A 57,671-nucleotide genomic window follows, 5' to 3' on the forward strand; every position below is an offset into this window, starting at 1 on the left:
CAGCCGCCGTTCGCGCGCTGGGTGACGCTGTCGCGCGATGGCGACCTGATCCTGCACGGCTCGCCGGTGTCGGCCGCCAGCGTGCTGCGCAAGCTGCTGTGGGACGAAGTGGATTCGGTGGTGATGACCTCGGCCACGCTCACCGGCGGCGGCGACTTCCAGGCGCTGGCGATCGACAACGGCATTCCGCCCGAGGCCGAAATGGTCTCGCTGGCCTCGCCGTTCGACCTGCCCAACCAGGCCGAGCTGATCGTGCCCAACTTCCCGGTGACCCCGGATGATCGCGACCGGCACCCGAAGGAGGTGGCCAAGTACCTGGTGAAGGAGCTGGACTGGAACAAGGGCAGCATCGTCCTGTTCACCTCGCGCTGGAAGATGGAAAAGGTGGCCGAGCTGATGCCCGCCGCGCAGCGGAAGCAGGTGCTGGTGCAGGGCGAAACCGCCAAGCAGAAGATGATCGACGAACACCTGCGGCGCACCTCGGCCGGCGAGGGCTCGGTGCTGTTCGGCCTGAACTCGTTCGGCGAAGGCCTGGATCTACCGGGCGAGGCCTGCACCACGGTGGTGATCACCCAGGTGCCGTTCGCGGTGCCGACCGACCCGCAGACCTCCACCCTGAGCGAATGGTTCGAGAGCCGTGGCTTGAACGCGTTCAACCTGATTGCGGTGCCGCACGCGCTGCGCACGCTGACCCAGTTCGCAGGGCGGTTGATCCGCACCTCCACCGACACCGGCCGCGTGATCATCCTCGACTCGCGCCTGATCAGCCGCCGCTACGGCAAGCGCATCATCGACGCGTTGCCGCCGTTCAAGCGGGTTATCGGCTGATCGGCCGTCTCCACGGGATGCCGCCAGGCAAGGTAGGGTCGGTTCCCAAACGACCGCCGATAACGCTGATCGGCACTGGGACGCATGATCTTCACCGGAGAGGCTTCTCCGTCACGGTTCATGCCCCATCGCGCTGCCGCACATCAACGGCGGTCGATAGGGATGCGACCCAGCGTACCGGACTGGCCGCCGTAGAGCCACGCCCTGCGTGGCTGCGCGGACTCAAAGTCTGCCCAGATCCCGCACCGCGCCCTTGTCGGCACTGGTGGCCAACAACGCATAGGCCTTGAGCGCCCCGGTCACCTTGCGCGGGCGTGCCTCACGCGGTTTCCAGCCCAAGGCATCCTGCTCCGCACGCCGCACCGCCAACGTCGCTTCATCCACCAGCACATCGATCCGCCGCGCCGGAATATCGATCCGGATCCGGTCGCCATCGCGCACCAGCCCTATCGTGCCGCCCGCCGCCGCTTCCGGCGACGCATGCCCGATCGACAGCCCGGACGTTCCGCCCGAGAAGCGCCCATCGGTCAGCAGCGCACACTGCTTGCCCAGCCCCTTCGATTTCAGGTAACTGGTGGGGTACAGCATCTCCTGCATGCCCGGCCCACCGCGCGGGCCCTCATAGCGGATCACCACCACATCGCCCGCGCCCACCTCGTCGGCCAGGATGCCCTGAACTGCTGCATCCTGGCTCTCGAACACCTTCGCGTTGCCCTCGAACACATGGATGGACTCATCCACGCCGGCGGTCTTCACCACGCAGCCGTCTTCGGCCAGGTTGCCGCGCAGCACTGCCAGCCCGCCCTCGGCGGAATACGCGTTGGCCACATCGCGGATGCAGCCATCGGCCCGGTCCAGGTCCAGTGACGGCCAACGCGTAGCCTGGCTGAAAGCCACCTGGGTGGGAATGCCGGCCGGGCCGGCACTGAAGAATTCGTGCACGCCCGCATCGTCGGTCACCGCCACGTCCCAGCGCGCGATCGCGTCGGCCAGGGTGCGGCTGTGCACGGTGGGCACCCCGGTATGCAGCAGCCCGCCGCGCGCCAGCGAGCCGAGGATGGCAAACACACCACCGGCGCGGTGCACGTCCTCCATGTGGTACTTCGGCGTGTTCGGCGCCACCTTGCACAGCTGCGGCACGCGCCGCGACAGCGCATCGATCGCATGCAGGTCGAAGTCCACTTCCGCCTCCTGCGCGGCGGCCAGCAGGTGCAGGATGGTATTGGTGGAACCGCCCATGGCGATATCCAGCGTCATCGCGTTCTCGAACGCGGAACGCGTGGCAATGCCGCGCGGCAGCGCCGTGGCATCTTCGCCGCCATACCAGCGGTGGCAGAGCTCCACCACCAGCCGGCCGGCGCGGCGGAACAGCTGCTCACGGTCGGCGTGGGTGGCCAGAGTCGAGCCGTTGCCCGGCAGCGACAACCCCAACGCTTCGGTCAGGCAGTTCATCGAGTTGGCGGTGAACATGCCCGAACACGACCCGCAGGTGGGGCAGGCACTGCGCTCGTACTCGGCGACCTTTTCATCCGACGCACTGGCATCGGCGGCGATCACCATCGCATCCACCAGGTCCAGCTTGTGCTCGGCCAGTCGCGTCTTGCCCGCTTCCATCGGCCCGCCGGACACGAACACCACCGGAATGTTCAGCCGCAGCGCGGCCATCAGCATGCCCGGGGTGATCTTGTCGCAGTTGGAAATGCACACCAGCGCGTCGGCACAGTGCGCGTTGACCATGTACTCGACCGAGTCGGCGATGATCTCGCGGCTGGGCAGCGAATACAGCATGCCGTCATGGCCCATCGCGATGCCGTCGTCCACCGCGATGGTGTTGAACTCCTTGGCGACCCCGCCAACCTGTTCGATCTCCCGCGCCACCAGCTGGCCCAGGTCCTTGAGGTGGACGTGGCCGGGCACGAACTGGGTAAATGAATTGGCGATGGCGATGATCGGCTTGTGGAAGTCCGCATCGGTCATGCCGGTGGCGCGCCACAGCGCGCGGGCCCCGGCCATGTTGCGGCCGGCGGTGGAAGTACGGGAACGGTATTCAGGCATGGGGGCTGGCAGGATCTGGCGGGCCGTGGGGGCGCGTTGCCGTTCGATTCTGCCGAAAAAATCCGGTTGCGTTTGCAACCGACGCGGCTGGCCATCCTGAAACGCCGTTCATCTTTTCGCCTTTGCCGATTTTGGTTGTTGGCCCCGATCAGGCATGATTGAGGGGATACCGAAAGGGGGGCACACCGCCATGAAACGTTCCAGGACCACCGCACTGCTGCTGATGAGCGCCGCGCCGCTGCTGTTCACTGCCTGTTCCAAGCAGGAAAGCGTGCAGACGCAGGAGGGGCTGTACACCTCGGTGGAAGCCTGTACCGAAGCCACGGGCGACCCCTCCAGCTGCCGTACCGCCTTTGCCGAAGCGCAGAAGCAGTCGGCCGACGCGGCCCCCAAGTACGCCTCGCGTGCCGAATGCGAAGCCGAGTACAACGCCGAACAGTGCGTGGAACAGAAGACCTCCACCGGCCATTCGTTCATCGGGCCGATGATGATGGGCTTCTTCATGTCGCAGATGCTCAGCAACCGTGGCGGTGCCGGCCTGGCGCAGGCCCCGGCGGCGGCACCGGCTTACCAGGACAAGGCCAAGGGCTGGGCGCGCCCGGCCCCGGGCGGCAGCGGCGGCCTGAACACCGCCAGCGGCATCGGCGCCGGCAAGGCCGGGCTCGCCCCGGTCAACGCCACCCCGAACCGTGCGGTCACCGCAAGCCGTGGCGGCTTCGGCAACACCAGCAGCAGCCGCAGCAGCTACGGCGGCTGATCGGATGAAGCGTGTGCGTATCGACGAGCGCAGCCAGTGGCGCGCTCGTGCGGCCGAGTCCGGCTTCCGCTTCCACACCATCGACGGCCTGCCGTACTGGGATGAAACCGCCTACTACGCGTTCACCCTGCGCCAGATCGAAAACGACATCGAAGATCCCAGCGCGCAGCTGCATGCGATGGCCATGGACCTGGTCGACGAGGTGGTGCGCAGCGAGCAGCTGATGGACCAGCTGGCCATCCCGCCGGCGTTCCGCGACTGGATCGCCGACAGCTGGCGCCGCCGCGAGCCGCACCTGTATGGCCGGCTGGATTTCGCCTACGACGGTACCGGCCCGGCCAAGCTCTACGAGTTCAATTACGACACGCCGACCTCGCTGTTCGAGGCCGCGTTCTTCCAGTGGCAATGGCTGGAAGACCAGCGCAACCAGAACCGGTTGCCGCCGCAGGCCGACCAGTTCAACGCCATCCACGAAGCGCTGGTGGACCGTTTCGCCGAATTGAGCGCGCAGTTGCCACCGCCGCTGTACTTCAGTGCCGTGGGCGCCTCGGAAGAGGACCAGGGCACCGTGGCCTACCTGCGCGACTGCGCGGCGCAGGCCGGGCTGCGTGGCGAAGCGATCGCGATCGAAGACATCGGCCTGTCCGAGGATGGCCGGTTCACCGCGCTGGACGACACCGTCATCGGCAGCCTGTTCAAGCTGTATCCGCTGGAAGACCTGATGACCGAGTCGTTCGGGCAGGCGCTGCCCACCTCGGGCGTGCAGCTGCTGGAACCGGCGTGGAAGGCCATCCTGAGCAACAAGGGCGTGCTGCCGCTGCTGTGGCAGCGCCACCGGGGCCACCCGAACCTGCTGGCGGCCGAGTTCGACGACGGCAGCGCGCTGCCGGCCGGCTGGGTGCGCAAGCCGCTGTTCTCGCGCGAAGGCGCCAACGTGGCCATGCACCTGGCTGATGGCAGCTGGCAGGAAAGCGAAGGCCCGTACACCGGCCCGGCGATCCGCCAGGCCGCGCACCCGCTCACCGCGTTCGACGGCGGCTACCCGCTGATCGGCAGCTGGGTGGTGGGTGACCATGCCTGCGGCATGGGCATCCGCGAAGACGACAGCCGCATCACCCGCGACAGCGCCCGCTTCGTCCCGCACGCGATCATTGACGAAGCACCAACGCGCATCTACGTGTGACGGTGCAACGGCGTCACGACCACCGGTCGTGACCTACCGGCGGACACCGACCGGTAGATATCGACCGGTGGGTATCGACCGGTAGGTATCGACCGTTGGTCGATACTTGCCTACAGCAACCCGTCACGCTTGACGGCGAGATAGCGCTCCACCAGCGCACCTGGCAGCGCATCGGCAGTCACATCCAGCACCATCACCCGGTGGCTGCGCAGTGCTTCATGCGCGTCATTGCGCTGCTGCAGGTAACGCGCGATGGCACCGGCCTGGGTCGCGTCCTGCAGCGTTTCCACCTCCTGCTCCAACGCTACGTCCAGCTCGCGCTCGCGCAGGCTGGCCACGCACACCAGGTGCTGGCGCTGCAGCAGGCGCACCGCCACCAGCAGGTCTTCGATATCCTCATCGCGCACGTTGGTCACCAGCATCACCAGCGAACGCCGGCGCTGGCGCAGGCTCAGTTCGGTGGCGGCGGCCAGGTAATCGGTGGCCACCGGTTGCGCCTGCAGGTCGTAGCTGGCGCGCAGCAATGCGTCGATCGCGCCCATGCCACGCTGTGGCGCCACCCAGCGGCTCTCGCCACCGGCGGCGAACAGGCCCACGCCATCGCCTTGGCGCAGCGCCAGGTAGGACACCACCAGTGACGCGTTGAGCACGTGGTCGAAGTGCGACAGCCCGCCTTCGCTGGCCATCATGCGCCGACCGGTGTCGATCATCAGCACCAGCTGCTGGTTCTTTTCGTCCTGGTACTCGCGCGAAATCAGCTTGCGCGCGCGCGAGGTCGCCTTCCAGTCGATCTGGCGCAGGCTGTCGCCGATGCGGTACTCGCGCATCTGGTGGAAATCGGTGCCTTCGCCACGGCGGCGCTTGAGATGCGCACCGACCAGCCGCGAGGCCTGTTCGGCACTGAACAACGCGAAGCGGGTCAGCGGCGCGAAGTTGGGGTACACCCGCACGGTCAGCGCCGGCGGCAGCAGGCGCCGCTGGTGCCACATCCGCCATGGCGCATGCAGGCGCAGGTGCACGCCGTCGAACACGAAGCGACCGCGCGCGGTCGGGGTCAACGTGTACTCCACGCTGCTGGCCACCAGCGGCTTCAGCGTCAACGCGCGCGGCAGCCCTTGCAGCGTCCACGCACCGGGCAGCAGGTCGAACACCTCCACGCGCTGGCGGCGGCTGGATTCGAAGCGCAGCGTGGTCCGCCGCTCGACGTTCAGCGCCAACGCCTCGGGCAGTTCGCGCTGCACGGTGGGGGAGGGCTGCGCGCGCAGCCGCAGCAGGTCCACCAGTGCCAGCACGGCGATCACCGCTGCGGACGCCCACCACGCCGCCACCGGCAGCAGGCCGAACGCCACCGCCAGCCCGAGCAGCGCCCAGCCGACCAGCAGGATCAGCAGCAGCGGGCCTGGCCTCATTTGCGCGGCGCTTCCACCTTGGCCAGCAGCGCAGTCAACGCATCGTCGGCCGTCTGGCCTTCGATCTGCAGTTCCGGGGCCAGCGCGATGCGGTGGCGCAGCGCCGGGCGGGCGATCTCGCGCACGTCGTCGGGGGTGACGAAATCACGCCCGGCCAGCACCGCCTGCGCCCGCGCCGCGCGCACCAGCGCGATGCTGCCGCGTGGGCCGGCGCCCAGCGCGATGCCGGGGAAATGACGGGTGGCGGCCACGATGCGCACCGCGTAATCCACCACTTCAGGGTCCACCGTGATCGCGGCGGTCGCCTGCTGCAGCGCGATCACCTCGGCGGCGTTGAGCACGCGCGGCACCTGCGACAGATCGAAGTCGGACGCGCTGCGGCCGGTGGTGATCGCATCCACCATGCGCTTCTCGTCTTCCAGCGCCGGGTAGTCGATGATCACCTTGAGCAGGAAGCGGTCCAGCTGCGCTTCGGGCAGCGGGTAGGTACCTTCCTGTTCCACCGGGTTCTGCGTGGCCAGGGTCAGGAACGGCGGGGTCAGCGCGAACGCCTTGCCCTCGATGGTGACCTGGCCTTCCTGCATCACTTCCAGCAGCGCCGACTGGGTCTTGGCCGGGGCGCGGTTGATTTCGTCGGCCAGCAGCAGGTTGGTGAACACCGGGCCGCGACGGATCTTGAAGCTCTCCGACTTCGGGTCGTACACCGCATGCCCACTGACGTCGCTGGGCATCAGGTCCGGGGTGAACTGGACGCGCCCGTAATCCAGCTCCAGTGCCTGCGCCAGCGCACGTACCAGCAGGGTCTTGCCCAGCCCTGGCACGCCTTCGATCAGCACGTGGCCACCGGCCAGCAGCGCGATCAGGATCTGGTCGAGCACCTCGGGCTGGCCGATGAAGGCGCGGCCCACGGCATCGCGCACGGCATCGACGCGTTCGACCAGGCTCTGGACGGTCAGCGCGGGCGGGGACAACGGCGGCGGAGCGGAGTGATCGGTCATAGCAGGTTTCTCATCTGGATCAGCAGGCGGATGCGCTCACGCAGGGCCGCGACATCCTTCGATGGCGGCACCTGCAGGGCGGTCTGGACACGGGAATGCGGCCATTGCAGCAGGCTGGCGATGGCGTGCACCTGCGCCTCGCCGCTGAGCGCGGCGGCGGTGGGCGCACGCCGGCGCAGCCGCGCCAGGAAGGCGCGCCGCGTGGCGTCGTACAGCAGCGGTGCCTTGCCATAGCGCAGCAGGTGTTCGCCGCTGGCGCGCACATGTTCAAGCAGCGAGCGGCGCTCGGTGGCCGGCGCCGGCAACAGGCTGCCCAACCGCTGCGCGCGCTGCCACAGCCACGCCAGCAGGGCCAGCAGCAACGGCACCCACACCGGCCAACCTTGGTAGAAAATGCGCGACCACAGCGTGGGCGGGCGCGAACCGTAGACCAGCCAGAACGTGCCTTTCGCGTAGTTCGGCTCGAGCAGGTAGCGGGCCAGGTCGCGGTGGGCCAGGTCATGCAACCCGTCCGCCAGGCTGTCCTTGGGCTGGTCCGGATCGAACACGCGTGGCGTGCCCTTCAGGAACTCCATGTCCGACAGCACGCTGATGCGGCCCGAGCCTTTGTGCAGCCGCGCGAACACCAGGCCGTCCTCGTCGCCCCATTCGCGCTCGACGCGGATGCCGGCGGGCGGATCGACAGCGAAGCGCAGGCCCCTGCAGAATTCGGAATGTCCCGGGTCGTCGGCGACATGGAACGGCTTGCACGCGGCCTCGTAGTACGCGCTGTCCACGCCAAGTGCGTCCAGCAGCGGTCCCTGCACGGCGTTCTCGTCGCGGTAGGGTGGTGAGACGCGCAGCAGCAGGTGGCCGCCGGTGTCGACCCACGCCAGCAGCGCCTGCGCGGTAGGCGTGGGCAGGTCGGCACTGTCCTGCAACAACAGGACGGTGTCGCCAGGCTGCAGCCTCATGCGCGGCAGGTCGATGCGCGGGCTGGCATGCACGGTGCGGCCGTCGGCACGCAGCGCCTGGCCGAGCACGTACAGCGGGTTGTAGCTTGCTTCGCCCTGCGGCGGGAGGTGTTCGGTATGGGTGACCTTGTCATGCGTGCGCAGGAACACGATCGACAACGGCACGCCGATCAGCAGCATCACGCCCAGGACCAGCAGCCAGCGCAGCCGGGCGCTCATGCGCGCCACCGGAACTGCGATTGCAGGGTACTGGCCAGTTCATCGAAGTCCTCCGGCTCGGGCAGGCGGCCGCCGTAGGCGGCGTACTGCCAGACCCGCACCATGCGCGCGAACAGGGTGCGGTCGGCGTCGTCGGGCATGCGCCGCGACGCGCGCAGGCACTGCGCCTCGGTTGCGCCCGGTGGCAACACCACGCCGGCGCGTTCGCTCATCGACTCCACGCTGGCGCGATACAGCAGCGCCAGTGCCTGCCGCGGCCGTCCCTGCTGCCACAGGTCGCGCGCACGCGCGGCCGGATCCGGTGGCACCACCTCGGGCATCGTGACCGCTTCTTCCAGCACCGCACCGGGCGTGCTGCGCCTGCGCGCACCGGTACCGCGCAGCCAGCGCAGCCACCATGGCGCAGTGACCGCCAACAGCAGCACCAGCACGCCGACCAGGCCCCACAGCAGCCATTCGGCAACCTGCGCCGGCAGCCGCGGGCCCTTCGCGAAAGGATTGGCCTTCTCATCCTTGTCGCGCTCTTTCCGCTTCTTTTCCGCGTCGGTCTGCGTGCGCTCCCAACGACTGACCTGGCGTGTGGGGGTAACCAGCGGGTCCTCATAGGCGCGTTGCACGGCCTGGCGGAAGCCAGCGGTGTCCGGCGAGCCGCCGAAGATCACGGCGGCGGTATTGGACGGATCGTCGGCCGGCACCGCGTCAGCGTGTTCTTCTTCGTCGTCGCTGGCGTCGGTATCCGCATCGGCCGGTGCGGCGCACTGAGCTGCCTGCTCCGCTTCCTGTGCACGCAGCGCACCCATCGGCCAGCACAGCACCAGCGCCAGCACCAGCAGCGGCGCGGCCTGCTGCAGGCGATCACGCATGCGGCGGAACGCGATTTCCACGTCCCAGGCTTCCATTTCCGTGCGGCGGTTGAGGTACAGCGCGAAGCCGGCACCGGCGTAGAACGGCCCGATCAACGTGGCGGCCAGCCAGAACAGGGCATTCACCCCCAGCCGTGCCCACGCCGGCATATCCTCGCGCACCATCTCCCACGCCGCGCGCCACGAATCGGACAGCAGCTCCAGTGGAACGAACAGGAAGATCGCCGCGATGCAGCCGCTGACGATCACCAGCTCGAACAGCATGCACATCAGCGTGAGCAGCGCTGCATGCCCGAACGTGCCGCCGAGTACAGCGCGGCGGCGCACGCTGCGCTGGGACGCATCGCTGCCTTCCAGCAGGTTCACCGGCAGCAGCAGCGCGCGGAACGGACTGAAGCGGCGCCAGCCCAGGTAGCCCCAGAAGCCGCTCCAGCCCCAATGGCGCTGTGCGCGCAGGGTCTGCAGCGGGCGCGGTTCCTCGCCGAACACGCCGCGCGAGATCACATACAGGGCGATCCGGTCCGACACCGGCTTGAGCCACCACATCAGCAGCCAGGCCCAGCCGAATGCATCGGCCCACCAGGCCGCCGCATTGACGGCAACGAACAAAGGCAGCGACACGGCGATCACCGGCAGCCAGATCGCGCGCGCGTGGCGGCGTACCAGGGCGGTGCCGAGCTCCATGGCTTCCCATTCCGAACGGGCGCGCAGGGCGACGTCGAGCTGGTCAATCCGCATGACCGCTCCCCCGACCGCCGCGCCACAGCCACACGAACACCGCCGTCCACAGCACCGCCGCCACGCTGTACTTGCCCCAGGCCGGCACCTCGGCAATGGAAGACCAGAACGCTTCAATGAAGGCGGCGATCAGCAGCATCGCGGCAATGCCCAGGCAGAGCTTCGCGCCAATCACCCCGCCTTCGACCAGCGCATCGACGCGCCGCCGCCGGCCCGGCGCCAGGAGTTTCATCCCCAGCTGCAGCCCGGCGCCACCGGCGATGACGATCGCCGTCAGCTCGAATGCACCATGCCCGACCACGAAGCGCCAGAACGGATCGCCGTGGCCGATGTGCTGCAGGTGGCCGGCCGCGGCGCCGATGGTGAGCCCGTTGAAAAACAGCACCAGCACCGTGCCCAGCCCGGCCAGCAGGCCGCTGGCGAACGTGCGCAGGCCGATGCTGATGTTGTTCATGATGTAGTAGCCGAACATCATCCAGTCGGTGCCGCTGTCGCGGCCCAGGTGTGGCGAGGCCGGGTCGTACATGCGTTCCATCGACGCGATCTGCGCATTGTCCATCAGCAGGTGGACCAGCTCCGGGCGCCACTGGATCAGCGTGAAGCTGCCCAGCAGCGGAATCACGAACAGCGCGGTGGCCACCCACATGCTGCGTGCCTGGCCGCGCACCAGCAGCGGGAAGTCGGCCAGCAGGAACTCCAGCGCGCGACGCCAGCGGGGCGGCGGGGTGCGGTAGAGCACGCCATGGCCCTGCTGCATCAGCTGCTGCAGGTGTGCCACCAGCTGCGGGCTGTAGCCGCGCTTGCGCGCCAGCGCCAGCTGCTGGCACAGCCGCCGGTAACGCTGCGGGAAATCCTCGTCGTTGAGCGTGGTCGGGTCCGACGTCTGCCGGGCGTGCCGCGCGCGGTCGCCGCGCACGGCGAACCAGCGCTCCAGTGCCTGCCATTCCGCGTGGTAACGGGCGACGAACTGTTCCTGCCTCATCGACGCCCCAGCAGCCAGTTGGCCATCGCATACAGGCGCAGCACGCCAACCTGGCCGTGGCCGCCGCTGATCGGCGCGGCCACCTCGGCCAGTTCCTGCTGGCGCGGGCCGGACAGGCGCGGCGCGCGCTCGGCGAAGGCGATGATGGCCGCCTGTTCGGCCGGCTGCAGCGGTTGCGGCGGGGCCAGCACAGTGTCGATGGCGACCGTGGCCGACCGCGTCCGCGCGCTGTCGTGTACCACCACCGTGCCGGCCACCAGGTCGCCCAGGCGTCGGCCGCTGCGGTCGAACAGGCTCGACAGCAGGCCCAGCGCATAGCCGAACGGCAACATGTCCACGGTGCGCAGCAGGTTGCGGGTGATCGCCGCCATCCAGCCGATCGGCGCGCCGTCCTGGGCTACCACGCGCAGGCCGAGCACGCGCTTGCCCAGGGTGCGGCCCCAGCAGGCTTCCTGCACGATGGTGTAGGCCCACATCAGCAGGAACATCAGGCCCAGGTACAGGCCCTGGCCGAACTCGCCCAGCACGGCAAGCGGAATGCTGAGCAGCATCAGCGCGGCGACGCGGATGATGAAATCGATCGCCCAGGCCACCGCGCGCGGCACCGGTCCGGCGGCGGGCAGGTGCAGGGGCACGCCTTCGGGCGTGATCACCTCACGGTAGGTGTCCAGCATGGGCGCGCTCATGCGCGCACGTCCCTCCGGACGGCTGCCAACGGCATGCGGTTCTCGACTGCTTCCTGGGTCGGGCACCGACTGTACCGCGTGCGGGGTCACATTCCCAAGTACTTGTCCTTCAAGCGCACATAGTGGTCGGCCGAGTAGTGCAGCGACTCGATTTCCTGGTCGCTCAGCGTCCGCACCGGGCGTGCCGGGTTGCCCACCCACAGCTCGCCTTCGCCGACCACCTTGCCCGGCCCCACCACCGCACCGGCGCCGACGAAAGCGTGCCGGCTCACGGTGGCGCCATCAAGGATGCACGCCCCCATCCCGATCAGGCTGCACTCGCCGATCGTGCAGGCATGGATGATGGTGCCGTGGCCGACCGTGACGCCCTCACCGACCAGGGTGGGGTAGCCGCCCTTGTTGTACGGGCTGTGGTGGCTGACATGGATGATGGTGCCGTCCTGGATGTTGCTGCGCGCACCGATCCGCACATGGTTGACGTCGCCACGGATCACCGTGCCGGGCCACACCGACACATCATCCCCCAGCACCACGTCCCCGATGATCGTGCAGGCCGGATCGATCCAGGCGCGCTCGCCGACGACGGGGAAGGACTCCAGGAAGGGACGAAGGGGGGACATGGTGACGCTCCGTAAGGCAGGTCACCATGATACCGCCGGGGTGCGGGCCTCAGGCCACCCGGCTGCGCCGTGCGCGCTCCAGGTGCACCAGCAGCAGCGAGATCGCGGCCGGAGTCATGCCGGGGATACGCTGGGCCTGGCCGATGGTCTGCGGGCGCACCCGCTCCAGCTTCTGCTGCACTTCGGCCGACAGCCCGCGCACGCTGGCGTAGTCGAACGCGGCATCGATGGCGGTGTTCTCGTGGCGCTGCTGGCGCTCGATCTCGTCGCGCTGGCGGTCCAGGTAGCCGGCGTACTTGACCCCGATCTCGACCTGCTCGGCCACCTTGGCATCGGCCACGCCCGGACCCAGCGAAGCCACCTGCATGAGCTTGGCGTAATCCAGCTCCGGGCGCTTGATCAGGTCCAGCACATTGGTTTCGCGGCTGACCGCCACGCCCAGCGCGGCTTCCACTTCGCGGCCCAGCGCATTGGCCGGGGTCGCCCACAGCGCACGCAGGCGCGCCGATTCCCGTGCCACCGCCTCCTGCTTGGCCTGGAAGGCTGCCCAGCGCCGGTCGTCGACCACGCCCAGCTCACGGCCGATCCCGGTCAGGCGCACGTCGGCGTTGTCCTCGCGCAGCTGCAGCCGGTATTCGGCGCGGCTGGTGAACATGCGGTACGGCTCGGTGGTGCCGTGGGTGATCAGGTCATCGACCAGCACGCCCAGGTAGGCCTCGTCGCGGCGCGGGCACCAGCCCGCCTCATCGCGCACGCGGCGGGCGGCGTTGAGCCCGGCCAGCAGGCCCTGTGCCGCGGCTTCTTCATAGCCGGTGGTGCCGTTGATCTGGCCGGCGAAGAACAGCCCCGACACCGTCTTGGTCTCCAGCGTGTTGTTCAACCCGCGCGGATCGAAGAAGTCGTACTCGATGGCATAGCCCGGCCGCGTGATGTGCGCGTTCTCGAAGCCCCGGATGCTGCGCACCAGCGCCAGCTGCACGTCGAACGGCAGCGAGGTGGAAATGCCGTTGGGGTAGATCTCCACCACGTCCAACCCTTCGGGCTCGACGAAGATCTGGTGGCTGGCCTTTTCCGCAAAACGGACCACCTTGTCTTCGATGGACGGGCAGTAGCGCGGGCCGATGCCCTCGATCTGGCCGCTGTACAGCGGCGAGCGGTGCAGGGCGCTGCGGATGATCTCGTGGGTGTGTTCGCTGGTGTGGGTGATCCAGCAGCTCACCTGCGGCGGGTGCTCGTCGACGCTGCCCAGGAACGACATCACCGGGCGCGGATCGTCGCCGGGCTGCTCCTCCATCACGCTGTAATCCAGCGAACGGCCGTCGATGCGCGGCGGGGTGCCGGTCTTGAGCCGGTCGATCGCGAACGGACGCTCGCGCAGGCGCGCGGCCAGCGTGGTGGCCGGCGGGTCGCCCATGCGGCCGGCAGCGTACTGGGTCTGGCCGACATGGATCTTACCGGCCAGGAAGGTGCCGGCGGTCAGCACCACTGCCGGGGCATTGAACTGCAGCCCGGTCTGGGTGATGACGCCACGCACCGCATCGCCGTCGATGACCAGGTCATCCACGGCGGCCTGGAACACGGTCAGGTTCGCCTGCGCCTCGACCATGCCGCGGATGGCCATGCGGTACAGGTTGCGGTCGGCCTGGCAGCGGGTGGCGCGCACGGCCGGTCCCTTGGAGGCATTGAGGGTGCGCCACTGGATGCCGGCGCGGTCGGCGGCATGCGCCATGGCGCCGCCCAGCGCGTCGATCTCCTTGACCAGGTGGCCCTTGCCGATCCCGCCGATGGCCGGATTGCAGCTCATCGCGCCGATGGTCTCGACGTTGTGGGTCAGCAGCAGGGTACGCACGCCGCTACGGGCTGCGGCCAGCGCGGCTTCAGTGCCGGCATGGCCGCCGCCGATCACGATGACGTCGTAGCCGTAGAAAGAATCGGTCATGGGGGTGCTCTGGGCAGGGCCGGAACGGCCCGGATCAGCCCTGGGACAGGGCGCGGTGGACAATTTTAGCGCCGTTCGCGCCGTTTCCCTGAATGGGGGCATGCAAAAAAAATCGCGATTGCCCCTCAAGTTGGCACGTTATCTGCAGATAACCCAATAGCACCCAGGATGGCAGGCGCCGTGAGGCGTTACGGATCGGAATTGGAACAGGGGCCGATCCATGTGCATCCCGGGGAAGCAGAAGGGCCGGCAGTCGGGGGACTGTCGGCCCTGTTTTTTTTGCCGCGCCTGCGCCCGCAAACAAAAGGCCCCGCCATTGGCGGGGCCTTCTGCTTCAGAGGTGCCGACATCCGACAGGGCCGGAACAGGGGGGATCCAGATGTTCCTGTCGGATATCGACGTAGAGCTCAATGTGACGCCCCTTGTCGTTTTTGTCACTTTTCGACCGAGGCCGTCACTGCCTGCGTAGAGTGAACTGGCGGGCAGGTGAAAATCAAGCACCTTTTCGCCACAGAGTGTGCGCTGGTTCTACTTCTCCATCGTCCGCCAGGGCGAACCCGTACGCCGAGGCTGGGACGGGCGCGGCTGCGGGTTCGGACGCGCCTGCGGCGCGCTGATGGGACGTTGCGGTTGCGCCTGCTGCGGGCGCTCGGCACGCGGCGGGCGGCCCAGCGAATCCATGTTCCGCCACGGCGAACCGCCGTTGTACGGCGGGCGCGGACGGTCCGGCGGGCGTACCTGCCCACCATGGCCATGGCCATTGCCGGGGCGCGGTGGCGGGCGATGGTTGTGCGGCGGGCGATAGTTCGGATACGGGCGGTAGATCGGATAGTTGTAACCACCGTAGCCGCCATAGCCGTAGTAGCCGCCGCCACCGTAGTAGCCGCTGCCATAGCCGTATGGATAGCCAGCCGGGTAGCGGTACTGCACCGACGGCGCGCCATGGTAGTAGCCGCTGCCACCGCCACCGCCACCCACGTAATCGTAGGTCGCGCAACCGGACAGGGCCATCAACAGGCCGCCGGCAAACATCAAGCGCATCTTCATGAGTCGGGTCCCCCCAAGGGTAGGGTTCCAGCTTCAGGCTGGGGCATTGAATCGGCCCTTAACTCGGACCGAACCGGATGAACGGTTGCCATCGTCTCATGCGGGTTGAGAGCGGTAGGAATCGGAGGCTTACGTTAATCTTGTGTCATGACCGATTCATCCCTGCCCTGCGTCGATGACCTGCTGGCCGCGGCCACGCGGATCGCCCCGCACGCCAGCGTGACGCCGGTGCTGCAGTCGCACACCCTGGACGGGTTGAGCGGCGCGCAGCTTGCGTTCAAGGCCGAGCACCTGCAGCGCGGCGGCGCGTTCAAGTTCCGCGGCGCCTGCAATGCGGTGTGGGCCCTGCCGGAGGCGATTGCCGCACGCGGGGTGGTCACCCATTCCTCGGGCAACCACGGCGCCGCGTTGGCCCTCGCCGCGCGCACCCGAGGCATTGCCTGCCACGTGGTGGTGCCCGAAGGGGCGGTCGCCGCCAAGCTGGCCAACATCGAACGCCACGGCGCCACCCTGTGGCGGTGTGCGCCCAGCATCGCCGCGCGCGAGGCCATGTGCGCCCAGGTGGAGGCCGAGACCGGCGCCACCCTGGTGCATCCCTATGCCGACGCGCGGGTGATCGCGGGGCAGGGCACGGCCGCGCTGGAGCTGATCGGCCGCCACGGTCCGTTCGACACCTTGGTGGTGCCGGTGGGCGGTGGCGGGCTGGCCGCCGGTACGGCGCTGGCGTTGCGGGCCGCCGCCCCCGACGCCAGGCTGGTGCTGGCCGAACCGGCCGGTGCCGCCGATGCAGCTCGCTCGCTGGCGGCGGGCGCGCTGCGCCTGGACTTCACCCCGGACACGATCTGCGATGGCCTCCGCGGCACCCTCGGCGCGCCCAATTTCGCCCTGCTGCACGGCGCGGCCGAGGTGATCGTGATCGACGACGCCGCCACCGTGGTGGCGATGCGCCTGCTCTGGCAGGTGCTCAAGCAGGTGGTGGAACCGTCTTCGGCGATTGCGCTGGCCGCGATCCTCGCGCAGCCGGCGCGGTTTGCCGGGCAGCGGGTCGGGGTGGTGCTGTCGGGTGGGAACGTGGACCTGGACGCGCTGCCGTGGGCGGTGGCATGAGCGCGCGCCACCGGGTCGGGCTGGCGGGGTGGCTGTGGCGGCTGTGCCTGCTGCTGGCCGGATGGCTGCTGTGCGTGACGGCGTGGATCGTCTGGGTGGGCGAGCGCGACCAGGCAGCCCAGGCCGACGCGATCATCGTACTCGGCGCGGCCGCCTACGACGCCAAGCCGTCGCCGGTGTTCGAAGAGCGCATCCGGCATGGGTTGGACCTGTACCACCAGGGCTATGCGCCGCTGCTGATCTTCACCGGCGGCTACGGTGGCACCGGGGCGCGCTTCTCCGAATCACAGGTGGCGCGTCGCTATGCCGTCAAGCAGGGCGTGCCGGAGAGCGCGATCCTGATCGAAACCGCTTCGCGCACCACCCGCCAGAACCTGGTGGAGGCGCGGCGGCTGATGGACCAGCGCAAGCTGCACCGGGTGATCATCGTCAGCGATCCGCTGCACATGGCGCGCGCGCTGCGCCTGGCGCGCGAACTGGGCATCGATGCGCTGGCATCGTCAACGCCGAGCACGCGCTTCCGCAGCTTCCACACCAGCTGGAAGTTCCTGGCCCAGGAAATCTATTTCTTCCATCGGGACATGTTCCCTTCCGCGAACGGTTCCTGACCGCGCCGGACACGCATGGCGTGTCCCTACGCTCCCGGAGGCATCCGTAGCGACACGCCACGCGTGTCCCATGGAAACCCGGCCAAGGGTTACCCCATCAGGTCGTCCTGCGCCGGATCGGGATCGCCGACACCGGCACCGTCGCCACGTCGTGGCCATGCTCGCGGATCGGCGCGCCGGCCTCCGGTGCCCAGGCGTGCGCGTAGATCACTTCCCAGCTGCTGGGCAGGGTGCCGTCCTCGCGGCGCAGCGGTTCGTAGGCCGCGCGCGCTGCGGCGAAACGCCCGCGTCCGGTCAACGTGTGGCGGCGGTCCTGGCGCGCGTTGGTGGCGCCGATCGCGCGCAGCTCGCGCATCAATGCGTCCATGTCGCGGTAGGTCAGGGTGAACAGGTCGCGGTCCAGCACCGGGTCGCGGAAGCCGGACATCATCAGCGCGTCGCCGAACTGGGCGATGGGCGGGAAGCGGCTCACGTGCGGGGTGTCGTCGGCACTGGCGAAGGCATCGCGCAGTTCGATCAGCGTCTCCGGCCCGAACGTGGAGCACACCAGCAGCCCGCCCGGCTTGAGCGCGCGGCGGAATCCGGCGAACACGGCAGGCAGGTCGTCCACCCACTGCAGGCACAGGTTGCTGTAGATCACGTCCACGCTCTGGTCGAGCAGCGGCAGCGCGCGCGCGTCGCCGCACACACGCGTGAACGGCTTCCACCAGCCGGCCTGCTTCTTCGACTCACGCAGCATCGGCTCGGCCATGTCCAGCGCGATCACCTGCGCCTTCGGCCAACGCTTCTTCATCGCCGCGCTGGCGTGCCCGGTGCCGCTGCCCACATCCAGCACCACCTCCGGCTGCCGCGCTTCGAGGTAGTCCAGCGATTCGAGCAGGCGCTTTTCCACCTCGCGTTGCAGGGCGGCGGCGGCGTCGTAGCTGCTGGCGGCACGCGAGAACGCGCGGCGGACATGCTGGGGATCGAAATCGGTGGTCATGCAGGGCTCACTACGTCCAACAAACGGTAGCGCACGACCGTTGGTCGTGCGGAAATCTCAAAAGGTACCCGGATACGCCCCGCCATCGATCAGCAGGTTCTGTCCGGTGATATAGCCGGCCTGGGCGCTGCACAGGAAGGCGCAGGCCGCGCCGAACTCATCGGCCGTGCCGAACCGGCCGGCGGGAATATGCGTGCGCTTGCGCTCGGCGATCTGCCCGGCATCCACGCCCTGCTGCTGCGCCATGTAGGCGAAGTTGCCACGCAGCCGGTCGGTGTCGAACTGGCCGGGCAGCAGGTTGTTGATGGTGACGTTGCTGGCCACGGTGCGGCGCGCCAGCCCGGCGACAAAACCGGTCAGGCCCGAGCGCGCGCCATTGGACAGGCCCAGGATGTCGATGGGCGCCTTCACCGACGACGAGGTGATGTTGACCACGCGGCCGAAGCCGCGCTCGATCATGCCATCCACCGTCGCGCGGATGAGCGCGATGGGCGCCAGCATGTTGGCGTCCAGCGCGGCGATCCAGTCCTGGCGTTCGAACTGGCGGAAGTCGCCGGCTGGCGGGCCGCCGGCGTTGGTGACCAGGATGTCCACCTGCGGGCAGGCGGCCAGCGCGGCGGCGCGGCCGGCGTCGGTGGTGACATCGGCAACCACGGTGACGACCTTTGCGGCGCCCGGCAGCGCCTGCAGTTCCAGCCCGGCCTGCACCAGCGCGGCCTCGCCACGGGCGGCGATGACCACGTTCACGCCCTCGCGCGCCAGCGCCCGTGCGCAGCCCAGCCCCAGCCCTTTGCTGGCGGCGCAGACGAGGGCCCAACGGCCGGCGATTCCAAGGTCCATGGGTCAGTTCCGTGAGATACAGGCGTACATGATCGGCGATGGGCGTGCGTGGCGGGTCAAGGCAGCGCGGCAACGAAGTGTTGCAGCTGCGCGGCCACCTCGTCGGTGTGGCCCAGGAACGGCGCGTGTCCGCCGTGCGCGACCACATGCAGACTGGAACGGGGGGCCAGCGCGGCAGCGGCCTGCATGCCGCGCGCCGACACCAGCCGGTCGCGCTGCCCGGCCAGCCACAGGCTGGGGATGGGCAGCTGCGGCAGGGCACCGCGCAGGTCGGTGCTTTCCAGCAGGCCAAGGCCTTCCTGCAGCGCCCGCGCTGCCGGTTCGCCGCGTTCCACCAGGGTCGCGCGCAGGCTGCGCAGTTCCTGCCGTGCGTGCTCCGAGCCCATCGCATCCAGAGCCAGAAAGCGCTCCAGCGTGCCGCGGTAATCCTGGGCCAGGTCCTGGCCGAACTGCGCGAACACCGACGGCTCCACCGCGTGCGGCCAGTCCTCCCCGCGCACGAAGCGCGGGGTGGCCGCGATCATCGCCAGCCCGCGCACCTTGGGCAGCGTGGCGGCCGCATGCAGCGCAAACAGGCCGCCCAGCGACCATCCGCACCAGACCGCCGGCGGGGTGGCGGCGGCAATCGCATTGACCACGAACGGCAGGCGCAGCGGCGTGGTGTCGTCACGGCTGTGGCCATGCCCGGGCAGGTCCACCAGGTGCAGCTCGAAGTGGCCGGCCAGGCGCTCCACCAACGGCGCGAACACGCCGCCATGCAGGGCCCAGCCGTGGATCAGGACCAGCGCCGGTCCATGGCCGACCACTTCGATATGCAGGCTCACCGCCAACGCCCGCGCATCACGCGCTCAGCGCATCCAGCGTCTGCTGGCGCAGCACCTGGTCGCGCGCGTGGGCGATCGCATCGGTCAGCGCGCGCACTTCCGGCACCGTGTGCAATGCGGACAGGGTCACGCGCAGGCGTGCCTTGCCTTCCGGCACGGTCGGCGGGCGGATCGCGCTGACCAGGAAACCGGCCGCTTCCAACGCGGCCGACAGCGCCATCACGGTCGATTCGGCGCCGCACAGCAGCGGCTGGATCGGCGTGTCCGAGGGCATCAGTTCCAGCCCATGCTGGCGTGCACCGGCACGGAACACGCCGACCAGTTCGGCCAGCTTTTCGCGGCGCCAGTCGTCGCGGCGGGCCAGCTTCACCGCGGCCAGCGCGGCGGCGGCCTGGGCCGGCGGCAGGGCCGTGGTGTAGATGTAGGGACGTGCGGTTTCAGCCAGGTGCTGGATCAGCGCGTCATCACCGACCACCACCGCACCACTGCCGCCCAGGGCCTTGCCCAAGGTGACCAGCTGCAGCGGCACATCGGCCACGCCCAGCCCGGCCTCGGCCACGCAGCCGCGGCCGTGCTCGCCGATCACGCCTACGCCATGCGCATCGTCGACATACAACAGCGCTTCCTGCATGCGCGCCACCAGCGACAGCGAGCGCAACGGGGCGATGTCGCCGTCCATGCTGAAGACGCCGTCGGTGACCAGCATCGCCGCGCCTTCCGGCGCGTGCTTGAGCTGGCGCAGCGCGCCTTCGGTGTCCAGGTGCGGATAGCGGCGCAGCCGGCAGCCGGCCAAGCGCGTGGCGTCGAGCAGGCTGGCGTGGTTGAGCCGGTCCTGCACGCACACATCGTCTTCTTCGCTGAGCAGTGCCTGCTGTACCGCCAGGTTGGCGGCAAAGCCGCTGCCGAACAGCAGCGCCCGCGGGTAGCCGAGCCAGTCGGCCACTTCCTGTTCCAGCGCTTCATGCAGCGCATGGTGGCCGCAGATCAGGTGCGAGGCCGTGGCCCCGGCGCCTTCGCGCGCGGCCGCGTCCTGCAGCGCACTGACCACGCCAAACTGCTGGGCCAGGCCCAGGTAATCGTTGCTGCAGAAGCCAGTGAGCCACTGGCCATTGAGTTCCAGACGCACGCCATCCCGGCGGGTCACGGTGCGGCGCACGCGGATCCGTCCCTGCGCGTCGCGAAGCTTGCGCTGGGACTGGATGCGGTCGTGCAGGTCAGGACGGGCCATGGTCGTCATGTCTCATGGGCGGGCAGGGGAGCTAGCGTACCCGGTTGCCGGGCGCTGCGCTGCACCGCCTGGCGCAGCGCTCAGGCCGCTAGTCCGCCGGTAGGCGACGACCGTTGGTCGTCGCAGGTGATGTCGGCATGCACGGTGCCGGGATGGTCATGCCCGGCGTCGACCTGCACCGCCATGGGGCGCAGGCCCAGGCGGCTGAACAGGGCCAGGTCGCGCCCGGTGTCCGGGTTGCCGGTGGTCAGCAGCTTCTCGCCGTAAAAGACCGAGTTGGCCCCGGCCAGGAAGCACAGCGCCTGCAGCTCATCGCTCATCGCCTCACGGCCGGCCGACAGCCGCACCATCGCCCGGGGCATGCAGATGCGGGCCACCGCGACCATGCGCACGAACTCGAACGGGTCCAGCTCGGCACTGCCGTGCAGGGGCGTGCCCGGCACCTGGACCAGCTGGTTGATCGGCACCGAATCGGGGTGCGCCGGCAGGTTTGCCAGCGCCAGCAGCAGCCCGGCGCGGTGCGCGCGGGTCTCGCCCATGCCGACGATGCCGCCGCAGCAGGTTTTCAGCCCGGCCCGGCGTACGTGTTCCAGCGTATCCAGGCGGTCCTGGTACTGGCGGGTGTGGATGATGGCGTCGTAGTAGTCCGGCGCGGTGTCCAGGTTGTGGTTGTAGTAATCGAGCCCGGCCTCGCGCAGTGCCGCCGCCTGCGCGCCGTCGAGCATGCCCAGGGTGGCGCAGGTTTCCAGCCCCAGCGCTTTCACTTCGCGGATCATCGCCGCCACCTTGGGAATGTCGCGGTCCTTGGGCGAGCGCCATGCCGCGCCCATGCAGAACCGGGACGCGCCGGCCGCCTTGGCCTGCCGGGCCTTGGCGACCACCTCGTCGGTGCCCATCAGTTTCTGCGCGCTCACCCCGGTGTCGTAGCGCTGCGCCTGCGGGCAGTACGCGCAGTCTTCCGGACAGCCACCGGTCTTGACCGAGAGCAGCGTCGACACCTGCACCTCGCCCGGGTCGAAGTGCTCCCGGTGTACGGCCGCCGCGCGGTACAGCAGCTCGGGAAGCGGCAACTCGAACAGCGCCAGCAGTTCCTCGGCGTGCCAGTCGTGGCGGATGACAGTAGCCATGGGAATGTCCTGACAGATTGCGTGACCAAGGGGCGGCAGTCTGGTGAGGTTGAGGGAGGCTGTCAACCACATGGCTATGCAAAAAGTTTACGAAGCGTTGCGCTGGCTCGGGCGGCAGTGCCTGCCCCTGCGCTGCTTGGTCTGCGACGATCCCGGCCAGGAGGGGTTGGACCTGTGTGCCGCCTGCCACGCCGACCTGCCGTGGAACGACCACGCCTGCCCGCTGTGCGCGCTGCCGCTGCCCGTCGATGAGCCCGCGGCTGCCTGCGGCGCATGCCTGCGTGCGCCACCGCGGCAGGTGGGAGCGACGGCCACGTTTGTGTACGCGCCTCCGATCGACCAGCTGGTGCTGCGCTTCAAGTTCCACCAGGACCTGGCCGCCGGGCGTTTGTTGTCGCAGCTGATGCTGCAGGCAGTACCCGAAATGGCACCGGCGCCACTGCTGCCCATGCCGCTGCACGGCCGACGGCTGCGCGAGCGCGGTTACGACCAGGCCCGGGAACTGGCCCGGCCGCTGGCGAAGGAACTCGGGGTGCCGTTGTGGACGGGTCTGTGCCGCAGCCGGGCCACCGTGGCGCAGTCCACGCTGGACGCCGAGGCGCGCCGCCAGAACCTGCGGGGTGCCTTCGCGGTGCGGGCCACCCCGCCACCGCGGTTGACCCTGGTGGACGATGTGATGACGACCGGCGCCACGCTGGACGCAGCGGTGCGAGCGCTGCGCCGGTCGGGACTGCAGCAGGCCACGCTGTGGGTGTGTGCGCGGGCGCCGTAACCTCTTCACAACATGCCCGCCCGGCAGGCCTAGCATCGCGCTACACCTTCCCTACAGGAGCATCGCCATGAGCCAGGCCTCGGATCTACGCGGTACCTCGCTGTTGTCGCTGGTGGGGCGTAGCTGGTGGGTACTTCTGTTGTACGGCCTGGTGGCCATCGGGTTCGGCCTGATCGCGGTGCTGCGGCCGTTGTCGGCCGCCGCCGGGCTGGCGTGGGCCATCGGCGTGATGGCGCTGGTCGAAGGCCTGATCAGCCTGTTCGCGGTGTTCGGTGGCAACAGCGGTGCGCCGCGTGGCTGGGCGCTGGTCTATGCGCTGGCCTCGATCGCCTTCGGCGCGCTGGCGGTGATCAACCCGCTGGTCACCGCCAAGGTGCTGGTGCTGATCCTGTCGATCTGGCTGATCATGGCCGGCGTCTACCGCATCGTGTTCGCGATCCGCGTGCGCAGGCAGATCGAAGGCGAGTGGCTGCTCATCGTCAGCGGGCTGCTGGCCATCGTGCTGGGCGTGATGATGTTCGCCAACCCGCTGGGCGGGGTGGCGGTGACCACGCTGTGGATCGGGATCGGCAGCCTGCTCTACGGCATCCTGCAGATCGTGGTGGCGTTCCGGCTGCGCAAGCTGCGCTGACGCCGCATCCGGCGCCGCGTCATCGGTGGCGCTGGAACCGCGCCTCGATCTCCTCCAGCGTCCTGCCCTTGGTTTCCGGCAGCCAGAACGCGGCGACCAGGAAGTACAGCAGCGTGCAGCCGGCCCAGAAGAAGAACATGCTGGCGTAGCCATGGTGGCCCACCGTGGGCAGGAAGATCGCGGCGATCACGGTGGATACGAACTGGTTGATCAACAGCGCGATGCTCATGCCGTTGGAACGGATGCGGGTGGGCATCAGCTCGGACAGCGCCAGCCACACGCACACCCCGGGGCCCACCGCGAAGAAGGCCACGAACAGCAGGATGCAGCCCGCCACCATCCAGCCGTGGGTGGGGGAGGGCACCGGCCCGATCGCGGCACGCTCGATCACCAGCGGCGCATGCGCGGCATCGGCCGGATCCGGGAACGGATTGAGGTGCAGGCGGCGGAAGAACGCGCCGATGACGCTGTCGGCGGACACCGCGTCCTCGCGGCGGATCTGCAGCGTGGTGTCGATCGGGTTGTCGCTGCGCAGCGAACGCACGTTGCTGAAGCCGCCGTAGGCGTAGGACACGGTGAGCTGCAGCGGCTGGTCGCCGGCACTGGCATCCAGGCGGCGCCATTGCGCGGCATCCATCGGCAGCGACAAGGTGTCACCTATCAGCTGCTGTTGCAGCACGGGGTGGACGTCGCTGCGGCCGTGCTCGCTGCGCACGAACAGCAGCGCCGCCCCGAGCAGGGCGATGGTGATGCCGCCGGTGCCGAGCATCAGCAGGAACTTGCGCCCTTTGCGATCGACCAGCACCAGCGCCACCACCGTCATCAGCGCATTGAGCAGCTTGATCGAGACATCGGCCCAGTTGGCCACCGCACCGGGCAGGCCGGCCTGGTGCAGGATGTTCACCGCATACGCCAGCACTGAATTGATCCCGGTGGCCTGGGTGAAGGCCAGCACCAGGCAGGCCAGTACGAACGGCCAGACATAGCGGCGGCTGAGCAGGGGGTCGCGCCGGGCCGGGGTGCCATCGGCGGTGGGCGCGTCAGGCGCCTGCATGCGCGCCAGCGTGGGTTCCACTTCGGCCGCTGCGACGGTGCGCTGCAGCGCCCTGCGTGCCTGGGCGATGCGCCCGCGCCGCACCAGCCAGCGTGGCGATTCACTGATCAGCAGCGCGCCGCCGGTGAACACCAGGCCAGGCAGCAGGCAGCTCCAGAAAATCGTGCGCCACGCGTGATCCTTCACTGCGAACAGCAGGCGCTGCTGTTCCTCGCCGGGCAGGTGGGCCACGGCGGCGGCGGCCGCGTCCACGCTGTGCGCCTGGTACAACCCGATCACCGCGGCCAGGACCAGGCCGATGGTGAGCAGCAGCTGGAACATCGCCGCGCCGCGGCCGCGCCGTTCGGGGCTCAACACTTCGGCCAGGTACAGCGGCACCACCACGCCGATCAGGCCGCCGCTGATGCCCTGCAGCAGCCGGCCCATCAACAGCGGGCCATAGCCTTCGGACAGGGCCATCACTGGAATGCTGGCCGTGAACAGCACCCCGGCCAGCACCATCGCGCCGCGCCGGCCGATCAGGTCGGCAATGGCGCCGGCAAACAAGGAAGACAACACACTACCCAGCAGCACCGCCGCCACCACGAAGCCCAGCTGCTGGGTGGTGAGGTGCCAGCTGGCGGTGGCCGTGGCCTCCAGGTAGGGCAGGGCACCGGCGATGATGCCGATGTCGATGCCGTAGAGCAGGCCCCCCATGCCACCGATGAACAACAGATAGCGCACCGGCCAGCGCGGTGCGTTGGCGGCGGCGGGCACGGGCATGGCGGCGGAAACGTCGTTCATGGTGCGGTCCTGTCTACGGGGGAACGCGCCGCACGCGGCGCGGAAGCACTCAGTCGAGCGCGATGTTTTCGCCTTCCACCACCACCTGCTGCACACGCAGGTCGCAGTCGAGCACCACCAGGTCGGCCCAGGCGCCCGGCTGCAGGCGGCCACGGTCTTCGAGCCCCAGATAGTCGGCAGGGAAGCGTGAAACACGGTCGGATGCGTCATCCAGCGCCAGTCCCAGCGCAACCAGGTTGCGCAGCGCCTGGTCCATGGTCAGCGCGCTTCCCGCCAGCGACCCGCTCTCCAGGCGCACGCAGCCCAGGCATTTGTGCACCCGCTGGATACCCAGTGCGTACTCGCCATCGGGCATGCCGGTGGCGGCGGTGGCGTCGGTCACGCAGTACAGGCGCGGGATCGCGCGCAGTGCGGTGCGGATCGCGCCGGGGTGCACGTGCTGCAGGTCGGGAATCAGTTCGGCGTACTCGGCATGCGCCAGCGCCGCGGTGGCGATGCCCGGGCGGTAATGGTCCACACCGGTCATGCCGTTGAACAGGTGGGTGAAGCCGGCCGCACCGGCCTGCAGTGCGGCCACACCGTCGTCGTAGCTGCCGGCACTGTGGCCGAGCTGCACGCGGATGCCCAGGGCGCGCAGGGCCGGAATCAGGGCCAGGTGCTGGCCGATCTCCGGCGCCAGGGTGAGCACCTTGATCGGCGCGATGGCGTGCAGGCGCTGCACGTCCTGCAGCGTGGCTTCAACCACCAGCGGCGGCTGCGCGCCCAGCCGCTCGGCGCTGATGAACGGGCCTTCCAGGTGTACGCCCAGGACCCGCGCCGTGCCCGGCGTGCGCTGGGCGATCGCAGTAGACAAACCCTGCAGCGCACGCACGATGTCGTCCGCCTCGGCGGTCATGGTAGTGCCGAGCAGCGCGGTGGTGCCGTGCCGCGCGTGCGTGCGCGCCACGGTCACGGCAGTGTCGCCGCCCTGCATGATGTCCACCCCGGCCCCGCCATGCACATGCAGGTCGATGAAGCCCGGAAGGATCCACGGTACATCGCTGTCGTCGCGCGGATCGGCGTGGTCCGGGCTGATCGAGGCGATGCGCTGGTGGAAGTGGATGTCGCCACGCACCCACCCGGACGGGGTCAGTACGCGGCCATGCAGGGTGGCAGTCGCGGTCAAGGTGGGGACTCGGCAATGATCACTTCGATGCCGCGCTTCTGCAGCCCCTCCAGGTACTCGGGGTCGATGCTGGCATCGGTGATGATGGTGTGGACCTGGTCGAGCCGGGCGATGCGGTGCAGGCTGACGTGGCCGAACTTGGACGCGTCGGTCAGCACCACCACGCGGCGTGCGCGCTCCACCATGCGGTGGTTGAGGCTGGCTTCGGCTTCGTGGTGGGTGGTGAGCCCGAACTGCAGGTCCAGCCCGTCCACGCCCAGGAACAGGGTGTCGAAGCTGTAGGTGTTGAGGCTGGCTTCGGCCTGGCTGCCCTGCAGCGACAGCGACTGCTTGCGCAGCAGGCCACCGGTGAGCAGCAGCTCCACGCCCGGCGCATTGGCCAGTTCCCAGGCGATGTTCAGCCCGTTGGTCATCACCGTCACGTCGCGGTGCTCGCGCAGGTGGCGGGCCAGGGTCATGGTGGTGGAACCGGAATCGATGATGATGTTGTCGCCGGCCCGCACCAGCCGCGCGGCGTGCGCGCCGATGCTGTCCTTCAGCGGCAGGTTCAGGGTGTCCTTCTGATGGATGTCCTGTTCCAGCGGCGGCTTGCGCACCAGCGTGGCGCCGCCATGGGTGCGCGTGGCCAGGCCCTGCGCCTCGATGTGGGTGAGGTCGGCACGGATGGTCACTGCCGACACGCCGAAGCGTTCCACCAGTTCGCTGACCTGCACGTTGCCGTGGTCGACCAGCAACTGCAGGATCTGCTGGCGACGTTGCCGTGTGTTTCGCATGGAGGCGATTCCGTTCGGAAGTAAAGCCGAAGCTTACCGTTCCGAAACCTCTGCGGCAGAAAAACTTTCGTTGTGCGTGGCGAACCGGTTGCGAGCGCAAGCGCGGGCGTATTCGGCCAGGCGCAGGCCCACCTTGTGCCGGACCAGTGCCAACGGTTCTGGCGCCAGCTCGCCGGCCTGCACCGCACGCAGCTGTTCCGGCAGGTACTGGCTGAGCAGCATCAGCGGCGGCGGCTGGCGGGTGAGGTTGTCCACCAGCGTGGCCAGAGCCGCTTGCACCGGCGGCTCGCCCCAGTAGTAGCGGCTGCGGTCGCTCAGCGAATAGGCACGCAGCAGGCGCTGCTGGTGCGGCGTGCCCTGGTAGTAGCTGGCCCAGCTCCCGGGCTTTTCCAGCATGCAGCGCTCCAGCACCTCGATCAGCTGCGAGCACTGCTGCGCCGGCAGCAGTTCGCGCTCGATCATCGCAAGGGCGAACACCGCTTCGCGGAAGGCAAGGGTGGCGGCCGGGCCGACCTTGAGGATGGCGAAGTGGTCGCGCACCAGCGCGTGCAGTCCGGCTTCGGTCTGGTAATCGGTGGAATGCGCTTCGAACACGATGCGCGGCTGTGTGTCCACGAACGCGGACAGCGCCTGCGCGGCGGCCGGGTCGTAGTAGTGCACGCTGCTGTGGTCGAAATCCACGCCGGGCTGGACCACCATGGCGATCACCCGCGACCAGGCCGGCTGCAGGTCCGGGGCGGAGAAAGCTTCACGGTGGATCGCCAGGGTCAGCGCCGCGGCGTCCGGCGTGGTCACCGCCAGGCCACCGTCCAGCGAGGCTTCGCCACCGGGCACCGGCACTTCGGTACCGATCACGTACACCGGTGCCGGCAGGCCCTGTTCGGCGGCAGTACGCTCGGCAACACGCGCCAGTTCGGCCGAGCGCTCGGCCACGATCGCATCCGGCAGCGGCGTGGGGTCGTCGGCGCAGGACATGCTGCAGTCCAGGTGGATCTTGTGGAATCCGGCGGCCACGTACGCGGCGATCAGGGTGCGCGCGTTGGCCATGGCGACCGCGGCCGGGCCCTTCTGCCAGGCATTGGGACCCAGGTGGTCGCCGCCCAGGATCAGCCGCTCGACCGGGAAATCCTGGCTGCGTGCCAGCTGCAGCACGTAATCGCGGTACCGCGGCGGGGTCATGCCGGTGTAGCCGCCGAACTGGTCGACCTGGTTGGAGGTGGCCTCCACAAGCAGCACGGTGTCGTACGCGCGCGCGACCTGCATCGCCGCCAGCAGCACCTGCTCATTGCTGCAGCACACGCTGTAGAGGCCTACGGGCTGGCCTTGGCGATGGGCGGCGATCAGGGATTCAACGGCAGACATGGCAACACTCCAGGTGCAGCGGAACGGAAGGCGTGGTCAGGGTGCGCGGTGCAGCTGTCGGGCCAGCAGCGCCGCGCCACGCGCGCCGCCGGCATCGCCGAACGCCGGCGGCAGGATCGGCGGTACGCGCACGCCGCGGAACAGGTAAGGCGCAATTGCAGCGGGCAGGTCGCGGTACAGCTGCTCAAGCTTGGACAGTCCGCCGCCCAGCACGATCACGTGCGGATCCAGGGCCAGGATCAGGCTGGCGAAGCTGTAGCCGAGCAGGTCGCGGTGGATGGCCAGCGCCCGCAGCGCGGCGGGGTCGCCGGCGTGTGCCTGTTCCACCACCGCGCTGCCGTCGCGGGCCTGGCCGCCGTGGCGTTCATGGATCATGGCCAGGCCACTGCCGGACACGTAGCGCTCCAGGCAACCGCGCAGGCCGCAGCCGCAGTCCAGCAGCGGCAGGTCGTGGCGGAGCTGAAGCGTGGCCGGCAGGCTCCAATGGCCCCACTCGCCGGCGATGCCGTTGTTGCCGGCCACCAGCTTGCCGTGCAGGCAGTAGCCACCGCCGGCACCGGTGCCCAGGATCACCCCGAACATGCTCGGGTAGCCGGCGGCCGCGCCGTCGTGCGCTTCGGAAAGGGCGAAGCACTGCAGGTCGTTGCCGAGCGCGAGCGGGCGTTGCAGCCTGGCTTCCAGGTCCTGCCCCACCGTGCGGCCGCTGAGCGCGGGCACGTTGGCGCTGAGCTGGCGGCCACTGTCGGGGTCGCGCACGCCGGGCAGGCCGATGCCCACTGCACGGGCGCGCGTGCCCAGCGTCGCATCGGCGTCGTCCACCAGCTGGCCGATGGCGTCGACGAAGGCCGCGTAATCGTGGCTCGGCGTGGCGACGCGCTGGCGATGATGCACCGCCAGGCTCGCGTCGCAGGCCACCAGTTCGATCTTGGTGCCGCCGATGTCGATGCCATACCAGCTCTGCATGGGCGTACCCGGCTCAGCCATGGTCGTGGATGGTCACACCCTGTACCACGCGGTTGACCGTGCCGTCGGGGAAGGGGTTGTCCGGGGTCAGGCCAAGCGCGGCCGAGCGCTGCAGCGCGAAGCACTGCGCCACCAGCAGCCACAGCGGCGACAGCCATGCATCGGGCAGGTCGGGGATGTCGAGCACGAAGTCGCCTTCGGCACGGTCTGCGCCGGCTGGACCCACCGACAGGATCCGGGCGGCGATGCGGTCACGGCGCAGCTCATCCAGCAGGTCCTGTTCGTAGCGGCGCGCCAGCGCCTGCGCGCTGCGCAGCACCACCACCAGGGTGGTGTAGTTGAGCGTGGACTTGGGCCCGTGGCGGAAACCGAGCGGGGTGTTGGCCAGGGCGAGCACGCGGCCGGCGGTGAGCTCCAGCACTTTCAGGGCGGCTTCGCGCGCGGTGGCTTCCAGCGGGCCGCTGCCCAGATAGATGACGCGGGTGATGTCGGCCTGCGCCAGCGTGGCGACCGGTGCGTCCCACGCCTGCAGTGCGCGCGTGCCGCTCTCGGCAAGGCTGCGCAGGCGGTTGATCCGCGCCGTCCAGGAGGCCTTTTCGAACACGCCCAGGGCGGCCAGCAGCATGCAGCTCAGGCTGCTGGTCATGGCGAAGGCGCGGTCGCAGCTGGCCGGCGGCATCAGCAGCGACATCGTGTCGCTGCGGCCCCGGCCACGCTGGGCCAACGCGCCCTCGGCATTGCAGGTGATGTCCAGGAAGCGTGCGTGGTCCACCTGCGCGCGGACCAGTTCGACTGCTGCCACGCTCTCCGGGCTGGAGCCGCTGCGCCCGAACGACACCAGCAGGGTCGGACGGTCGCGCTGCAGGTACAGCGCGGGGTGGGTCAGCAGGCTCGTCGTGTGGACCGCGCGTACCTCGGCCGGCCACTGTGCATTGATCTGGTCGGCCACCATCTCGGCAATGAATCCCGAGCTGCCCGCACCGGTGAAGATCACCCTCTGGTCGGGCTGCTCCAGTGCAGTGCCCAGGAATGCATCAATGCTGTGCTGCGCGCCCGCCAGCAGGTCAGCCAGCGCAGCCCACAGGCGCGGTTGCTGGGCGATCTCTTCGGCGGTATGGGCACCACCGAGGCGCTGCCATTGAGGCAGATCAGGGAGCAGGCACGTTTCCATAAGCATTTCCTGTTGGGCCAGCTCACCTTCTGTGTTTTCTTTCGAAATGTCAATTATCGAAAGATAAAAATAAGTTTGCGGCGTCACACTTTCAGTCACAGCCGACGCGAATGAACTGAACCGTGCCCGGCTATCTCGCAGCTCCTAAAAGGAAAATTCTCCGCATTCAGTCACCATATAGAAAGTGGTGCCGCGCACAATCTTTCGTTTATATGAAATTCCTAAGCTTTTTTCTTTGCAATTCATTGACAAGTTTCGAATCGCTGCCCCATAGTCGGCCGCACTGGTTTCGGACACCCGCCGACTGCGGGCTTTGGGGGCAAAGTGGCAACCCGTTGTCGTCGCACCACAGTGACCATCGTTTCGATCGCCATCGCGCTGGCGTGCTCGCCTGCCGTCGCTGCGCCGGTCGGCGACCTGCAGGCATTGCAGGCACTGCCCACTGCCGATGGCACCGCGTGGACGCTGACCAGCAGCACGGGTGCCACCCTGCGCGTGGACCTGCTGCGCAACGATCTGCTGCGGGTGCAGGCCGGGCGCAACGGCAGACTGCTGCCAGCCGGCGACAAGGCTGCGCCCATCGTGTTGGAACAGCCCGCTGTCGCGGTGCCGTTCACCCTGGAAGAAGACGCCGGCGAAGTGCGCATCCGCACCGACGCGCTGGTGCTGCGCATCCACCGGCAACCGCTGCGCCTGGCCCTGGACCGGCGCGAGGCTGGCAAGGACGTGCCGTTGTGGCACGAACTGCAGCCACTGGACCTGGATACCGCGCAGAGCGTGCAGGTACTCAGCAGTACCGCCGACGAACAGTTCGTCGGTGGCGGCCAGCAGAACGGCCGTTTCGCCTTCAAGGGCCGCGAGCTGGAGGTGTCCTATTCCGGCGGCTGGGAAGAAGGCGACCGCCCCAACCCGGCGCCGATGCTGCTCAGCTCGCGTGGCTGGGGCATGCTGCGCAACACCTGGAGCGATGGCAGCTACGACCTGCGCCAGCCCGACCAGGCCACGCTGCTGCACCGCGAAGACCGCTTCGACGCGTACTACTTCGTCGGCGCCGGCCTGCCCGCGTTGCTGGACCGCTATACGGCGCTCACCGGACGCGCCGCGCTGCTGCCGCGCTGGGCGTTCTCGTACGGCGACGCGGACTGCTACAACGACGGGGACAACATCAAGAAGCCGGGCAGCGTGCCCGAAGGCTGGAGCGACGGTCCCACCGGCACCACCCCGGACGTGGTCGACAGCGTGGCAAAGCAGTATCGCGAGCACGACATGCCGGGTGGCTGGATCCTGCCCAACGACGGTTACGGCTGCGGCTACAAGGCGCTGCCGGAAACGGTGAAGGGTCTGGCCGGCTACGGTTTCAGGACCGGGCTGTGGACCGAAAACGGCGTGGACAAGATCGCCTGGGAAGTCGGCACCGCCGGCAGCCGCGTGCAGAAGCTGGACGTGGCGTGGACCGGCAAGGGCTACCAGTTCGCGATGGACGCCAACCAGTCTGCGTTCAACGGCATCCTGCACAATTCCGATTCGCGCCCATTCCTGTGGACGGTGATGGGCTGGGCCGGGATCCAGCGCTACGCGGTGGCCTGGACCGGCGACCAGAGCAGCAGCTGGGATTACATCCGCTGGCACATTCCCACCCTGGTCGGCTCCGGTCTTTCCGGCATGGCCTACGCCAGCGGTGACGTGGATGCGATCTTCGGCGGCAGCGCCGAAACCTTCACCCGCGACCTGCAGTGGAAGAGCTTTACTCCGGTGCTGATGGGCATGTCCGGCTGGTCGGGCAGTGCGCGCAAGCACCCGTGGTGGTTCGACGAGCCGTACCGCAGCATCAACCGCGACTACCTCACGCTGAAGATGCGCATGACCCCGTACATGTACGGGTTGGCGCACGAGGCCGCAACGACCGGCGCACCGATCCTGCGCGCGCTGATGTGGGATTACCCGCAGGACCCCCACGCCTGGGACGAGACCTGGAAGTACCAGTTCCTGCTGGGCCGCGACCTGCTGGTGGCGCCGGTATACCGCAGCCAGGCGGCCAGCCGTGGCTGGCGCCGCGACGTCCACCTGCCGCAGGGCCGCTGGATCGACTATTGGGATGGCCGCGCGCTACAGGTGGGCGCGGAGGGTCGTACGCTGGATCGTCCGGTGGAACTGGCGACGATTCCGCTGTTCGTGCGTGCTGGCGCGATCGTGCCGATGTACCCGGCGATGCTGTACGACGGTGAGAAGCCGCTCGACGAAGTGACCTTCGACCTGTACCCGCAAGGCAATTCGCAGTACACGCTGTACGAGGACGACGGCAACACGCGCCGCTACGAGCAGGGCGAGTCCAGCCAGCAGCAGGTGCGCATGCAGGCGCCCGCGCAGGGCAGTGGCCCGGTCCAGGTGGGCATCGACGGCGTACGCGGGCAATACCGGGGCCAGCTGGCACAGCGCCGCTATGCACTGCGCGTGCTGAGCCGCCAGCGCCCGACCGCGGTGACTCTGGACAACCGGACCCTGCCGATGCTGGCGGATTCCGCTGCATGGAAGGGCGCAACCGAAGGCTGGTACTTCGACGCCAGCGAGCGCCGCGGCACCGTGCATGTGCGCACCGCCCCCGTGGACATCCGCCAGCCGCTGGCCTTCCGGCTGGACATTCCGCAGGCACCGGCGCCCGCCGACGACGCCTACCCCGCCGCGCCGGTACTGGGCCGCGCGCTGCCCGCCGACAGCCTGCTGGTGGTCAACCGCCCGGCTGAAGAGCGCGGCTACGAACTGGAGAAGGCCTTCGATGACGATCCGGCCACCTGGTTCCGCACCGTGCGCAACCAGGCGGTGCGCACCGGCGCGCACGAATGGGTGATCGGCTTCGGCGAACGCCGCCTGGTCGACGGCATCGTGCTGGCACCACGCAACGACCAGCATTGGAAGAGCGGCCAGGTCCGCGACTACGAGATCTACCTGGCCGACAGCAACGGCGAGTGGGGCGAGCCGATCAAGCGGGGGCGTCTGGCGCTGGTGCAGGGCACCCAGCAGATCGACTTCCCCGCGCACGCCGACCGCCTGTTGCGCTTCCGCGTGCTCAGCGTGCAGAACCCGGACGGCGACGGCGCCGCCGGCAGCGACCCGATGGTCACCGCCGCGCAGGGCAGCGTGGCCCGTGCGGTGGACGCACTGCAGCCACGCGACGTGGGGCCGATCACCCTCTCCACGTTCCAGATCCTGGAACACCCGGTGGCCGAGCGCCCGGCGCAGCAGCGCTACCTCTCCGAACTGGACCTGCCAGCCGCCGCGAGCGCACAGGTGCGCGCCGACCTTGCCTTCCAGGGTGGCCAACCGATGCGCATGAACGGCCTGCTGTTCCGCCGTGGCCTCGGCGTGGGCCCGAAAAGTCGTCTCGACCTGCAGCTGCACGGCCAGTGGCGCCTGCTGCGCGCCGACCTGGGGATCGACGATGCCTGCCGCAGCGCCGGCGGTATGCAGTTCCAGGTTTGGGCGACGGCCGCCTGCTGTACGACAGCGGGCGGGTGCAGGCGCCTGGCGTGGTCAAACCCGAACTGGATATCCGTGGCCTGCGCTCGCTCAGCCTGCGCACCCTGGGCGCGCAGGGCGCGCAGCCGGCGCAGGTGTGTGGCAACTGGGCCAACGCCGCATTGATCGGACAGGAGGGCGATACCGCCAGCGTCATGTCGCCGTAACCCAGCGCTTCATCGTTTTTCGACGTCCCCATCGTGACCCGACTGCGGCCTGCCGGCGGTGGTGCGGGTGACTGTTGCCCATCAAAACCCACCCTCAGGCAGCCCCACGCTGCGGATTGCACAAGGAGCCCAAGATGTTGACCGAACGCCATCGCCATCGCCGCATCCCCGCCCACCCCTTATGCGTCGCGCTGGGCCTTGCCCTGGCCATAAGCGGTCCGGCACTCGCCCAGGACAACGACAGCACCGACCCGGCCAAGGTCGACACCAACGCCACCGAACTGGCGCGCGTGCAGGTCACCGGCTCCAACATCCGTCGCAGCGACGTGGAGACGTCGTCGCCGGTGCAGGTCATCACCAAGCAGGAAATCGAGAACATGGGTGCGCGCACGCTGCTGCAGGTGCTCGACAACCTGCCTGCCGCGCGGCCAGGCCAACAGGACTCGCGCTCGCTGTTCACCGGCTCCGACGGCGCCTCGCAGGCCAACCTGCGCGGACTCGGCGCGCAGGGCACGCTGGTGCTGCTCAACGGGCGGCGGCTGTCGTACTACGGTGCGCCGGCCGGATTCCAGACCCAGTTCGTCAACATCGACGCCATTCCCGCCGCTGCGATCGAGCGCATGGAAGTGCTGACCGACGGCGCTTCGGCGGTGTACGGCACCGACGCGGTGGCCGGCGTGATCAACGTGATCACCAAGCGCAGCTACCAGGGGGCGGAGATCAACGTCACCGCCGACAAGTCCTCGCGCATCGATTCCTACGGAGAGCAGCAGGGCAGCATCACCGCCGGTTTCGGCGACCTGGACGAAGACCGCTACAACGTCTACGCCTCGGTCAACCTGTACCGTCGCGACGCGATCCCGCTCAGCGATTTCTACGACAAGCGGCCCAGCCAGTACTACGTCAACAACCCGAACTACATCCCGAATCTGCGCCTCGGCACCGGCAGCAGACCGGGCGAATTCAATCCGGGAAGCTTCTTCGCCATCGACCCAACCACCAATGCGCTCGTCCGTGAGGCGGCACCGGGCTGCAACAACGTCCTGATCGAAGCGGCGGGCACCCGCTGCATCTGGGAAACCTGGATGAACCGTGAGGTCGACGCCGGTGCCAAGACCGAGCGCGCCACCGCCTACATCAGCTCGCACTTCCTGATCGGCGACACCACCGAAGCGTTCGCCGAAGTCACCTACACCGACATCGATCTCACTGCCAACGGCGGCACCCCGGCCGCGTTCAACTCTACTACGGCCAACCCCACCAGCTGGTTCTCGCGCAACACCGGCAATGTGGTGAACCAGTTCCGCACCCCGTTCCTCGGCCCCAACAACGTCTACAACATGGCCAGCCCCGAACTGAAGGCATTGATGGGCGGCGTGGTCGGCCTGAACTACCTGCTGCAGGACGTGGGCGACGGGCACTTCGGCCAGCGCAACACCGACCAGAGCTACCGCGTGCTGGCCGGGCTGCGTGGCAGCCTGGGCGAGGACTGGAACTGGGAAACCGCGTTCGCCACCGCAGGCAGCCACTCGGTCACCTACCAGACCGTCAACGTGAACCTGGAAGGCTTCGAGCGCGCGTTCGGCCCCTACACCATCGATCCCGGTACCGGGCGGGTCATCATCTCCGACAACCCGGCCTACCAGTTCGGCGTCATCAATGAAGCCAACGCCAAGCTCATCCGCGAGGCGTACCCCACCTTCGACATCCAGTCGTGGACCCGCCTGCATACGTTGGACGGCAAGATCGAAGGCCCGCTGTTCAGCATGCCGGCAGGCGACGTCCGCGCCGCGTTCGGCTTCAACGCCACCCGCGAAACCTTCTACACCCCCGGCAACGAAGACGCCGCCAACGGCCTGATCACCCAGCAGGGCGGCTCATGGTTCGATGGCAAGCGCAACACCTACGCGCTGTTCGCCGAAGCCGTGGCCCCGCTGACCGACAAGCTGGAACTGGATGCGGCGCTGCGCGTGGACAAGTACCCCAACTTCAGCGCCAACCTGGCGCCGAAGATCGGCCTGAAGTACCAGGTGCTGCCGCAGTTGCTGCTGCGCGGTACCTATTCCGAAGGCTTCCGTGCGCCAAGCCTGGCCGAAGCGGGCACCGGCGGCGTGTTCGCACAGCTCGGTGGCTTCGAAGATGACATCCGCTGCGATGAGACCAATGCCATCGCCAACCTGCTGCGCCAGTCCAACCGCCCGGGCGACGTGGACCTAGGCAACACGCTGCTCAACAGCGACTGCAGCCGCACCGTGGCGCGCATGACCCAGCCCAACCAGGACCTGAAGCCGGAGAAGGCCAAGATCTCCACGCTCGGTTTCGTGTACGAGCCGACGAGCTGGATGTCGATCTCGGCCGACTACTGGTTCATCTACCGCCGCAACGAGATTGCTGCACCGGATTACAGCAAGGAAGAGGACATCCTCTCCCTGACACGCAATCCGATCAGCGAAACCGACCTGGCGAACCAGGCGGCACTGGCGGCCATGTGCGCCGACCCGGCCAGCGGCGTGGCCTGTCCGGGTGCGCTGCCTGGCTACAGCGTCGGCAACGTGGCGGCCGTGGTGGGCCAGTACAAGAACCAGGGCCGCACCCTGGTGGACGGTTTCGACATCGACGCACGCAGCCGCTTTTCGCTCGGCGATTGGGGCGGGTTGAACATCGGCGTGGCGGCTACCATCGCGCGCCGCAAGGAGGCCTACATCGACGACGAGAACCGCTGGTACTACGGCAACACCATCGGCTATTACGGCAATCCGCGCCTGCGTGCCACGCTGAACGCGGACTGGACCTACAAGCAGGTCACCACCAGCTTCTTCATCAACTACGTCGGCACCACCAAGTGGGCGTGGGACCGCGTGGATGCCGAAGACAACAACCCTGAAAGCTGCACTGCCGGTTCGCTGCCGGTGAACCCGGCCCAGTGCGATGGCGTGCCGTCGTGGTGGACCGCCAACCTGAGCGTGGGCTGGCGCCCCGACGACCACTGGAGCCTGGGCTTTACCGTCAAGAACCTGTTCAACCGCCTGCCGTTCTACGATCCGAACAGCTTCCTGGGTGACTCCAGTGACTATGCCAGCATCTTCGGCCGCAGCTACAGTCTGCAGGTCGGCTACAAGTTCTGATTGTTCCATCGCGCCGACTCCGGTCGGCGCGCTTCCAAAGGGAGTAACGTTTCATGAAGCGTAGGGAATTCATTGCCGCCGGTGCGGCCCTGGCCGCCACCAGTCTGCTGCCGGACACCCCGGCCTGGGCACGCGGGCGCACGCTGCGCCTGGGCCTGATCGGCACCGGCATGCGCGGCCAGGTGCTGCTCAAGGAGCTGGTGCGCCGCGACGACGTCGAGGTGGTCGCGCTGTGCGACATCGAGCCGATCATGCTCAAGCGCGGCATGGACATGGTGGCCACGGCCGGCAAAAAGGCACCCACCGCCTATGGCCAGGACGGCGACCGCAACGCGTGGAAGCGGCTGCTCGAGCAGCGCGGCCTCGATGGCGTGATCATCGCCACGCCGTGGGAGTACCACGCGCCGATGGCGATCGCCGCCATGCAGGCCAAGGTCGCGGTGGGCTGTGAAGTGGTCGCCGGTATCACCCTGCAGGACCACTGGGACGTGCTCAAGACCCAACTGTCCACCGGCACGCCGTACATGCTGCTGGAAAATGTCTGCTACCGCCGCGACGTGATGGCCGCGCTGCAGATGGTGCGCAAGGGCCTGTTCGGCGAACTGGTGCACCTGCAGGCCGGCTACCAGCACGACCTGCGCGGGGTGAAGTTCAACTCCGGCGATCCCTCGCAACCGTATGACAGTGGCGTGGAGTTCGGCCCCCAGGCCTGGTCCGAAGCACGCTGGCGCACCCAGCACTCGGTGGACCGCAACGGCGAGCTGTACCCCAGCCACGGCATCGGTCCGTGCGCCATGTACACCGGCATCAACCGCGGCAACCGCTTCACCCACATCAACGCGTTCGCCAGCAAGGCGCGTGGGCTGCACGAATACACCGTGGCCAAGAGCGGCGGCACCACCCACCCGAGCACCAAGGTGAACTTCAAGCTCGGCGACATCGTCACCACCACCCTGGCCTGCGAAAACGGCGAAACCATCCTGCTACAGCACGACACCTCGCTGCCGCGCCCGTATTCGATGGGCTTCCGCGTGCAGGGCACCAAGGGGTTGTGGATGGACGTGAACCAGTCGATCCACATCGAAGGCCGCAGCCCGCCGCACAAGTGGGAACCGTTCCAGGCCTACCAGGACCAGTACGAACACCCGCTGTGGAAGCAGCACGCCGACACCGCCGCCAGCGCCGGGCATGGCGGCATGGACTGGTTCGTGATCCATGCCTTCGTCGAATCGCTGAAGGCCAGGGCTCCGATGCCGATCGACATTTACGACGCGATCACCTGGAGCGCGATCACCCCGCTGTCCGAGCAGTCCATCGCCAACAGCTTCCAGACCCTGGAGTTCCCGGACTTCACCGCCGGCCTGTGGAAGCAGCGCAAGCCGATCTTCGCGTTCGACGGCACGTACTGACGCCCCGTAGAGCCGGGCTCTGCCCGGCTGCAGGTTACCCGGCACCGTGCAGCCACGCAGGGCGTGGCTCTACGTCATGGCGCTGCACGTTGGCCGGCATCGTGCAGCCACGCAGGGCGTGGCTCTACGTGATGGCGCTGCACGTTACCCGGCACTGCGCAGCCACGCAGGGCGTGGCTCTACGTCATGGGACTGCACGCGCGGTAGAGCCACGCCCTGCGTGGCTGCGGCATCCATGGCGAACAAGGGAAGATGGCGCGCCCGGAGGGATTCGAACCCCCGACCAATGGCTTCGGAAGCCACTACTCTATCCGGCTGAGCTACGGGCGCGTTGTAGGACCGCCGCACCACCGGCGGGCCGGGGCGGGCATCGCAGCGCCATGAGGCGGTGCGGGACGGGCATTCTATCCGTAAACGCGGCGCAGGTCTGCCCCCTTTGACGAAACAGCGCTTCCAGCGCGGGGCAGGGGCCTTGGCGGTATCCTTTGCGCATGGCTTACGAACGATTCGACACCCCCGCCAGCGCCCCGCCGTCGCGGTGGGGGCAGTACTGGAAACTGATGCGCGCCGATCGCCCGATCGGCACCCTGCTGCTGCTGTGGCCTACCTGGTGGGCGCTGTGGCTGGCCGCCGGTGGGCTGCCACCGCTGTGGATCCTGTTCGTGTTCACCGCCGGGGTATGGCTGACGCGTTCGGCCGGCTGCGTGATCAACGATTACGCCGACCGCTGGCTGGACCCGCACGTCAAGCGCACCAAGGACCGCCCGCTCGCCAGCGGGCGCGTGTCCGGGCGCGAGGCACTGCTGCTGTTCGCCGGCCTGATGCTGGTCGCGTTCGCGCTGGTGCTGACCCTGAACGCACTGACCATCGGCATGAGCTTCATCGGCATCTTCCTGGCGGCCAGCTATCCCTACCTGAAACGCTACACCCATCTGCCGCAGGTGTATCTGGGCATGGCGTTCGGCTGGGGCATTCCGATGGCGTTCGCCGCCATCCAGGGCGAAGTGCCGGTGATCGGCTGGCTGCTGTATGGCGCCAACATCCTGTGGTCGACCGCGTATGACACCTGGTACGCCATGGTCGACCGCGACGACGACCTGAAGATGGGCTCGCATTCCACGGCCATCCTGTTCGGTGACCTGGACCTGGTCATCCAGGGGATCCTGTACGCCCTGTTCCTGGCCACCATGGCCCTGGTCGGGGTGCGCGGCGAGCTGGGCCTCTATTACTGGCTGGGCGTGGCGGTGGCGGCCGGGCTGATCGCGTATGAGTTCTGGATCGCCCGCAAGCGCGAGCGTGACCCGTGCTTCAAGGCGTTCCTGCACAACAACTGGGTGGGCGCTGCGCTGTTTGCGGGCATTGCTGCGGCGTTGGCGCTGGGCTGAGCCGAGGGGCCGCCCGACCAACGGTCGGGCGCTACCGCATCGAGACAGGTGCCAGCGTCCGCGCTGGACGTCTCGTGCCGGTAGGTCACGACCGTTGGTCGTGACCCGACCAATGGGTTACTGACAATGGCCACCTCCGCCGCGAAAATCAGGTCACTGAACCTGGGAGGGTAGGGCATGGCCACCAACACATCAGCGCCGGCACAGGACGGCTGGATGGCGCGCGCGGCGCTGCGCTCGGCCGCCTGGGCCGAGAAGTGGTTCCCCGATGCCTACGTGTTCGCGGTGCTCGGCGTGGTGATCGTTGCGCTGGCGGCCATGGGCTTCGGCGCCACCCCGCAGGCCACCGCCCGCGCCTTCGGCGACGGCTTCTGGAGCCTGATCCCGTTCACCATGCAGATGGCCTTCGTGGTCATCGGCGGCTACGCGGTGGCTACCGCGCCGGTGGTCGCGCGCTTTATCGAACTGCTTGCCCGCGTCCCACGCACCGGCCGTGGCGCGGTGGTGTACGTGGGCCTGGTGAGCATGCTGGCCTCGCTGCTCAGCTGGGGCTTTTCGCTGGTATTCGGCGGCCTGCTGGTACGGGCACTGGCCCGGCGCGAGGGGCTGCACATGGATTACCGCGCTGCCGGTGCCTCGGCGTACCTCGGCCTGGGCGCAGTGTGGGCGATGGGGCTGAGCTCCTCCGCCGCGCAGCTGCAGGCCAACCCGGCCAGCATGCCGCCCGGCCTGGTGGAGATCACCGGCGTGCTGCCCTTCACCGAAACCATTTTCCTGTGGCAGTCCATCGCGCTGACCGCCGCGCTCATCCTGGTCTCGCTGCTGATCGCCTGGCTGACCGCCCCGGGCCCGGCCACCGCGCGCACCGCCCGCGATTTCGCCGGCGCCGCCCAGGCCGAACCGGAGCCACTGCCGCCGCGCACGCGGGCCGGCGAATGGCTGGAATACAGCCCGCTGCTCACCGTGCTGCTCTCGCTGCTGGCGTTCGGCTGGTTGTTCAGCGAATTCGCCAGTAAGCCGGTGGTGACCGCCATCGCCAACCTCAATACCTACAACTTCCTGTTCATCTCGCTGGGCCTGCTGCTGCACTGGCGCCCGCGCAGTTTCCTCAACGCGGTGGCGAAGGCCGTGCCCAGCACCACGGGCGTGCTGATCCAGTTCCCGCTGTATGGCGGCATCGCCATGATCCTCACCCACGCGGTGGGCGATGGTGGCGAGACCCTGGCCCATCGCCTGTCCACGGTATTCGTGCACATCGCCACCACCGACACCTTTGCGCTGGTGATGGGCGTCTACTCGGCGGTGCTGGGCTTCTTCGTGCCGTCCGGCGGCGGCAAGTGGATCATCGAAGCGCCGTACGTGATGCAAGCCGCGAATGAACTCAAGGCCCATCTCGGCTGGGCCGTGCAGGTCTACAACGCCGCCGAGGCGCTGCCCAACCTGATCAACCCGTTCTGGATGCTGCCGCTGCTGGGCGTGCTGGGCCTGAAGGCGCGCGACATCGTCGGGTTCACCTTCATCCAGCTGCTGGTGCATATACCGCTGGTCCTTGGCCTGCTGTGGCTGCTGGGCATGACCCTGACCTATGTGCCGCCGGTGATGCCGTAGCGCAGGCGGTCCCGGCTTCACCCCGGTGGCCAGTCGTGTGCGCGCGACAGGACCGCGTGCAGCACGGCCTGTACCTGCGGCTCCTCCAGGTCGCGGCGCAGCAGCGGTTCCAGCCGCTCGCGCAGGTGGTGGTGGAACTGGAGGCGCGGGCCCGCATGCGCCTCGGCCACCACCACGTCGATCAGCGCACCCATTGAAATGTGCTGCGTGGGGTGGGACGTTGCGCCGAACAGGCTGTCCAGCAACGCCAGGCCGCGCGACGGTGGATGGCCACCGCTGCCGCCGTGCAGCGAAACCTGGAGCGTCGCTTCGAAGGCCTGCAGTGCCTGCAGGCGCAGCGTGCCGGCAGGCATCAGCAGGATCTGGCTCAGTGCGTGGCGGCTCTGCTCGGCCAGGTGCGGCGCGTCGCCGGTAGCGCCCAGGTAGTGCCGCAGGCGCGTGTACACCTGGTGGCACTGCTGTTCGGTCGCGGAGCGCTCCGGCTCGGCCGCCAGCAGAAGCGGGTAGTCCAGCGCTTCTTCGTGCACCGCAGGCGCACGCTCGCGCGCCCAATGCCGCACCCGCAGGTCTTCCGGATTGAAGCAGTCTTCTTCCAGCGCCGTCTGGCTTACCGCATCGCGCAGTACCGAATAGCGGTGCAGGATGCCGCGGTAACGGGCGCACACGGCCGCCTGGTCACCGGTGAGCGCGGCTTCCGAGGCGATCGCGATCTGCAATCGCTGTCCAAACGCGGTGACCCGACGGTGCAGCAGGTCGCGCCGGCGCCGGTGCAGGTCGATGTCCTCGCCATGCGAACCCAGTGTCCAATACGGTGCAAGGTGCTCGCGGCAGGCATGGAAGTCGCTCTCGGCGTCACCCGGCAACAGTGTCTGCAGCCGTTGATGATCGGTCGGCAGCGCGTCGCGCTGCACCTGCACGGACCCGGGCAGCCACTCCTGCCCTGGCGCTTCGGTCATGCCACTGGCGTGGAAATCCACCACCAGCGCCGCGCGCTTGTCCGGGTGTGGCGCATTCACCAGCCCCACCGCGCGCAGGCGTTCCGGTGCCGACAACGGCCGGTCGACATATAAGAGGCCCAGCTGCGCGTCCTGCACGGCGGGAAGCGGGCCATGCGCTATCACCAGTTCGACCTGCGGTGGAATGCGCGCGCAGGCCTGGTCCGTCGGCAGGCCGTGGCTGTCGTAACCCGACACCTGGGTGTGCAGGCCGCCGCCGAGCGCGCGCTGGTAGTCCTGCGCCTCCTGCGGGGTATCCACCAGCAGGGTGCCGCGCAGCCCGCGTTCGGCAAGCCGGATCAGGCCGTGGAAGTGCTGGCTGATGGCGGTGGCAACCCGGGCGTGTCGCGGGTCGCTGCCCGCCCCATCGCTGCGTGTCGTCGCGCCGCGCACCGGCACCGGGAAGATCGGCGCACCATCGCGCCATGCGGGCACCACCACGCCGTCGGCCACGGCATGCTCGGGGGGATACTGGTAAAGCAGCGCGCCCGCGTCCAGGTTGGTTGCCGGCAAGAGGACCGGTTGCGCGGACAGGGTGATCCAGGTCGATTGCGGCAGGCAGCGGCGCAGGCGGCGCAGCAGCGCCGGCGGGCTTTCCCAGAAGTCGGCATCCACCAGCAGCAGGATGTCGCCCGCTGCCGGCTCATGCGGGGCGGGCATCGCCGCCTTGCGACCCCATCCCCGCAGCACCCGCAGCGGGACTTCCTGTGTCGAACCCGCATACCCGGCGAAGAATTCCGTGAGCTGGTCGACGGCGCGTGGCCCGGGCCTGCGCCTGCACTCCTGCGTGATGGGCGAGGGCCGGGTGACCGGCAGCAGCACGCGCAGGCCGTCGAAGGCCGGGTCGGCCCGCAGCGCGTTGAGCAGCCAGTGCCGCGTGCGCTGCAGGCCGCTCCCGGCGGCCAGGCACAGCTGGCCACCGCAGCGCCTGCCGGTGGCGTCGCGCATGCGCAACGCCTGCAACGCGTGCTGCACCGCGAAGAACTGCGCCGGTCGCGCCACGTAGCGCCGTCCATGCGCGCCGGTGTGCAGGAAACCCCGCAGCAGCTGCAGGAAGCGTGCCGGACCCAGCACCCCGTGCAGCAGCTCGGCATGCGCCGCCCACGGCGGGTCCAGTGCAACGGCGGTAAAGGGGACCGGCCGGTCGCGCAGCTCGGCCAGGGCTTCGCGGTTCCAGCCGTGTTCGCGCCAGCGCACCCAGCCATGCGCCGGGGTACCGACGCTGGCGTAGCAGCCGCCGCGCCGGTCCAGGCACAGCAGCACCTGCGCGTGCAGGGCCGGTTGATGGGCCAGGATGGGCGCGTTGCCGCGCCCCAGGTGCGCGATGCCGGCCGCGATGCCGCCCCAGCGCTTTTCCCGATCGCGCTCCACGCAGGCCAGTACCACCAGCGGAATGCCATTGACGTAGCCGACCAGCTCACGGATGTCTGGATCGAGCGCGTCCGGGTACGGGCACGCATCGGCCACGTCCCAGTGATTGCGGTGCGCATGCGCCCAGTCGATCAACGGCACATGCACCGTGGTACTGCCGCCGTCGGGGAGCCGCTGCTGGACGGGCACGCCGTCCATGAGCAGTCGATGCACGGTGCCGCTGGAGGCTTCCCAGTCCATGTTGTGGCAGCAGGTATCCACCGCCGCAATGATGTCGTTGAAGCAGTGTGGCGACAGCGGAAGCGATTCGCCGTTCCAGTCGAAGCGGAACCGCCGCAGCCACGGCAGCAACCGATTCTCCAGCAGCGGGCTCTCCGGCAGTCCGCGCAGCGGGTCCAGCTCCCATGGCTCCAGATGGTTCCAGCCGAGGCGACGCAACCAACCCAGTACGGAGTGGCGTACGCCGTACCTGCCGGCCACCGCGCTCATGCGGAACGCCCTTCGGGCAACGGGAAGATGCGTGTCGGTGCAGACCGGTAACCTGGGCAGATGATGTTCATGACGCCAGTGTGTTCGATCCGTGCCATCGCACACTGTGTGCATCATTCCGAATCATGCGTTGGAAGCGCACGCGACAGAACGCGTTCTCAATCCTTCTTTAAATTAGGATAGTGAGAGCCAATCGATACGCGATCACGCGTCGTTTCAGGCAAGATCCGCGAAGTCGCGTTCCAGTGCTTCCAGCTCGGCGTTGAGTTCCCGCTGGACGGCCGCGAACGACGCTTCCAGCACGGCGCGCCGCGACCGCAACGTTGCCAGGTCGGTGGCGGGACGTGCCGGCGCCGGACGCACGTAACGCGCAATACTCAGGTTGCCGTGGTTCGTCGTGATCTCGTCCGGACCTGCCAGATGTGCCATGCCCGGCACACTGGCGCGTTCCGCGCACAGCGTGTGCAGCGTTCTCGCTGCCTGCATGCCCAGGCGGGGACCGCGCTGGCCGGGCGCAGCAAGGGGGCGCGCGTCGATGAACAGCACTTCCTCATCGCTGCGGGCCCGGCGCAGCAGCAGCAAGGCGGTGGCCACGGCCGCGCCTGCGAACAGACGGTCCGGCAGCCCGATCACCGTCTCCACCAGGTTCGCGTCGAGCCAGGCTTGGCGGATGCGCGCCTCCTCGCCGTCGCGGAACAACACACCGTGCGGCACCACGATGGCCATGCGTCCGCAGTGCGGGTCCAGCGTGGCCAGCATGTGCTGGATCAGCGCGGCATGGGCCCATTGCCGGGGCGCCACACCGTGCAGGAAGCGCACGTGCGGGTCAGCGCTGGCGTGGGTGGGGCTCCATTTCAGATGCAGCGGTGGGCAGGCCAATGCCACATGGAAGCGTTGCAGTCGGCCGTCTTCCAGCAGTGGATCCTCCAGCGCATCGCGCGCGCGCAGGTGCGGGCTGTCGCTGCCGTGCAGGAGCAGGCGCAGGCGCGCGAGCGCGCACAATCGTGGGTCCGCTTCCTGGCCGTACAGCGGATGACGCAGGTCCGCATCTGCGATCGTTGCGTCGTCCGTGCCCCGCATCCAGCGCGACGCAGCCAACAGCAGCGCGCCATGCCGGCAGGCGGGGTCGTATACGGCCTCCTGGGCGGTGGGCGTGGTGAGTGCCGCCATCAGCCACGCCAATGCGGTCGGAACCGGAGCCGGTTCGGCGCAGCCATGGCCCGCCACGGGGCGCTCCAGCAATCCTTCCACGGCATCGCTGATACAGGCATTCCCACGTGCGGACACCGCGCGAAAGTCCAGCGCAGGCAAGGCCAGGCGTTCAAGCAGGTGCAGCAGCACATGGTCGCGTTCAATCTCGTCGGCCGGCAGGGCATCGCCCAGGTGCAGCGCCGGGAAGATGCCACCCAGCTTGCGTGGATTGGCCAGGGTGAACACCCGCAAGGCGGTCATCACCCGCAGCGCATTGCCCGGCGCATGGCGCTGTCGGAACAGCGTGTCGAACCGGGCCTGGGCGGGAACGCAGAACGGAAGCGAGTGCATCCGGTCGAATGGCCGTTGTGCCGAAGAAGGCGTTCGGGCCTGGTGCGCATCGCTGGCCAGCTTCAGCAGCAACAGCGACAGGGTCAGGTGCGTATCCGCATCCGGACGCATGACGTCGCCGAGCGCATCGCGGGCGTGGATCAGGGCGGCAAGGGTCGCTGGGGTGTCGGAGAGCGGTAAGCGCATTAGCCCCTTCTCCTGCGCTTATACGGCGCTCCATTCGACTTCAAAGATCCAGACACAGGCCTACTCCTCGCTCGGATCGCGCCAGTCTATACCATTTTCCGATATAGGAAGATCGGATATAGCTTTCAAGGTCGCCCTTTCTATACGTGCGGCCATGCCAAAGACCATCTATCGGCCCGAGTACACGGTGCTTGTTGAACTGGTACGTGAGCTACGTCTGAATGCCGGCCTTACCCAGACCGAAGTTTCGGAAAAGCTTGGCATCACCCAGCCAAAGCTCAGCGATGTCGAGCGCGGTAGCCGCCGGCTGGATCTAGTCGAATTGCGTGATCTCGCCGTGATCTGCGGGACATCTCTCCCGGAGGTCGTCACGGAGCTGGAAGCTCGGCTGAAAAAAAGGCGCGCGCCTGCCCCTGCCAAGCGACGATAGTCATGCCTCGGTGCCGATGTTCCCGTGAGCCAAGACTTCCTCACACCGAATCCTTGTAGAGAAGGCGTTCCGTGTGACGGGAAACCTCCTCGTGCCGAGCACTCATGAGGAGCTCACAGCGGCTTCGCTCGATCATTGCCGTGCGAGCGATCGTCACGATTCGATGCTGATGAACAAGGGGCGGAACCTGTATTGGCAGGTCCAGCACCGAGGCCTTCCGCACACTCTGCTGCCGTGAGCCGGCTGACTGGCCCCGCAGGTAATCCTGCGCACCCGGCTGGTTCAACTGCCACGCCAGGAATGCAGGCATCACCGTGGCGGGATCCTTCAGCCGGATCACGTACAGGTGCGGGCTGCACACCGTGCTTTCGGGAGGCGAGCACAACAGCGCTGCCGCGGGATGGCTGCCGCGCGCGGCAAGCAGCACGTCGCCGTCCTTGACCCAGTCCGGTGTCTTGCGATGACTCAAGCGTGTGCGCAGCAGATCGTCCGCATCCTGCACGCCGGCTGCGGTCACGTTCTTCAACTGGATGACCCGTACCGGGCCGTCCGCGAATGCAACGATGGCACCACGGAACGGGTGGCCCTGGCGGATGCTGGCGATGTCGCCCAGCCGTGCGGTAGCGTGTGAAATGTTCATGGCGCCGAACATGCGCGGCGCCCGATGGGTCGTCAACGTACGCCTCTACAGCATTCGGAATGATGCAGATCCAGGCCGGAAAACTGCAACGTAATTAACGTAATGCCATAGGGCCGGCGCCGTCGTCTCTCTATAGGAGTAGAGCGAACCAATCACGTTTTTGAGACTGCGCAGAACGGCGGTCACAGTTGCCGCGCATCGGCCCATGTTCATGCTGATGACTGGGCCATCTTCGGAGGTGGACATGAGCCGATTCCATCCAGGAATAAGCATGGCAACGCGGGCGAAAAACCCTGAAAAACAAGGCTGTCGTGTCACTGCAGTGAAGTCTTGACGGATTCGTATGCAAATCGCCACACGGATTTAACCCGGCCCTGCACAGGATGGCCTCGACCGCGGCATCCCGCCCGCGGCTTCCGGAGATCCGAGATGGCCCAGCAGCGCAATCAGAGTTCCCAACAGGACCAGCGTGGTCAGCAGGAGGGGCGTGGCCGCGACCAGCAGCAGCAACAGCAGCAGGAACAGCAGCAACGCAACCAGAACCAGCAGCAGGGCTGGAAGGACGAAGAAGAGTGACGGCTGGCTGTAGCGCCGGACAATAAAGGCCCCGCCTCGGCGGGGCCTTCTTCATGCACTCTCCGCCGAGCGCATCAACTCATCTTCCGCCGCCGAGAACCGGTCAAGGTCGAAGGTATCAACCCGCATCGCCTGCGTGGCGGTCGTGAACGCCAAGGTTGCCAGCACCCGCTCCGGGTGTTGGGCCCACGGCGGTACATAGCGCGGCGGTGCGATCAGGCCGGAGGCACGGTAGGGCGCGAGCGTGACCAGGTCGCCCAGGTCGACGCGCCCGCAGAACACCAGCCGCAGGGTTTCGGCGCGGTTCTCGTGCAGGGCGCGCTTGATGAAGGCGGTCACCAGCAACAGCCCTTCCAGGTACGCGCCGTCCTTGGTGAAGCAGATCCGCCCGCGCACGTCGCCGCCGCGGAAGATGCGGGCCGCGCTGCGATAGCTGTCTTCTTCGCTCTGGCCGGCGGCCAGGAACGCCTTGAAAATGTCGATGAAGTCCGCACCCTCCAGTGCCTCCTGCAGCCGCACCACGCGCAGCGCAAGACGGCGCAGGCGGTTGATGTCCATCGCGCCGGTGATGATTTCCGCGAACGTGGCCAGCCCTTCCTGGGTCCGCGTGGTACGCGGCGCGCCGCTGCCCAGGCAGCGCAGCCAGGGCTGGTGCTTGCCGTTGAGCAGGGTGCCGGCATGGATGAAGGCTTCGTGTTCCACCAGCTGGTCCAGGTCCAGCTGCGAGAACAGCGCGTCGGCGCGCAGGCGGATCACCTTGCTGCCGGCGGCGGCCTTGGAGGCCAGTTCGGTGTCCAGCACCACGCTCACCGGGTCGTCGGTGAAGAAAGGTTCGATGCGCGCGCGCAGCATCACCGAGAAGTCGGGTGCGGGAATGTCGTAGGCGATGCGGGGAACGTACTGCGAACCCAGCAGCTGGTCGGTGATGGACAGCATCTGCGCGGCCGACTGCGCCGTGGTGGTGGTCTGCGAGCGGTAGCGGGTGCTGGGGTGGCCGTAAAGCAGTGCGGAGCATTCGGTAAAGCGCGGCGTACCGATGCTGGCCAGCATGCGCGCGGCGACCCGGTAGCTCCACGCGGTGCGGTACAGCCAGTCGCCCACCGGGTGGCCGCGGTCCAGCTGCTGCAGGATGTCGTCCAGCGCGGCAATCGTGTCGGCGTGGTCCTGCGGCTGGGTGGGCGGGGCAGGGAGCTCCGGTTTACCGGCCCGCCAGCGGTCGAGGAAGCGCTTCTCGGTTTCGATCGGCCAGGCCAGGGCGGCGAGCACGCGGATCCTGCTGCCAAGCCTGGCCAGCCGGGCGTCGATCTCCAGCAGCGGCGCCAGGGCAGGATCCGCGTGGGCGGGATCGGGGACAGGTGCGGAGGTCAGCAGTTCCACGGCGGGCAACCTGGAAAGGGCTGTCCTACTGTCCTGCGAGCCCGCGGGCTGCGCAACGGTCCTTCTACCCGTAGCGGCCCAGCAAATGTACTGACCGCACCGATGAACAGGGCGGCATTGCCTGTTCAGCCAGCGACCGCCGACACGCTCCAGCCCTGGTCGGGATCATTGAGCGCGCCCGCCGCGACACCGCCCAGCGTTACGTCAATGCCTCGCGCGTTGGGCAGCACCTTCTGTTCCGGGAACCAGTGGCGTGTTGCATCCACGACGATCAACAACCCCTCATCGTCACCCAGTGCGGCGAAGTGCGGGGTCGGGGGCGTGAGGGGCTGCACGCCGAGCGAGGCCTCGGCACGTGCGGTCAGCACGCCGACATCGACGGTGGGCAGGCCTACTTCGCTCACGCAGGTCAGTTCGCTGCCGTGGAACGCACCGCTACGCGCGGACGCCGGCAGCCGCCGCCGCCCGATGAGTTCCAGGATCAGGCCGTCCGGACCGTCGTAATAGATCGACTCCGATTCCCAGCGATCCCCGAAGGTGAAATGCGCCTGGCCTGCGGGATTGCGCTGCAGCGGCGAGCGCGCCAGAAGCCACGCGGTTGCAGCCTCGAAGCGGTTGGCCGGCACGTTGAAGGCCAGATGCACGCCCCCAACCGGGTCATCACCTGCGGCGCGAAGTTTCAGCGTGGTCCAGCCGATCTGCACGGCATCGCCTTGAACGGGCAACTGCATGACATCGGCAAACCACGCGGCGACGGCGACGACATCCGAAACGGGTAGCTGGAGAACGTTGATGCGCATCGCGCCGGTGACCTCCGATCGAAAATACGTGTCAAAAGGCTGACATCGCTAAGCGGGAGAATGAACGACATCCACACAGTTGTTATGGATTTCACTGGAAAAAGTGTGAATTACGTCACGTATGGCGGGGCGCGTGCAGCATGTAATGGGTATGTGAACGCCATGGCGTTGGCGCGCCGCTATGCTACGCGCCCCGGCGCAGTCCAGTTCGCGCCCTGACACGAATCAGGAGGATCCGTTGTCCCATCATCGTTCCATGACGCTGCTCGCCCTGTCGCTGAGCATTCTACTGGCCGCATGCAAGCCCGAGGCCGCCGCGATCGCGCCGGCCGATGCCGCCGCCCCCGCCGCAACCTCGCCTGCCGCCGCAACCGGCGCCCCTGCAGCGGCTGCGGCCGTCACGGCAGCCGATGCCGCCGCGACCTGTCCGCAGGCAGACTTCGAGGCCTTCCTGCCGCGGTTCGGCCGCGAGATCGCCCTGCAGGAAACGTCCGTCGCCGACCCGCTGGTCCGTGAGCGCTACGACACCCGCGGCGATGAGCCCACCCTGGTCAGCGAGAAGGTCCCGCTGAGCGAGGTGACCTGGCCGGTGATGCCCAACCCCTCCGGCCTGAAAGACGTGGGCCGTGAGATGCAGGTGACCCGTCAGGACGATGGCAGCATGAAAGTGCTTATCCGGACCCCGGACACCAGCGACCAGCAGGCGTACTACTTCGCCCAGCGTCCGTGCTGGCAGCTGGTCCGCATGACGGACGAGTCGATCTGATGGCCCGCCGCTACGTCGCACCCGTGTTCGCGCTGTTGTTGGCCGCGTGCAGTGCACCCAGCGGGCAGGCGGTTTCCACTGCCGCCCCGGAGGCGGGGGCCACGCCTGCGGCCGCCGCGGCCCAGACCCCTTCACCCACACAGCAGGAAGAGAAAGGAATGCACAAGGAATGCCCAGGTGCACGGCTGCACCTGACCGCGTTGCCGGCCAAGGACGGCGAAGCCACCCTTACCCGCCTGGAAATCGAAAAGGACGGCCAGCGCCGCACCCTCGAGGCCCCGGCGGAAATGAGCGGCTACACCGCTGTTGGCCTGGCGTGCGTGGAAGACGCACAGGGCGCTTCGTACTTCGTGGTGCAGTACGGCGAGCTGCCGTACGGCTGCGCGTTCTGCGAATGGTTCTACCTGTACGACGCCAACGGCAAGCAGCTCACCCACAGCAACCCGCCGGTGCGCGGCGAAGCGGATGCGCAGTCGCCCAACAACGACGAGTATTCGCAGCTGATCGCCAAGCTCGGCATCCAGCATCCGGAGGTGGACGACATCGAAAACTGAGAAGCATGTGGCAGGTGCCCACTGTTGGTGGGTACGTGATTCACCTGGAGCAACACCCCTTAAGGAAAGTCCCTTTTTCATAGAATGGATAGCACAGACATGCCCAATGACATCTACACCAGCATGGTGCAGCCGCCGGGTGCGGCGTACCGAAGCAACCAGATCGAGTCGTGGAGCCATTACCGCGAGCCGATCGACGAGAGCCGTCCCCTGCATGGCCAATCCCGGCGCTGGGGCGATGCATCGCCCGAAGTACAGTCGCGCGTCATCGATTCGTTGATTGAATCCTCGCGTGACGCCGGCCTGACCCCACGCGAAACCGCGTATGTACTTGCCATCGCCCGCGTCGAATCCGGGTTCAATCCGGATGCCGCTGCCGGCACCACGTCCGCGTCGGGCCTGGGCCAGTTCATCGACAAGACCGGCAAGCACTACGGGCTGAACAACGCCAACCGATTCGACGTCGACGCCCAGTCCGACGCGCTGGTGGCGCACTTCGTCGACAACCGCAACCTGGCGCGCGACCGTGGCCAGGGCGAAGACTACATCTACAAATACCACCACGACGGCCCGACCCGCGACTACGGCGGCCTGGGCCTGTCGCAGCGCAAGGTTGCGCCGCACCTGGATGAGTACGAACAGTTCGTCAACCAGCGCCTGGGCCAGACGCTGGACCAGGCGCCCGCACAGCAGCAGGCCGCCACGCCGGTGGCTGCTGCCGCTGGCGCCACCCCGGCCCGCTCCTACGAGCACACCATGCAGGTGATGCTGCCGCCGCAGAACGGGGTGAAGCCGCACATCACCGGTCACTTCGGTGAACACCGTGGCGAGAAAGCGCACGGTGGCAGCGACTTCAACTACGTGGGCGGCCAGAGCGGCCGCAACCTGCAGCACCCCACCATCCACGCGCCCATCGCCGGCACCGTGACATCGGTGGGCGGCCGCTACGGCACCGTGATGATCCAGGACGCCGACGGCAACTCGCACCAGATCCTGCACATGCAGGACACCCGGGTGAAGGTTGGCCAGCACGTGGAGCCGGGCGACCCGATCGGCACCATGGGCGGCCGCGGTCCGCAGGGCGCGAACCAGTACGCGCAGCACGTGCATTACCAGATGAAGGACCCGTCCGGAAACCTCATCAACCCGGAAAGTTACTGGAACCGGGGCATCCAGCAGGAAGCAGGCAGGGCAGGCCACGCGCATGACCATGACCACGCTCCGGCCGGCACCCTGCGCAAGGGCGACCGCAGCGATGAGGTGGCCGAACTGCAGCAGTCGCTGAACCGCCTCGGCGTGCGCGATGCCAGCGGCAACCGCCTTGCCGAGGACGGCAAGTTCGGCGACAACACCCGCGAGGCAGTGCTGGCGTTCCAAAAGCAGCAGGGGTTGAAGGAAGACGGGCTGGTGGGGCGGCAGACGCTGGGCAGGATCGAGCAGGCGCAGGCGGTGGACACCCGCACGCCGACCGGCCCGCAGCTGGGCGACAAGGCGCACCCGGACACGGCGCTGCACAACGCCATCCGCAGCCAGTTGCCTGCCGCGATCTCCAATGAAGTGGCGGCCAACGTGACCCTGCAGGCCAAACAGGCTGGCATCGACGCGCCGGAAAAGCTGCAGAGCGTGGCGGTGCAGGACGGCAAGGCCTTCGTGATGGGCACCACGCCGGGTAACCGCGCCGCCGTGGACCTGGCCCAGGCGCCGCCGCTGGAGCAGACCAACGCGCAGCTGCTCGGCGGCAACGATGCCCAGCAGCAGCGCCAGGTGCAGGAAGAACAGCAGAAGGTGGCGATGGGGCGCTGAGCCCCGCACCGACCGGACGCATGACGTGTGTGTGGAACCGAAGCCAGCCGGGGCAACCCGGCTGGCTTCCTTATGTGCATGCGGCGGCCTGGATTAAACTGTGCGGCATTGCTGGGAATGCCAGTGCGGTTGCAGTGCGAAGGGTGAGCGTGACAGAGACAGACAGCGGAGCCGCCGATATCCGGCTGGTCGCCATCGACATGGACGGCACCTTGCTGGACCCCGCCCACCGCCTGAGCCCGCGGGTGAAGCAGGCCATCGCCCGTGCGCGCGCGCAGGGAGTGCGGATCGTACTGACCAGCGGCCGGCCGGTCTCGGGCCTGGCGCCGTTCCTGGCCGAGCTGGGCATCGACGGTGACGAAGACTACTGCATCGCCTGCAACGGCGGTCTGGTAACGCGCGTGGGCAGCGGCGAGGTGGTGGTGGAATACCCGCTCAGCTTCGACGACTTCGTGTTCTGCGAACGCATTGCGCGTGAGCTGGGGGTGCACTTCCAGGCACTGGATGGAAAGCGGCTGTATACGCCGAACCAGGACATCAGCCACTACACCGTCGTCGATTCGCACCTGTCCCACGTGCCGCTGTCGTACCGCAGCGTCGCCGACATGGACCCGTCGATGTCGTTCATCAAGTTGATGATGGTGGACGAACCCAGCGTCCTCGATGCCGCCATCACCCGCCTGCCCACCGCCCTGACCGACCGTTTCGCGGTGCTGAAGAGCGCCGCGTTCTTCCTGGAGGTGTTCGACCAACGGGCCGGCAAGGGACCCAGCCTGCAGAAGCTGGCCGCGCACCTGGGGATCGAGCGCAGCCAGGTCATGGCGATCGGCGACCAGGAAAACGACCTGACCATGTTGCAGTTCGCCGGCACCAGCGTGGCGATGGGCAATGCGGTCGACGTGGTCAAGGCCACGGCGCGCTACCAGACCACCACCAATGCCGAGGACGGCGTGGCCCTGGCCATCGAGCGGTTCGTGCTGGGCAGCTGAACGGCTGCCCGCAGGCAGCGGTCGTTTGAAAGTACTTGCATGGCCGCTCCCCGCGCAGCGGCGCACCCTGACGTACTGGAAGCCTGCCACGGCCGCCTTCCAGGCAGTGCCGCACGGTATCCCCAACGCGGTTGTCATGGCGTCGAGCGGGTGGAAGCGTACGTGTCTGCAATTGCAGGAAACTGGATTGTCCATCGGGAGGTGGGCGACGGCGAGCTGGGTGCCACGGCAAGGCGCCTGACGGCCTCGCTTGCGCACCGTGGCCGGCAGCGGCAACCGCTGGTTCGTCCGGGCGCTGGCCTGGCGCTGGCAGCGGTGTCGGCGTGCGAGGTCCAGTCCTGCATCGCCGTCAGCCCGGATGAGCGCTATGTGGTGGTCACCGGCGGTGCCGCCGCTTCCAGTGGGCGCCACCCGCCCGCGCAGGTGATTGCGCGCAGGCTCGCCGATAGCGGCGCGCTCGACGTGCTGCGTGACGTTGCGGACGCGGTAAGCGTCGCCATCTGGGATGGACATGAAAAGACCCTCACCCTTTCGCGCGACCGCATGGGGCAGTGCGACCTCTATTACACCTGCACCGCGTTCGGCCTGGTCTTCGCTTCTGAACTGAAGACCCTCAGCCACGAGTGCATGGGCGGCGGCGAGGTCGATCCGCAGGCGGTGTCGCAACTGCTTCGCTACGGCTATATTCCCGCCCCGCGCACCGCCTACCGTGGCATCTACAAACTGCCCGCCGGCACGCTGCGGGTGTTCCATGCAGCGGAGGTGCGGGACTGGCACCGCAGCGCCGCGGCGGCCGGGCCCTTCGCGGCGCACTGGAGCCTGAAGACACTCGTGGAGACGCGCAGATCCACCTCCGCAGCGCCGTCGCTGGCGGCGTCGGTGGACGCGGTGCTGGACCGACTGCAGGCCGCGATCGGCCGCGCGCGCGGCCCGGGTACGGCCTGCCTGCTGTCGGGCGGGGTCGATTCCAGCCTGGTCACCGCTCTGCTGCAGCAGCAGAGTGCCGCCGCCGTGGAGACGATCACGGTAGGCTTCGACGAGCCCGGCCACGATGAATCCGCGTGGGCGGCGGAGGTCGCCGGCCATCTGCGTACGCGCAATACGCGACTGGTCATGAACGACGCCAGCGCGCTGCGGCTGGTGGAAACCGCGCCGCGGGTCTTCTGCGAACCCTATGCCGACTCCTCGGCCATTCCCACCCTGCTGGCCGCCGAGGCCGCCGGCACATCCTGCCGCACCCTGCTCACCGGTGACGGCGGCGATGAACTGTTCTTCGGCCACGGTTCGTATGTAAAGGCGATGCGCAACCATCGGCTGGTCCGACGCGTTCCGGCTGCGGTGCGCCGCGCGCTGGGCGCGCATGCGGCGCGCAATCCCGAGCGGGCGCGCCTGGGCGGGGTCGCGGCGCTGGTCTCGGAAGCGGCATCCGGGTCGCTGGCGGAAACCTACCTGATGCGCGTTTCGCGCTGGCGCGATCCATCGCGTGCACTGAAGGCCGCCAGCGAGGCGCCCCGGCACTTCCTGGAATCGAGCCTGCATCCGGCGTGCCGACACCCGGCGGAGCTGCTGCTGTTCCTCGACCAGACCCATGAGCTGAGCGAAGGGCTCATGACCAAGTGCGACCGCGCCTTCGGTGCGTTCGGCGTGCAGGCGCGCAGCCCGTTCCTGGACGCGGACGTGCTGTCACTGGCCTGGGACATGCCGTTCGAACACAAACTGCGGCCCGGCGAAACCAAGGCGGTGTTGAAGCGCGCGCTCGCACGCTACCTGCCCGAACATCATGTGCGGCGCCCGAAGAAAGGGTTCGGCGCGCCGGTCGCGCGCTGGTTGCAGGGACCGCTGCGTGACTGGGCCGACGATCTGCTCGACCCGGTCGCCATCCGCAACCGCGGCATCCTCGATGAGGCCGTGGTTGCCAGGCTGTGGAAGTCCTTCCTCGACGGCAACCGCAAGTACCACACCCATCTATGGCCGGTGCTGATGTTCCTGGCCTGGGACCGGGAATGGAATGCCGCCGCCCCGGGCACGCAGGCCTTCCACGCGCGGACCGACGCGGCATGAGGCCTCCTCCGCAGGCCGTACCGGGTGCGCGCTACCGGCGCGCGCGTGCCAGGCGGTGGCTCTCGGGCGCCTGCAGGTGGATCCGGCGCGGCTGCAGACGAGCGCCGGGTCTCAACGAAGCCTTCGTCATCCGCGACTGAGAGCCGGCGGCTACGCCTTCCGCGCGGCCGCGGCCTGGGCGGCGACGTACGCGTCCCACAGGGCGGGCAGCTCAGTGCCGGTGTGCTGCTTCCACAGCGAGGGCGTGTAGCGGCCCTGTCGAAGGGCGCCGTCGAGCGCCTTGACCAGCCCCGGATGCGCGGCCTCGCCCCACTTCAGGAACGCACCGGTCACACGGTAGCCGGTGTCCACGTTGTGCTCCGGCTTGACCTGGGTGGGCAGCGCCCAGCCGCCCGAGGCGTTGTCCACCCCGTAAACGTCGCGCGCGTAGTCGGCGATGCCTTCGACCAGCCACGACGGCGCCTGTTCGCTGGCGTAACCCGGATAGCCCTGCACGATATGCATGGCTTCGTGGGTGACCAGGTCGGTGTCGTGGGGATGCTTCTGCAGCCAGCGTGGATTGATGGTGATCGTGGCGGATTTCTCCTTTTCCCCGACATAGGCAACCCCGTCGTAAGCCGGGTCCATGACGATGCGAACGCGGGCAGGCGCGCCCGGGTGGAAGTCCGCGCGCTCGCGCGGATAGGTGGAAAAGAAGGTGGCGATGATGCGGTCGCGCACGTCGGCAACCGTTGAAGCGCTCGGGTCCTGGTAGGTCAGGGTGACGCCTTCGCGGGTCTGCTGGATGTCGGCAGCGTGCGCTGCGGGCACGGCGAGGAGGGCGACGACGGGGGCGATCAGGCAACGCAGACGCATGCAGGGCACTCCGGAACGTAACGGGATGGCGCACATCGGCGACAGCGGGCGAGCGGGCCGACAGGCGCACTGATCCTGCAACACGTGCCGAGCCAGCCGCAAGTGCCATTTCGTTCGATCTAAGCCGGCAAAAACAGTTTCATTTCAAATTATTGACAACGAATTTAGATCGATCTAGAAAAGCGGGGTCCCCACCCCCCACGGAACCCGCCTACACACCCAACCTTCCTGCGCCTGCCTGGCACCGGGAGACCTTGTACTGGAGAACTGCAAGATGAAGCGCACGTTGCTGTCGTTGCTGGTGTCGTCCGTACTGATCCATCCCCTGGCCGCACAGGCCCAGGCCGCTCCACCCGAAGAAGA

General features: G+C 68.2%; 46 protein-coding genes, 1 tRNA gene and 1 pseudogene (2 of these 48 running past the window's edge). 20 read left to right on the forward strand and 28 right to left on the reverse strand.

Annotation, left to right across the window (positions count from 1 at the left end):
* Positions 1-828, forward strand: the end of a protein-coding gene (gene dinG, locus FSZ13_RS06925) for an ATP-dependent DNA helicase DinG (RefSeq protein WP_145478781.1). The gene continues 1,275 nt to the left of window position 1, outside the view; only the last 828 of its 2,103 coding nucleotides appear in the window; its start codon lies off the left edge, out of view; the stop codon is at positions 826-828.
* A 222-nt stretch (positions 829-1,050) separates the two neighbouring features.
* Here the strand turns inward: dinG and ilvD are convergent, their stop codons facing one another.
* A complete protein-coding gene (ilvD, locus tag FSZ13_RS06930) occupies positions 1,051-2,883 on the reverse strand; it encodes a dihydroxy-acid dehydratase (protein ID WP_145478783.1) in 1,833 nt (610 codons plus the stop codon).
* 190 nt (positions 2,884-3,073) lie between these two features.
* Here ilvD and FSZ13_RS06935 point away from each other — a divergent pair, with 190 nt between their 5' ends.
* Together FSZ13_RS06935 and FSZ13_RS06940 are read left to right on the forward strand one after the other, a co-directional pair.
* The gene (locus FSZ13_RS06935; RefSeq protein WP_145478785.1) at positions 3,074-3,640 is read left to right on the forward strand and encodes a DUF1190 domain-containing protein; all 567 of its coding nucleotides are present in this window, start codon (positions 3,074-3,076) and stop codon (positions 3,638-3,640) included.
* A 4-nt stretch (positions 3,641-3,644) separates the two neighbouring features.
* The gene (locus tag FSZ13_RS06940; protein WP_145478787.1) at positions 3,645-4,823 is read left to right on the forward strand and encodes a glutathionylspermidine synthase family protein; all 1,179 of its coding nucleotides are present in this window, start codon (positions 3,645-3,647) and stop codon (positions 4,821-4,823) included.
* Positions 4,824-4,933: 110 nt separating this feature from the next.
* Here FSZ13_RS06940 and FSZ13_RS06945 read toward each other — a convergent pair whose 3' ends face one another.
* The 9 genes from FSZ13_RS06945 to FSZ13_RS06985 form a co-directional block, all read right to left on the reverse strand.
* Positions 4,934-6,232 (reverse strand): DUF58 domain-containing protein, encoded by a 1,299-nt coding sequence (locus tag FSZ13_RS06945; RefSeq protein WP_145478789.1) that lies wholly within the window; start codon positions 6,230-6,232, stop codon positions 4,934-4,936.
* Entirely contained in the window at positions 6,229-7,230 is a 1,002-nt protein-coding gene (locus tag FSZ13_RS06950) for an AAA family ATPase (protein WP_145478790.1), read from the reverse strand. The genes FSZ13_RS06945 and FSZ13_RS06950 overlap by 4 nt, the downstream gene beginning before the upstream one ends.
* Positions 7,227-8,402 carry a DUF4350 domain-containing protein gene (locus FSZ13_RS06955; protein ID WP_145478792.1) on the reverse strand — a complete coding sequence of 392 codons (1,176 nt, stop codon included), beginning with the start codon at positions 8,400-8,402 and terminating at the stop codon, positions 7,227-7,229. The genes FSZ13_RS06950 and FSZ13_RS06955 overlap by 4 nt, the downstream gene beginning before the upstream one ends.
* Positions 8,399-10,003 carry a DUF4129 domain-containing protein gene (locus tag FSZ13_RS06960; protein ID WP_145478794.1) on the reverse strand — a complete coding sequence of 535 codons (1,605 nt, stop codon included), beginning with the start codon at positions 10,001-10,003 and terminating at the stop codon, positions 8,399-8,401. The genes FSZ13_RS06955 and FSZ13_RS06960 overlap by 4 nt, the downstream gene beginning before the upstream one ends.
* Complete coding sequence (locus FSZ13_RS06965; RefSeq protein ID WP_145478795.1) at positions 9,993-10,985, reverse strand: stage II sporulation protein M; 993 nt, start codon at positions 10,983-10,985, stop codon at positions 9,993-9,995. Before FSZ13_RS06965 ends, FSZ13_RS06960 begins: the two co-directional genes overlap by 11 nt.
* Positions 10,982-11,671, reverse strand: coding sequence for an RDD family protein (locus FSZ13_RS06970; RefSeq protein ID WP_145478797.1), 690 nt, complete (start codon positions 11,669-11,671; stop codon positions 10,982-10,984). Before FSZ13_RS06970 ends, FSZ13_RS06965 begins: the two co-directional genes overlap by 4 nt.
* Before the next feature lie 86 nt (positions 11,672-11,757).
* The gene (locus tag FSZ13_RS06975) at positions 11,758-12,291 is read right to left on the reverse strand and encodes a gamma carbonic anhydrase family protein (RefSeq protein WP_145478799.1); all 534 of its coding nucleotides are present in this window, start codon (positions 12,289-12,291) and stop codon (positions 11,758-11,760) included.
* Positions 12,292-12,340: 49 nt separating this feature from the next.
* Positions 12,341-14,230: a tRNA uridine-5-carboxymethylaminomethyl(34) synthesis enzyme MnmG gene (gene mnmG / locus FSZ13_RS06980; RefSeq protein ID WP_145478801.1), complete on the reverse strand. Its 1,890-nt coding sequence runs from the start codon at positions 14,228-14,230 to the stop codon at positions 12,341-12,343.
* A 528-nt stretch (positions 14,231-14,758) separates the two neighbouring features.
* Positions 14,759-15,277, reverse strand: a complete 519-nt coding sequence (locus FSZ13_RS06985; protein WP_145478803.1) for a hypothetical protein — start codon at positions 15,275-15,277, stop codon at positions 14,759-14,761.
* Between the two features lie 147 nt (positions 15,278-15,424).
* Between FSZ13_RS06985 and FSZ13_RS06990 the strand changes: the two genes are divergently transcribed.
* Positions 15,425-16,384: a pyridoxal-phosphate dependent enzyme gene (locus tag FSZ13_RS06990; protein WP_145478806.1), complete on the forward strand. Its 960-nt coding sequence runs from the start codon at positions 15,425-15,427 to the stop codon at positions 16,382-16,384.
* A complete protein-coding gene (locus FSZ13_RS06995) occupies positions 16,369-16,992 on the forward strand; it encodes a YdcF family protein (RefSeq protein WP_186308863.1) in 624 nt (207 codons plus the stop codon). Before FSZ13_RS06990 ends, FSZ13_RS06995 begins: the two co-directional genes overlap by 16 nt.
* Positions 16,993-17,089: 97 nt before the next feature.
* On the opposite strand, the gene bioC is transcribed toward FSZ13_RS06995, so the two are convergent.
* The 5 genes from bioC to bioB form a co-directional block, all read right to left on the reverse strand.
* Complete coding sequence (bioC, locus tag FSZ13_RS07000) at positions 17,090-17,974, reverse strand: malonyl-ACP O-methyltransferase BioC (RefSeq protein WP_145478809.1); 885 nt, start codon at positions 17,972-17,974, stop codon at positions 17,090-17,092.
* A gap of 57 nt (positions 17,975-18,031) precedes the next feature.
* Positions 18,032-18,814, reverse strand: a complete 783-nt coding sequence (locus FSZ13_RS07005) for an SDR family oxidoreductase (RefSeq protein WP_145478811.1) — start codon at positions 18,812-18,814, stop codon at positions 18,032-18,034.
* A gap of 56 nt (positions 18,815-18,870) precedes the next feature.
* On the reverse strand, positions 18,871-19,632 hold the full coding sequence (gene bioH / locus FSZ13_RS07010; RefSeq protein ID WP_145479486.1) for a pimeloyl-ACP methyl ester esterase BioH: 762 nt from the start codon (positions 19,630-19,632) through the stop codon (positions 18,871-18,873).
* Positions 19,633-19,654: 22 nt separating this feature from the next.
* Positions 19,655-20,866, reverse strand: a complete 1,212-nt coding sequence (gene bioF, locus FSZ13_RS07015) for an 8-amino-7-oxononanoate synthase (protein ID WP_145478813.1) — start codon at positions 20,864-20,866, stop codon at positions 19,655-19,657.
* Between the two features lie 80 nt (positions 20,867-20,946).
* Positions 20,947-21,993 carry a biotin synthase BioB gene (bioB, locus tag FSZ13_RS07020; protein WP_145478815.1) on the reverse strand — a complete coding sequence of 349 codons (1,047 nt, stop codon included), beginning with the start codon at positions 21,991-21,993 and terminating at the stop codon, positions 20,947-20,949.
* A gap of 70 nt (positions 21,994-22,063) precedes the next feature.
* Between bioB and FSZ13_RS07025 the strand changes: the two genes are divergently transcribed.
* Both FSZ13_RS07025 and FSZ13_RS07030 read left to right on the forward strand, forming a co-directional pair.
* A complete protein-coding gene (locus FSZ13_RS07025) occupies positions 22,064-22,765 on the forward strand; it encodes a ComF family protein (protein WP_186308864.1) in 702 nt (233 codons plus the stop codon).
* Between the two features lie 67 nt (positions 22,766-22,832).
* A complete protein-coding gene (locus tag FSZ13_RS07030; RefSeq protein ID WP_145478819.1) occupies positions 22,833-23,396 on the forward strand; it encodes an HdeD family acid-resistance protein in 564 nt (187 codons plus the stop codon).
* A gap of 19 nt (positions 23,397-23,415) precedes the next feature.
* Here FSZ13_RS07030 and FSZ13_RS07035 read toward each other — a convergent pair whose 3' ends face one another.
* From FSZ13_RS07035 to FSZ13_RS07060, 6 genes are read right to left on the reverse strand one after another with little or no spacing between them, the layout of a single operon-like run.
* Positions 23,416-25,233: an MFS transporter gene (locus FSZ13_RS07035; protein WP_145478821.1), complete on the reverse strand. Its 1,818-nt coding sequence runs from the start codon at positions 25,231-25,233 to the stop codon at positions 23,416-23,418.
* A gap of 49 nt (positions 25,234-25,282) precedes the next feature.
* A complete protein-coding gene (gene nagA / locus FSZ13_RS07040; protein WP_145478823.1) occupies positions 25,283-26,398 on the reverse strand; it encodes an N-acetylglucosamine-6-phosphate deacetylase in 1,116 nt (371 codons plus the stop codon).
* A complete protein-coding gene (locus FSZ13_RS07045) occupies positions 26,395-27,171 on the reverse strand; it encodes a DeoR family transcriptional regulator (RefSeq protein ID WP_145478825.1) in 777 nt (258 codons plus the stop codon). Before FSZ13_RS07045 ends, nagA begins: the two co-directional genes overlap by 4 nt.
* 33 nt (positions 27,172-27,204) lie before the next feature.
* A complete protein-coding gene (locus tag FSZ13_RS07050) occupies positions 27,205-28,533 on the reverse strand; it encodes a D-tagatose-bisphosphate aldolase, class II, non-catalytic subunit (protein WP_145478827.1) in 1,329 nt (442 codons plus the stop codon).
* Positions 28,534-28,569: 36 nt separating this feature from the next.
* Positions 28,570-29,496, reverse strand: a complete 927-nt coding sequence (locus tag FSZ13_RS07055) for an ROK family protein (protein ID WP_145478829.1) — start codon at positions 29,494-29,496, stop codon at positions 28,570-28,572.
* Positions 29,497-29,509: 13 nt separating this feature from the next.
* Positions 29,510-30,667: an SIS domain-containing protein gene (locus tag FSZ13_RS07060; protein WP_145478831.1), complete on the reverse strand. Its 1,158-nt coding sequence runs from the start codon at positions 30,665-30,667 to the stop codon at positions 29,510-29,512.
* 351 nt (positions 30,668-31,018) lie between these two features.
* Here FSZ13_RS07060 and FSZ13_RS07065 point away from each other — a divergent pair.
* The 3 genes and pseudogenes from FSZ13_RS07065 (at position 31,019) to FSZ13_RS07075 (ending at position 38,881) form a co-directional block, all read left to right on the forward strand.
* Positions 31,019-34,347 (forward strand): annotated as a pseudogene (locus FSZ13_RS07065) (TIM-barrel domain-containing protein).
* 134 nt (positions 34,348-34,481) lie between these two features.
* Positions 34,482-37,472, forward strand: a complete 2,991-nt coding sequence (locus FSZ13_RS07070) for a TonB-dependent receptor domain-containing protein (protein WP_145478833.1) — start codon at positions 34,482-34,484, stop codon at positions 37,470-37,472.
* A gap of 53 nt (positions 37,473-37,525) precedes the next feature.
* Entirely contained in the window at positions 37,526-38,881 is a 1,356-nt protein-coding gene (locus tag FSZ13_RS07075; RefSeq protein WP_145478835.1) for a Gfo/Idh/MocA family protein, read from the forward strand.
* A 253-nt stretch (positions 38,882-39,134) separates the two neighbouring features.
* Here FSZ13_RS07075 and FSZ13_RS07080 read toward each other — a convergent pair.
* A tRNA-Arg gene (locus FSZ13_RS07080) sits at positions 39,135-39,211 on the reverse strand.
* A 161-nt stretch (positions 39,212-39,372) separates the two neighbouring features.
* On the opposite strand from FSZ13_RS07080, the gene ubiA reads away from it, so the two are divergent.
* Together ubiA and FSZ13_RS07090 are read left to right on the forward strand one after the other, a co-directional pair.
* Positions 39,373-40,266, forward strand: coding sequence for a 4-hydroxybenzoate octaprenyltransferase (gene ubiA / locus FSZ13_RS07085; RefSeq protein WP_145478837.1), 894 nt, complete (start codon positions 39,373-39,375; stop codon positions 40,264-40,266).
* A gap of 216 nt (positions 40,267-40,482) precedes the next feature.
* A complete protein-coding gene (locus FSZ13_RS07090) occupies positions 40,483-41,874 on the forward strand; it encodes a short-chain fatty acid transporter (RefSeq protein ID WP_145479487.1) in 1,392 nt (463 codons plus the stop codon).
* Positions 41,875-41,891: 17 nt separating this feature from the next.
* Here FSZ13_RS07090 and FSZ13_RS07095 read toward each other — a convergent pair whose 3' ends face one another.
* Both FSZ13_RS07095 and FSZ13_RS07100 read right to left on the reverse strand, forming a co-directional pair.
* Positions 41,892-44,729 (reverse strand): type I restriction endonuclease, encoded by a 2,838-nt coding sequence (locus FSZ13_RS07095; RefSeq protein ID WP_186308865.1) that lies wholly within the window; start codon positions 44,727-44,729, stop codon positions 41,892-41,894.
* A gap of 216 nt (positions 44,730-44,945) precedes the next feature.
* A complete protein-coding gene (locus FSZ13_RS07100; RefSeq protein WP_145478840.1) occupies positions 44,946-46,457 on the reverse strand; it encodes an N-6 DNA methylase in 1,512 nt (503 codons plus the stop codon).
* Positions 46,458-46,611: 154 nt separating this feature from the next.
* Between FSZ13_RS07100 and FSZ13_RS07105 the strand changes: the two genes are divergently transcribed.
* Complete coding sequence (locus FSZ13_RS07105) at positions 46,612-46,887, forward strand: helix-turn-helix domain-containing protein (protein ID WP_145478842.1); 276 nt, start codon at positions 46,612-46,614, stop codon at positions 46,885-46,887.
* A 40-nt stretch (positions 46,888-46,927) separates the two neighbouring features.
* Here FSZ13_RS07105 and FSZ13_RS07110 read toward each other — a convergent pair whose 3' ends face one another.
* Complete coding sequence (locus tag FSZ13_RS07110) at positions 46,928-47,539, reverse strand: restriction endonuclease subunit S (protein WP_145478844.1); 612 nt, start codon at positions 47,537-47,539, stop codon at positions 46,928-46,930.
* A gap of 417 nt (positions 47,540-47,956) precedes the next feature.
* Here FSZ13_RS07110 and FSZ13_RS18370 point away from each other — a divergent pair, with 417 nt between their 5' ends.
* Positions 47,957-48,103 carry a hypothetical protein gene (locus FSZ13_RS18370; RefSeq protein ID WP_186308866.1) on the forward strand — a complete coding sequence of 49 codons (147 nt, stop codon included), beginning with the start codon at positions 47,957-47,959 and terminating at the stop codon, positions 48,101-48,103.
* Positions 48,104-48,154: 51 nt separating this feature from the next.
* On the opposite strand, the gene FSZ13_RS07115 is transcribed toward FSZ13_RS18370, so the two are convergent.
* Positions 48,155-49,480, reverse strand: a complete 1,326-nt coding sequence (locus FSZ13_RS07115; RefSeq protein WP_222116604.1) for a flavohemoglobin expression-modulating QEGLA motif protein — start codon at positions 49,478-49,480, stop codon at positions 48,155-48,157.
* Positions 49,481-49,605: 125 nt separating this feature from the next.
* Entirely contained in the window at positions 49,606-50,280 is a 675-nt protein-coding gene (locus FSZ13_RS07120; protein ID WP_145478846.1) for a VOC family protein, read from the reverse strand.
* A gap of 256 nt (positions 50,281-50,536) precedes the next feature.
* On the opposite strand from FSZ13_RS07120, the gene FSZ13_RS07125 reads away from it, so the two are divergent.
* The 5 genes from FSZ13_RS07125 (at position 50,537) to FSZ13_RS07145 (ending at position 56,453) form a co-directional block, all read left to right on the forward strand.
* The gene (locus FSZ13_RS07125) at positions 50,537-51,046 is read left to right on the forward strand and encodes a hypothetical protein (RefSeq protein ID WP_260844112.1); all 510 of its coding nucleotides are present in this window, start codon (positions 50,537-50,539) and stop codon (positions 51,044-51,046) included.
* Positions 51,046-51,600, forward strand: a complete 555-nt coding sequence (locus tag FSZ13_RS07130) for a hypothetical protein (protein WP_260844113.1) — start codon at positions 51,046-51,048, stop codon at positions 51,598-51,600. The genes FSZ13_RS07125 and FSZ13_RS07130 overlap by 1 nt, the downstream gene beginning before the upstream one ends.
* Positions 51,601-51,699: 99 nt before the next feature.
* Positions 51,700-53,403 carry a peptidoglycan-binding protein gene (locus FSZ13_RS07135; protein WP_145478849.1) on the forward strand — a complete coding sequence of 568 codons (1,704 nt, stop codon included), beginning with the start codon at positions 51,700-51,702 and terminating at the stop codon, positions 53,401-53,403.
* Positions 53,404-53,552: 149 nt separating this feature from the next.
* The gene (yidA, locus tag FSZ13_RS07140) at positions 53,553-54,392 is read left to right on the forward strand and encodes a sugar-phosphatase (RefSeq protein WP_260844114.1); all 840 of its coding nucleotides are present in this window, start codon (positions 53,553-53,555) and stop codon (positions 54,390-54,392) included.
* Positions 54,393-54,554: 162 nt separating this feature from the next.
* Complete coding sequence (locus tag FSZ13_RS07145) at positions 54,555-56,453, forward strand: asparagine synthase (protein WP_186308867.1); 1,899 nt, start codon at positions 54,555-54,557, stop codon at positions 56,451-56,453.
* 150 nt (positions 56,454-56,603) lie between these two features.
* On the opposite strand, the gene FSZ13_RS07150 is transcribed toward FSZ13_RS07145, so the two are convergent.
* Complete coding sequence (locus FSZ13_RS07150; protein WP_145478855.1) at positions 56,604-57,308, reverse strand: basic secretory protein-like protein; 705 nt, start codon at positions 57,306-57,308, stop codon at positions 56,604-56,606.
* A 274-nt stretch (positions 57,309-57,582) separates the two neighbouring features.
* Here FSZ13_RS07150 and FSZ13_RS07155 point away from each other — a divergent pair, with 274 nt between their 5' ends.
* Positions 57,583-57,671: the beginning of a TonB-dependent receptor plug domain-containing protein gene (locus FSZ13_RS07155; protein WP_145478857.1), read on the forward strand. The gene runs 2,659 nt beyond the window's last position; 89 of the gene's 2,748 nt are visible here — the first part of the coding sequence; its start codon is at positions 57,583-57,585; the stop codon falls past the right edge of the window.

This window comes from Stenotrophomonas rhizophila (genome assembly GCF_007667275.1).
Classification (GTDB): domain Bacteria; phylum Pseudomonadota; class Gammaproteobacteria; order Xanthomonadales; family Xanthomonadaceae; genus Stenotrophomonas; species Stenotrophomonas maltophilia_AE.

Coding starts and splice junctions, on each gene's coding strand:
- ilvD (WP_145478783.1), bottom strand. CDS start 2,883: ATGCCTGAATACCGTTCCCGTACTTCCACCGCCGGCCGCAACATGGCC.
- FSZ13_RS06935 (WP_145478785.1), top strand. CDS start 3,074: ATGAAACGTTCCAGGACCACCGCACTGCTGCTGATGAGCGCCGCGCCG.
- FSZ13_RS06940 (WP_145478787.1), top strand. CDS start 3,645: ATGAAGCGTGTGCGTATCGACGAGCGCAGCCAGTGGCGCGCTCGTGCG.
- FSZ13_RS06945 (WP_145478789.1), bottom strand. CDS start 6,232: ATGAGGCCAGGCCCGCTGCTGCTGATCCTGCTGGTCGGCTGGGCGCTG.
- FSZ13_RS06950 (WP_145478790.1), bottom strand. CDS start 7,230: ATGACCGATCACTCCGCTCCGCCGCCGTTGTCCCCGCCCGCGCTGACC.
- FSZ13_RS06955 (WP_145478792.1), bottom strand. CDS start 8,402: ATGAGCGCCCGGCTGCGCTGGCTGCTGGTCCTGGGCGTGATGCTGCTG.
- FSZ13_RS06960 (WP_145478794.1), bottom strand. CDS start 10,003: ATGCGGATTGACCAGCTCGACGTCGCCCTGCGCGCCCGTTCGGAATGG.
- FSZ13_RS06965 (WP_145478795.1), bottom strand. CDS start 10,985: ATGAGGCAGGAACAGTTCGTCGCCCGTTACCACGCGGAATGGCAGGCA.
- FSZ13_RS06970 (WP_145478797.1), bottom strand. CDS start 11,671: ATGAGCGCGCCCATGCTGGACACCTACCGTGAGGTGATCACGCCCGAA.
- FSZ13_RS06975 (WP_145478799.1), bottom strand. CDS start 12,291: ATGTCCCCCCTTCGTCCCTTCCTGGAGTCCTTCCCCGTCGTCGGCGAG.
- mnmG (WP_145478801.1), bottom strand. CDS start 14,230: ATGACCGATTCTTTCTACGGCTACGACGTCATCGTGATCGGCGGCGGC.
- FSZ13_RS06985 (WP_145478803.1), bottom strand. CDS start 15,277: ATGAAGATGCGCTTGATGTTTGCCGGCGGCCTGTTGATGGCCCTGTCC.
- FSZ13_RS06990 (WP_145478806.1), top strand. CDS start 15,425: ATGACCGATTCATCCCTGCCCTGCGTCGATGACCTGCTGGCCGCGGCC.
- bioC (WP_145478809.1), bottom strand. CDS start 17,974: ATGACCACCGATTTCGATCCCCAGCATGTCCGCCGCGCGTTCTCGCGT.
- FSZ13_RS07005 (WP_145478811.1), bottom strand. CDS start 18,814: ATGGACCTTGGAATCGCCGGCCGTTGGGCCCTCGTCTGCGCCGCCAGC.
- bioF (WP_145478813.1), bottom strand. CDS start 20,866: ATGGCCCGTCCTGACCTGCACGACCGCATCCAGTCCCAGCGCAAGCTT.
- bioB (WP_145478815.1), bottom strand. CDS start 21,993: ATGGCTACTGTCATCCGCCACGACTGGCACGCCGAGGAACTGCTGGCG.
- FSZ13_RS07025 (WP_186308864.1), top strand. CDS start 22,064: ATGGCTATGCAAAAAGTTTACGAAGCGTTGCGCTGGCTCGGGCGGCAG.
- FSZ13_RS07030 (WP_145478819.1), top strand. CDS start 22,833: ATGAGCCAGGCCTCGGATCTACGCGGTACCTCGCTGTTGTCGCTGGTG.
- FSZ13_RS07035 (WP_145478821.1), bottom strand. CDS start 25,233: ATGAACGACGTTTCCGCCGCCATGCCCGTGCCCGCCGCCGCCAACGCA.
- FSZ13_RS07045 (WP_145478825.1), bottom strand. CDS start 27,171: ATGCGAAACACACGGCAACGTCGCCAGCAGATCCTGCAGTTGCTGGTC.
- FSZ13_RS07050 (WP_145478827.1), bottom strand. CDS start 28,533: ATGTCTGCCGTTGAATCCCTGATCGCCGCCCATCGCCAAGGCCAGCCC.
- FSZ13_RS07055 (WP_145478829.1), bottom strand. CDS start 29,496: ATGCAGAGCTGGTATGGCATCGACATCGGCGGCACCAAGATCGAACTG.
- FSZ13_RS07060 (WP_145478831.1), bottom strand. CDS start 30,667: ATGGAAACGTGCCTGCTCCCTGATCTGCCTCAATGGCAGCGCCTCGGT.
- FSZ13_RS07070 (WP_145478833.1), top strand. CDS start 34,482: ATGTTGACCGAACGCCATCGCCATCGCCGCATCCCCGCCCACCCCTTA.
- FSZ13_RS07075 (WP_145478835.1), top strand. CDS start 37,526: ATGAAGCGTAGGGAATTCATTGCCGCCGGTGCGGCCCTGGCCGCCACC.
- ubiA (WP_145478837.1), top strand. CDS start 39,373: ATGGCTTACGAACGATTCGACACCCCCGCCAGCGCCCCGCCGTCGCGG.
- FSZ13_RS07090 (WP_145479487.1), top strand. CDS start 40,483: ATGGCGCGCGCGGCGCTGCGCTCGGCCGCCTGGGCCGAGAAGTGGTTC.
- FSZ13_RS07095 (WP_186308865.1), bottom strand. CDS start 44,729: ATGAGCGCGGTGGCCGGCAGGTACGGCGTACGCCACTCCGTACTGGGT.
- FSZ13_RS07100 (WP_145478840.1), bottom strand. CDS start 46,457: ATGCGCTTACCGCTCTCCGACACCCCAGCGACCCTTGCCGCCCTGATC.
- FSZ13_RS07105 (WP_145478842.1), top strand. CDS start 46,612: ATGCCAAAGACCATCTATCGGCCCGAGTACACGGTGCTTGTTGAACTG.
- FSZ13_RS07110 (WP_145478844.1), bottom strand. CDS start 47,539: ATGTTCGGCGCCATGAACATTTCACACGCTACCGCACGGCTGGGCGAC.
- FSZ13_RS18370 (WP_186308866.1), top strand. CDS start 47,957: ATGGCCCAGCAGCGCAATCAGAGTTCCCAACAGGACCAGCGTGGTCAG.
- FSZ13_RS07120 (WP_145478846.1), bottom strand. CDS start 50,280: ATGCGCATCAACGTTCTCCAGCTACCCGTTTCGGATGTCGTCGCCGTC.
- FSZ13_RS07125 (WP_260844112.1), top strand. CDS start 50,537: ATGACGCTGCTCGCCCTGTCGCTGAGCATTCTACTGGCCGCATGCAAG.
- FSZ13_RS07130 (WP_260844113.1), top strand. CDS start 51,046: ATGGCCCGCCGCTACGTCGCACCCGTGTTCGCGCTGTTGTTGGCCGCG.
- FSZ13_RS07135 (WP_145478849.1), top strand. CDS start 51,700: ATGCCCAATGACATCTACACCAGCATGGTGCAGCCGCCGGGTGCGGCG.
- FSZ13_RS07150 (WP_145478855.1), bottom strand. CDS start 57,308: ATGCGTCTGCGTTGCCTGATCGCCCCCGTCGTCGCCCTCCTCGCCGTG.